The following is a 57,241-nucleotide window of genomic DNA, read 5'->3' as shown; positions in this document are numbered from 1 at the left end:
CCGTCGGCGAGCCGTATCGTCCGCCGTCGATCGATGCGGCACATCGCGCGCCGTTCGATGCCGCCGTCGATGCACCCGTCGCGTCGAGCGGCGCGTTGCCCGATCGCTGGTGGCAGCTGTTCGACGATCCGGCGCTGGACGCACTCGTGCGCGAAGCGCTCGCGCAAAACCGCGATCTCGCGGTGGCCGCGGCACGCGTCGCGCGTGCGCGCGCCGTGCTCGACGAAGCGGGTGCCGCGCGATTGCCCGATACGACGGCCAGCTTCGGCGTCGACTACGGCAAGCACGCGCCCGACCAGATCGTCGCGAGCGCGAACGGCACCGATGCGCGTACGCGCCGGGGATTCGCGCCGTCGTTCGCGTTGTCGTGGGAAGTCGATCTGTGGGGGCGTGTCGGCCATCTCGTCGATGCCGCGCGCGCCGATTCGGAGGCCGTGCAGGCGGCATCGGATGCGATGCGCGTCGCGGTGGCCGCCGAGACGACGGCCGCCTACGCGCAGGCGTGCGCGCACGGCGAGCGGATCGACGTGGCCGAGCGTTCGGTCGCGATCGCCGACCGCCTCGCCGCGCTGACCGCACGGCAGCGCACGCATGGTCTCGTGTCCGATCTGGAAGTCGCGCGGTCGCGCGCGTTCGCCGACGATACGCGTGCCGAACTGCCGGCGCTGACTGGCGCGCGCCGCGCCGCGTTGTATGAGCTGGCGGTGCTGACCGGGCACGCGCCCGGCGCGATTCCCGATGCGGCCGCGCGCTGCCATGCGACGCCGGCGCTGGCGCGGCCGTTTCCGGTCGGCGATGGTGCCGCGCTGCTCCGGCGCCGGCCCGACCTGCGCGAAAGCGAGCGCCGGCTCGCCGCGTCGACCGCGCGGATCGGTGCCGCCACGGCCGAGCTGTATCCGTCGATCGTGCTCGGCGGGTCGGTGAACTGGCTGTCGACGACCGGCGATCCGTCGTCGCTCGGCGACAAGTACGCGATCGCGTGGGGCGTCGGGCCGCTGATTACCTGGCGCTTTCCGAATCTCGCGGCGAGCCGCGCGCAGCTCGCGCAGGCACGCGCAGACGATGCCGCCGCACGCGCGTCGTTCGACGCGCAGGTGCTGCGCGCGCTGAAGGAAACCGAACAGGCGCTCGCGCGATATGGCGCCGAGTGGCGCCGCAAGGCCGCGCTCGAAACCGCGCGCGCCGAACACGCGCGCGCTTTCCGGCTCGCGGAACTGAACTACGACGCGGGCGCGCTGGATTTTCTCGGCGTGCTCGACGCTCAGCGCAGCCTTGTCGCGGTCGATGCGGCACTGGCCGCGTCGACGCAGCAGGTCGCGCTCGATCAGGTTGCCGTCTTCAAGGCACTGGGGGGCGGCTGGCAGCGTCAGGGCCAGCGCAAGCCCGTTATTGACGTGAACGGGCCCTGACCGGCCGTTCGTGAATCCGCACGCACTCAACCCTTCCGATTCCGATCATGAGCACCACAGCCGTACCCGAGAAATCCGCCCGTTTCGCGCGGCGCCACTGGATCGCCGCCGGCGCCTTCATCACCGTCATCGTGCTGGCCGGGTTCGGCTGGCGCTGGTGGACGGTCGGCCGCTTCATCGAACACACCGACGATGCATACGTGCGCGCCGACATCGTGACCGTCAGCCCGCGGGTGGCCGGTTATGTCGCAAGCGTGGCCGTCGACGACAACCAGCCCGTGAAGCGCGGCGACGTGCTCGTCACGCTCGACGATCGCGACTATCGCGCGAAGCTCGACGACGCGCAGGCGGCCGTTGCCGCCGCCGATGCGACGTTGCAGGCCGAGGAAGCCGCGGCCGCGACGCTCGACGCGCAGGTCGGCCAGCAGCGCAGCGTGATCGAGCAGGCGCAGGCCGCCGCGGCCGCCGCGCGTGCCGAGGCGACCCGACGCGACGCGGATGCGGCGCGCTACAAGCAGTTGCTCGCCGAATCGGCCGCCAGCGGGCAGCGCTGGGAACAGGCGCACGCCGATGCGCTGAAGGCGCACGCGGAACTGGCGCGCGCCGGCGCGGCCGTGCGCGCACAGGACGACCAGCAGACGGTGTTGCGCCGGCGCCGTGCGCAAAGCGCGGCCGCGATCGAGCAGGCGCGTGCGCGGCTCGCGGCGTCGCGCGCGAAGCTCGCGCTGGCGCAACTCGATCTCGAGCACACGGTGATCCGCGCGACACGCGACGGCACGATCGGCCAGCGGGCGGTGCGCGCGGGCCAGTACGTCGAGGCCGGAATGCCGTTGCTCGCGGTCGTGCCGCTGCGCGACGTGTACGTCGTCGCGAACTTCAAGGAGACGCAGCTCGGCGCGATGCACGACGGGCAGCCGGTCGAGATCGACGTCGATACCTACTCGGGCCGCACGCTGCACGGCCGCGTGCTGGGGCTCGCCCCGGGCTCGGGTGCCGAATTTGCGCTGCTGCCGCCCGACAACGCGACCGGCAACTTCACGAAGATCGTGCAGCGCGTACCCGTGAAGATCCGCCTCGATGCGCCGCCGCCAGGCCTCGTGCTGAGGCCCGGCATGTCGGTGATCGCGCGCGTCGATACGCGCGGCGCACCGGGAGCCGGATCGTGACGGCCGCGGCATCGCGGGCCGCGCAGGTCGCGCACGACGAAACCGTCTCGCTGCGCGCGTGGGTCGCGGTGCTCGGCGGTGTGTTCGGCTGCTTCATGGCGGGGATGAACGTGCACGTGACGAACGCGTCGCTGCCCGACATCCGCGGGTCGCTGGGCGCGAGCTTCGAGGAAGGCTCGTGGATCTCGACCGCGTACCTGGTTGCCGAGATCGTCGTGATTCCGCTCACCGGCTGGCTCGTGCAGGTGTTCTCCGCGCGCCGCGTGCTGCTCGTCGGCGCAACGGGGTTCCTCGCGTTCTCGATCGCGTGCTCGGTCGCGCCGACCATTTCGACGATGATCGTCGCGCGCGCGCTGCAGGGCGCGTTCGGCGGCGTGCTGATTCCGCTGTCGTTCCAGCTGATCGTCACCGAGCTGCCACCGTCGAAGCATCCGCTCGGGATGGCGCTGTTCGCGGTCGCGAACAACGTCGCGCAGGCGGCCGGGCCGTCGCTCGGCGGCTGGCTCACCGACATGTACTCGTGGCGCTGGATCTTCTATCTGCAGATTCCGCCCGCGATCGCGCTGATCGCGGCGATCGCGTGGGCGATCCGCCCGGTGCCCGTGCAGCTGTCGAAGCTGCGGCAGGCCGACTGGTTCGGGATCGCGACGATGGCGATCGGCTTGAGCGCGCTGCAGATCGTGCTGGAAGAGGGCGGGCGCAAGGACTGGTTCGCGTCCGACCTGATCGTCGAGCTGTCGATCGTCGCGGTGGCGGGGCTCGTCGCGTTCGTCGCGATCGAGCTGCGGCGCGAGGCGCCGTTCATCAACCTGCGGCTGCTCGGCCGCTACAACTTCGGGATCGCGAGCCTGATGCAGTTCCTGTTCGGCGCGGTGGTGTTCGGCGTCGTGTTTCTCGTGCCGAACTACTTCGCAGAGCTGCACGGCTACAGCGCGCGCGACATCGGCCTCGCGATGATCCCATACGGGCTCGTGCAGTTCGTGATGTCGTTCCTGACGCCGCCGCTGATGCGCCGCACGAGCCCGCGCGCGACGATCGTGCTCGGCTTCGCGCTCGTCGCGGCCGGTTGCCTGATGAACATCCACCTGACCGCCGACGCCGCGTCGAACGTGATCGTGCCGTCGCTCGTCGTGCGCGGGATCGGGCAGTCGCTCGTCGTGATCGCGCTGTCGGTGATGGCCGTCGACGGAATCGAGAAGGCGCAGCTCGGTTCGGCGTCCGGTGTGTTCAACATGGTGCGCAACGTCGGCGGTGCGATCGGCATCGCGGTGGCGAGCCAGATCGTCGTCGAGCGGCAGAAGCTGCATGCGATGCGGATCGGCGAGGCCGTGACGCCGTTCTCGGAAGCGTTTCAGGAGCGGATGGCGATGCTGGTGCGGTTGCTGTCGCGCGTGCATGTGCCGCGTGCCGATGCGTTGCCGGGTTCGGCGACCGGCGGCGTGCACGAGCTGGCGCTCGCGCTCGTGAACCAGCGCGTGATGCGCGAGGCGCTGTTGATGGCGTACGGCGATACGTTCCTGATCGCGGGTGTTGCGATGGCGGGATGTACGGCGGCGGCGTTCCTGTTGAAGGGGAAAAGGTAAGCGTGATGGGGACGGACACCCGATATCGAAGCCTGACATACCTGACAGGCGAAGAATTCCCGCAATGGGGGTATCGTTCACCCGGCGCAGGCGGGACGACCGGCCTGCGGCCGAAATCGTGAGCCAGGCCGGCGCATGTCGCCGGCCTGTCGTTCGTGGTGGCCACGGACGCCAGGGTCGCGCAGGTTCGCGCGTCAGCCTCCCTCTCCGTGGTCCTTGTCCATTCAACCGGCCCTTTGTCGGGCCCATCGCGAGGAAAGCGTCATGACGAAACCCGATTCCCTGAAAGGCGACATCAAGGAGCAAGCCCAGGAAGCCGATCGCCACAACCTGGCGCGCCCCGCCGTGAACGGCGCATTGTGGGCGCGCGGACTGACGACGCAACGGGTGGCCGATCTGTTCAGGACGCAGCGGGGCCTGCCGGGGCACTGGATGCAGGTTCAGAACGAGGTCAACGCCGGGAACCGCTATTTTTATGGTGTCCAGAACGGCCACCAGACGACTGACGAAGGCAAGGAACTGATCCGCTGGATCGCCGATGCGGTGATCAGCGCCGCGCAGCGCGCGGAGTTCGATTTTCCGCTGCAGCAGCTTCAATTTACGGCCGACACGGGCTGGTTGAAGCTGCAGCGTGTGTCGGGTCGTGTGATGGTGTTGTCGCGGCCCTGATCGTCGGGTCCGGCGCGTCGCCTGAACGCGGGGCGACGGGGGCGCGGCCGGGCCGATGTGCCGAGGATGGTTGCTGCGAGCCGGCGCTGTGCTTCCTCCCGCTCGCCCGTGACGGGCATCCGGCGGCGGCCGGGCCCGGCCGCTACGCCCCCCTTCGTTCATGTTGCCGACTGTCAGACCGAAACCGTGATGCCTGCCGAATTCGATGGCCCCGCAGGCCGCACCACAATTTCCACCTGCTGACCCAGCGACACCAGCGTCTGCATCAGCAGTTCCAGCGAGACGTTCCGGAGCATTTCGCGTTGCTCGGGCGTGACGACCGGCCGGGCCATCTCCGCGAGCGCCGCCGCCTCGTCTTCGCTCAGGCCGCGCGAGACGGTCAGTGCGTTGATCTTCAGTACGAGCGCGGATTTGGCCGACAGTGCGGCCGCGTCATCGAGGCCGAAGTCGGCTGGCAACGTGTCGGCACGTTGTCGCGAGTCGTTGCGATTCATTGTGCGCCTCCCGTGATTACCGAGAACACCGGCCGCGGCCGTCGTGTTGCGCGATCGGCATCCTGGCCGAAATCGTCGCCGGGCCCGTCTTCGATCGGCGTGACCACCAGCCGCTTGTGCATCACCTCGATCCGCAAGCGCTGCCCGGGTTCGAAACCCGCTGCGTCGATCCAGCGGCCGGACAGTTTCATCCACAGATGGAGGGCCGGCGGTGCCGTGTCGGCGAGCCTGAGATGTGGAACGATGCGGCGAGTCTGAAAAGACGTGCGAGCGGGCACGGAACAATCGTGAAAGCGAACCGGTGCGTTATGATTCCCGTCAGCCATGACTGACTCCTGTACAGAGTGGGTTGTGGTCAGCGGCCCGCGCGTGGTAGTGCACGCGCGGGCCGCGCTCGTTTACGCAGTGGATTTCGATCGACATCCCGTCACATGGTTTGCATGACGAAATGAAATGACATTCCACGCGAAAACGTGCAATCACTCTAGCCGAGATCGGCCGGCATCAGGTGTCGGTCCGGAGCGTCTTCGTCTGCACGGATGGATGCTCCGATGTCTTGCAGGCTTGCTGCGAAACGCTTCCCCGGCGATTGCGCCGGCGGGCCGCGTCGTCACTTTATCGACGATATGTCAGAAAGCGTGTCGGTCGAATACTCCGATTCGCCCGCCACACGTCGCCCGAGGATGTCATGGGCGTCGTGCAGGTGCCGCCCGAACTTGCGCGGCAACGCCGCGGTGCTTTCCGCAACGGCGGCCGCGAATCATGCGTGCAGCGCGTCCGTCTGCCGGCGTGCGCTCGCCGCGGTCGAGGCGCGGATGTGACGCAGCGATGCCGCGGCCGTTCGGCCGACGCGCGTTACTGGCCGAATCGGTCCGCCACGGCGTCCTTCAGCCGCGCGGCGGTGATCTCGCCCATGTGCGATTCGACGAGATTGCCTTTCGCATCGAAGAAGAGCGTCGTCGGCAGCCCGCGCGAACCATAGGCCTGCATTGCATGCAGTGTGCGATCGAGCAGCACGTGATCGAACCGCAGCCCTTTCTGTTCGAGGAACGCGCGCACCGCTTGCGCGTCTTCGCCCTGGTTGACCATCAGCACCGTCATCCCCGGATGATCCTGCTGCGCTTGCGCGAGGATCGGCATTTCGCGCTGGCACGGCGGGCACCACGTGGCCCACAGGTTCACGACGACCGGCTTGCCCGCGAAGCGCTGCACCGGCACCGGCGTGGCGTCGAGCGCTTCGAGCCGCAACGCGGCAAGCGGCGGCGCGCCGTGCTGCAACGTTGCGAGCGTGCCCTGCGCGATGCCCCACGCGGCGAGGCCCGCGAGCATGCCGGCCATCACCGGGCGACGCAGCGCGGGCAGGCGGCGCACGCGCCAGCCCGCGAACACGATTCCGGCCGCGAGGCCGATGCGCCAGTCGAAGCCGCCGTCGCCGAGCGCGACGATCGCGCGCGGTGCGGCGGCGTACTCGTGCCACCACTGCGCGACGTAGCCGATGCGCGCGGCGATCAGCCCGAGCAGCAAGGTATCGAGGATCAGGCTCGATGCGGTCTTGTGCTGGCCGTCCGGCGGGCGGCGCTGGATGAAACGGGCGACGAGCCACGCGAGCAGCGCGGCGACGGCCACCGCGACGACGCGGATCGAGAAGGGACCGATGCTTAACATGAGCAGGAAAGGGGCGACTTGATCGAGCGGGGGCAGGAGGACGATGATCGGCCGATGAACGCGATGCAGTCAACGGTCGTGATGCGATTCGACATGGCACGATGCGCGCGGGTTCCCGGCGCGGCGCGTGCATAGTCAGGATGCCGTCATTTTCCGGTAAGCGCGCAGTCATTCGGGCTGGTCTGATGATCGGTTGAGAATCGCTCATCGACAATGCGGTCGCCGGTCCGGCATGGTGTCCGCCGGTGTCTCGAAAGGGATCTCCGCCTGACGGTCGGCTCCCCCGAGCGGCTGCATTCCCATCGCTTTACATGCGATCGTGTATGCGTTGTGGCGGCAGATGGGCACGGCCGCGATCCGATTCATGCCGGCTGATTCGACGGAACGGGATCGTCGCCGGATTCGGGCACCGGGCATTCACTCGCGCACGGCGTGGTGCGAGGTTGGTGGCAGGCACAGGGTTCCAATGGAGGCAACACACATGAACCGTCGTTGCTGATCGGCCGACCGATGGCTGAGCATTTGCGCAAGCGGGGCTTGCGACCGTATCGAGGAATTCGGCGATGGAGTCATGCCGCGCGCGGGAGCGCGGTGAGAGGCGGGGCAGGCTGAAAGGCCCCCGGTCGACGACGATCGTTGCGTGCGACATCCGCATCGTCGCCGGCGGATGAGCACGACCGCAGTCGCCCGGCCGGCCGCGCATCCGTGGCCGGCCGGGCGGCGGGCATTACTGCGTCTTCATCTGCGTGGCGTTCGCCTGTTGCGCGCCGGCCGCCGGTTCGAGCGTCGTCAGCGTCTGCTCGGTGAACTTCTCGTACAGCCAGCTCATGCGCGTATCGTCCATGCCGCCGGCGATGCCGCCGAGCGCGTACGAAGCCGATACCTTGAAGCGGTCGATCTGATGATTGTCGGCGTCGAGCAGCGTCACGGTGCCGTCGACGTGATCGTTGCCCGCCATGAACCCGAACATGACGGCCGAGAAGCTCGAGCGCACGCGAATGCCGTTGACTTCGACGTTCAGGTGCATTGCATCGGTCGAATCCGCTTTTGCCAGCAGCTTGCGTGCATCCAGCGCGTTTTCGATTTTTTCCTGCAGTTTCTTCGCGTCGAACTTCAGGTTGTCTTTCAACGCTTCCTGCGCGGTGTTGTCGAGCGTGACCTTCACGACCACGGGTTTCGTGCCGAATTTCATCGTCGATGCGGTCACGGCGGCCCCCGCCGGATCGCTGGCGTCGCGTGTCACGCTGCTGGCGCAGCCCGACAGGAAGCCGATCGTCACCAATGCCAGAGCGGCATGACGGAATACAGATTTCATGATTTGGTCTTTTTGGTTCGGGTTATTTGAGATGGCTCTGTGGCCGGGCGCGAATCTAGCACAGGGCGATCCGGTTCAAATGGTCGAATAGATCGAACGTTCCATTTGATCCGGATTCGTCGCGGCCTTCGGCGCCGATGCAGACATGCGCCGCTCACGTGACGGGCGATGACGGCGCGCGGCTCACCGGAACGACGGGTTCCACGCGCAAGCGGGAGGCCGGCTTCCGTCGTGGCCGCACCGGCTATGTGCCCGTCGTCACGGGTTGTTCCCCGGCGCCGCCCCGCCGAGCCGATATGCCGTGAAGAACTCGTACCACGGCGAGCCTTCCGCGGCCGGCACGTCGAGTGCCGCGGTCCGCCGCTTCAACGCGCCGAACACGTCGTTGATACGCGCGGCCTGCCCCGCATCGTTGAACGGATAGGGCCGTGCCCGGCCGGCCGCGAACGCGCCATATGCAATCGCGAGCAGGCGTGCGCTGTCGTCGGTCGACGCGATCGATCCGTTGATCGCTTCGGCGAGGCGCGGCCGGTCTTCGGCGCGTGATCCGGACAGGCACAGGAATACGATCGCCGACAGTTCGTGCAGGTCCTTCACACGCAGCAGCGCCGGCAGCCGCGCGACGATTCGCTCGACCGGCTCGTCGCGCAGTGCGTCGCCGAAGTCGAGCACGGCGGTCATCGGGTTCGTGTCCGTTGTCAGTCGGTCCAGTGCCGACGGTGCGGCCGACGTGCTGGCGCCGTCCGGCATCGCTGCCGGCGCAGACCGCAACGCATCGGCCACCTGCCGCGTCCATTCCGGGAAGATCATCCGCACGTTGCCGAACTGCTCGCCGCCTTCCGCCGCCGGATTCCATCGATACACGATCGTGCCGCCGCGAATGAACGGCGAATACAGGTGTTCGGGCGTTTGCGGCAGCGGCCGCCGGTTGATCGGCAGCCAGGCGAGCGTCAGCCAGTCGTAGCGGCCAGTAGCGGGCACGGCAGGGCTCGAGCTCGCGACGACCTGCCACGTGCCGCGATTCGCATAGCGGCGGCGCGCGTCGGGCAGCGGGACGGTCCGGCCTTTCGCGGAGTCGAAGTACGTCGTGCCGGTCACGTTCGTGCCGCTGTCCGCGGCCGGCGTGATGGTGGAGATGACCCACGACACGCCGTCCGCCGAGCGGTAGTCGGACGGCTTCAGCGTCGCGACGTCGTGCACCATGCGCGTTTCCGCCGCGACGGAGCTCGGGGGGAGATTGGCGGGCGCGGCCAGGATGCTCGGCATGGGATGTCCTCGGAATCGGGTGCGCATCGCCGGGCGGGGGCGACGCGCGGCGGCGCGGATTGTTTTATGTCACTGTAGAACGTTGCCGCCGGAAACGGAAACCGGCCGCGCGGCGCAGCCTGGTCGCGCGTTCCGCCGCATCGGCTTACCATGCGCATCCTGAGCCAACGACGCCCACCGGGCGGGAGCGCGCATGACCGACACGAAAGCCATCACCGAACACTGGACACAGGTCGCCGACCAATGGATCGGCTGGGCCGGCAAGCCCGGGCACGATGCGTTCTGGAAATACCGCGCGGGGCTCGCGGCCTATATCGGCCGCGACACCGGCCGCGCGCTGGAGATCGGCTGCGGCGAAGGCCGCGTGAGCCGCGAGCTGAAGGCGCTCGGCTACGACGTGACCGCGACCGACGTGGTGCCCGCGATGCTCGACGCCGCCCGGCACGCGGATTCCGCGCATCGCTACGAGCTGGCCGACGCGGCGTCGCTGCCGTTCGACGCGGCCAGCTTCGATCTCGTGATGGCGTACAACGTGCTGATGGATCTCGACGACATGCAGCGCGCGTTGAACGAGGCGCGCCGCGTGCTGAAGCCGGGCGGGCTGCTGTTCATCTCGCTCGTGCATCCGTTCCGCGATCGCGGCGGCTTCGCGGGGCCGCAACCCGATGCGCCGTTCGTGCTAAAGGGCAGCTATTTCGGGCGCGAGCACTTCGACGGCGTGGAAACGCGTGACGGGCTGTCGATGCATTTCGCCGGCTGGTCGCTGCCGCTGCAGGCGTATATGGAAGCACTGGAGGCGGCCGGGTTCGCGATCGTGTCGCTGCGCGAGCCGCCGCCCGATCAGGCCGATACGGATCAACTGAAGCAATGGGCGCGCGTTCCGCTGTTTCTGTGGATCAAGGCGCGGCCGGTGGGGTGAGCGCGACCCGGACGTGTGTCGGTGGGCTGAACTGTGGGGGTGTCAGTTGTCCCTGCCGTGATTGGCCAGCAATTCCGAGCGACCAATGACCTCTCTCGTGTTGTCGGCCTTGTCGGCATCCGAGAAACCGGCGGCCTCGATGATTGGCGTGAGCGCTTTGAGTGCGACCTGCGGTTTGGTGCTGCGAAGCGATCCCATCCCTTCGTTCCATGCATGCAGCATCTGTTTGGCGATCCACCGCCACCGCGTCTCGTTTTTTGCTGCTTCGACGATATCTTTCCCTGTCGATACGGCGGAGTCGCACAGCGCTTCGACCATTTCGCGGTATTGCCTTGGCGGGATGCCGAGGCGCGTGTTGAAAAAGCGCTCCAGCGTTTTCCCCGGAGCCCACGTTTTTCGACCTTCGATGCTCAGCCCTGGCGGGTTGTTTGCAAAGCGCGGATAAGCCTCCGTGGTGACGATGTCATAGGCGGGTGTGTAGATGACGTCGTCGATGTTCGAGTAGATGAGTGCGATGTTCTTCGCGTGACAGTCCGCGTTGCGCACGACGTAGTTGGTGATGAGTTGCCAGCCGAGTTGCTCGGCCTCTCGTCGCCAATTGGCGGGGCCGATGTAGGGCTTCGTTGCGTTGAGGACCTGTTCGGTCGACGGGCGGTACTTCTCATGCGGAGGCAGGCCAAGTAGGCTGCAAGCGTCTTCGAGGCCAAGGGCTGGTTTGCCTTGTTCGTCGATGTCGAACCGGTCGACGACGAGCACACGGCCGTCGTCCGACATCGTGGTCTTCGCTACTCGGGCGACCCCGAGTCTTGCCAGCACCTGCATCGAGTAATGCTCATTGAAACCGAGATAGGGCGTTTGCTCGTCGGATCCCTTGACGATGTGCCGGCTCGTGCGTAGCGTTTGCTTGCCTACGGGTGCCTGGCCTGACCGGAGTTCAGGCGCAAGGAATTTGGGTACGGCGCCTGAAATGGCGGCGCGAGCGTAATACCGCACGAGTTCCGCAAAGCGGGCGGTCGTGATGTCTTCGTGCAGCAGGCTCTTCAGGTCGAGCGGGTCGAGCTCGCCGCCAGGGGGGCCGCCTTCGGGTGTGACTGTTACCCGGCCGATACCGGAGCCGCCGATGATGGCCAGGAGCGAGAGGTCGGTTCCGTCGAGATAAGGGCCGAACTCTTCGCGAATCACTTGAAAGAGAAACCCTTCGGGCAGGTTCTGCCGGAAGAAGGGATGCAGGTCGCGAGGCCAGACCCAGGCATCTTCGCGAACGGGCATGGTCAGGCTGGCAAAGTCGGCGTCGAGGGCGTCTGCGGTGTAGCGCAACGCATAGTCGTCCGCTTGGCGGTAGAGGTGAGCAACGAGTTTGCCTTTGACATACACGTGGAGGCGCATGGTCACGTATCTCCCATCGTGCGCTGTTCGGCCAGCACGTCATCGAGCGTGCGCCCGTGTCCGCGCTTCACGACGCGCAGGTCGTAGCCGGCGGCCTCAAGGAGGCGGACGAGCGCAGATACGCTCATGTCGCCTCGTGCAAGTGTCTCCATGCGTGCGAGCGTCGTGCGTGCGACACCGGCGTGCTCAGCCAGCTCACTCTGAGAAAGTCCCGCCGCGTGGCGGGCATCCCTCAGCATTTCTCCCACATCGGCCAATGTTGTCATTTGTAGCCCCAAGGCATCAGAAAGCGCCAAACCGGCTTTAATTGTAGCCCTTCTGCTACAAAATGGCATGCAGGGATTGTAGCCTCAGGGATACAAAAATGGATGTAACCGGAGATTTTGTGTCTCGAGGGCTACCAAGCTGCCGAGGTAACCGCGACTGTGATCGATCGTGGCATTCATCATGGCATTCAATCGGGCGGGCTTATCCAGGGGCCGACGCTGGTTGGTGTTCCTGCATTCAGCGCGTTGAAGAAAGGGGCGCGCATGCCGTCGTCTTCGCGGGGCAAGGTGGCAGATGAGCGCCCGGCCGCGCGTACTCAGCGCAACAACTCCTTCCGGTAGAGCACGGCTCCCGGCTTGTCCGCGACGGTGTCGTAGAGGCGCATCGCCGTGTGGTTCGATTCGTGCGTCTGCCAGGACACGCGTTCGGCGCGATGCGCACGCGCGGTGTCGTACACGGCTTCGATCAGCGCGCGGCCGACGCCCTTGCCGCGCTCGCTGTCGAGCGTGAACAGGTCCTGCAGGTAGCAGACCGGCCCGGCGTGCGTCGTGCTGCGGTGATACAGGAAATGCACGAGCCCGACGAGCTTGCCGTCGCGTTCCGCGACGAAAGCATGGACAGGCTCGTAGCCGTCGAAGAAGCGCGACCACGTGAGCTGCGTGATGCGCAGCGGCAGGGCCGTATCGTCGAAGCGGCCGTAGAAGCGGTTATAGCCGTCCCATAGCGGCAGCCACTGGTCGTAGTCGTTTTCAGTGACCGCGCGTACGGTCAGTCCTGTGTCGTTGGCATTCATGTTGTTGGCGAACCTTTCGATGAGAAGGGCGCGCGCCGCCGATCCGGCCGGCGCGTCGCAGGGTCTCTACGATAGGAAGCTCACGGCACCATGGGTAGGCCCATGGCGACAGCATTTCATGGTGCCACGGCCAACACGCAAGCAGCCGCGCAACAGGATCATGCCGACCCGGCAACACGTTCGGGAGGCGTCGACGGCTACGGCGCGGTTGCTTACCCGCGCATCGGCGGATTGAGCCGCGCGAACGCCGCCTGCCGGCGATACGGGAAGTACGGATAAGGCGCTTCGACGGCACTCGCCGCATCGAGCTTCGCGACCTGCGCATCGGTCAGCGCCCAGCCTGCCGCGCCGAGATTCTGGCGCAACTGTTCCTCGTTGCGCGCGCCGATGATGACCGACGACACGGTCGGCCGTTGCAGCAGCCAGTTCAGCGCGATCTGCGGCACCGTCTTGCCGGTTTCCTCCGCGATCGCGTCGAGCACATCGACCACGTCGTACAGGCGTTCTTCGTCGACCGGCGGCCCGTAGCTCGCCGTTTCATGCAGGCGGCTGCCTTCGGGCAGCGGTGCGTTGCGCCGGATCTTGCCGGTGAGCCGGCCCCAGCCGAGCGGGCTCCACACGAGTGCGCCGAGGCCCTGGTCGGCGCCGAGCGGCATCAGGTCCCACTCGTAGTCGCGGCCGACGAGCGAGTAATACACCTGGTTCGCGACGTAACGCGACCAGCCGTGCCGATCCGCCACCGCCAGCGACTTCATGATCTGCCACCCCGCGAAGTTCGACACACCGATGTAGCGCAGCTTGCCCGCGCGCACGAGATCGTCGAGCGTCGACATCACTTCCTCGACCGGCGTGCCCGCGTCGAACGCATGAAGTTGCAGCAGGTCGATGTAGTCGGTGTCGAGGCGGCGCAGCGCGTGGTCGACCGCGCGGACCAGTCGCGCGCGCGACGTGCCCGCGTCGTTCGGGCCGTCGCCGGTCGGCAGGCCCGCCTTCGTCGAGATCAGCACCTGGTCGCGACGCCCCTTGATCGCGGCGCCGAGCACGCGCTCGGATTCGCCGTCCGAATACACGTCGGCCGTGTCGAACAGGTTCACCCCGGCTTCGAGGCAGATGTCGATCAGGCGGCGCGCTTCGTCGACGCCCGTGTTGCCCCATGCGCTGAACAGCGGGCCGGTGCCGCCGAATGTGCCGGCGCCGAAGCTCAGGACGGGAACCTTGAGGCCGGAGCGGCCGAGGGTGCGGTATTCCATGGCGGGGTTTCCTGTGGATGATCGAAGCGCTGGGGTGGACGGCCGTGACATCGAGCGTTGCCGCACTGTATCGCTTGCGGACATTTCGGATAATCGGGCAGGCTTCGAAAATATCCTTCGGAAGGAGCGAACAATGCTGCTCGACAATCTCGCGCTGTTCCTGCGCATCGTGGAGAAGGGCGGGCTGGCCGCGGCGGGCCGTGAGTTCGGGCTGTCGCCGGCCACGGTGTCCGAGCGGCTGACGGCGCTCGAGCGCCATTACGGCGCGGCGCTGCTCACGCGCACGACGCGCGCGATCAGCCTGACCGACGAGGGCCGCACGCTCGTCGACGGCGCGCGGCGCCTGCTGGCCGAAGCCGACGAACTCGAAAGCCGCGTGCGGCTGGGCGTGCAGACGCTGTCGGGGCCCGTGCGGCTGAGCGCACCGGCCGATCTCGGGCGCGAGCGCGTCGTGCCGGTCGTCGATGCGTTCCTGGCCGAGCACCCGGGTGTGACGGTCGACCTGCATCTCGGCGACGGTTACGTCGATCTCGTCGGGCAGGGGCTCGATTTCGCGATTCGCCGCGGCACGCTCGCGGACAGTTCGCTGCGCAGTCGCTCGCTCGGCCGCGCGCGGCGCGTGGTATGTGCGTCGCCTGCGTATCTCGCCGCGCACGGCACGCCAACGCATCCGGACGATCTCGTTTCTCACGACTGCATCGTGATGCGTTTCGGGCCGGACCTGTATGCCGAATGGCCGTTCAGCATCGATGGCGAAGCGAAGCGCGTGATGGTACGCGGCCGGCGCGTGGCCAACGACGGCGCGCTCGTGCGAGCGTGGTGCATCGCGGGGCATGGCGTCGCGCTGAAGTCGCTGGTTGACGTCGAGCAGGATCTGGCGTCCGGCGCGCTCGTCGAGATCCTTCGCGATTTCTCGCCGGGCGATGTCGACTTGCAGATCGTCTATCCCGGCAGTGCCGCGCAGCCGAGACGCGTGCGTGCGCTGATCGAGCGGATGGCGCAGGCACTGACTGCGGCGTAATGCAGATTACACGGGCTGTCGCGAAACGTTGAAGCAGCGATTCCGCTGCGCTTGCATCGCGTGTCGACGCAACGCCCCTGCATGCCACATCGCCAGCCGAAATCGTCCTTCAAACCGATTGCCCACATTTCGTCATTTAGCTAATATTCGAAACGTCAAACGAAACCTCACCCCATGGACGACGTTACCCGCATCAGCGCTTTGGCCAACGAAAGCCGTCTGGCCGTGATGCGCTGGCTCAAGCAGCCGCGCAAGCATTTCCCGCCGCAACCGCACGGCGACTTCGACGAGCTCGGCGTGTGCTGCACGTACATCACCGAGAAGCTCGGCATCGCGCCGGCCACGACCACGCGCCACATGCGCATCCTCGCGGATGCCGGGCTCGTGCGCGCGACCCGCGTCGGCAAGTTCACGTACTACAAGCGGATCGACGGCGCGCTGCAGCAGCTCGGCCAAGATCTCTCGCAACTCTGATTCCATTTCCCCCGAGGCAACCGACATGGACGAACTTGCACTGCTCGCCGACGCCGACCGGCGCGCGCACGCGTATCTGGCTGCAACCGGCGAACGACGCGCGTTTCCCGACGCGGCCGCGCTGGCAGGCCTCGCCGCCTTCGACGAGCCGCTGCCCGACGCGGGCCGCCCGGCCGACGACGTGCTGCGCCTGCTCGACGAGCACGGCACGCCCGCGACGGTCGCGTCGAACGGCCCGAACTACTTCGGCTTCGTGATCGGCGCGGCGCTCCCGGCTGCTGCCGCGGCCGAGCGACTGATGCTCGCGTGGGACCAGTGCGCGTCGTCGTACGCGAATTCGCCGGTCGCGGCGACGATCGAACGTCAGGCCGCGCGCTGGGTCGTCGATGCGCTCGCGTTGCCCGAAGGCAGCGCGGTCGGCTTCGGTACGAGCGCGACAGCCTGCACGCTCGTCGCGCTGGTGGCCGCGCGGCGTGCGCTGCTCGCGCGCAAGGGCTGGGATATCGACGAGGACGGGCTGATCGGCGCGCCCGAAGTGAAGGTCGTGATTTCCGCGCTCGCGCACATCACGGTGAAGAAGGCGCTGCGCGTGCTCGGCTTCGGGATGAAGCGCATCGTCGTCGCGCCGGTCGATGCGCACGGCCGCATCGACCCCGCCCAGTTGCCGCCGCTCGACGACATGACGATCCTCTGCGTGCAGGCCGGCGAAGTGAACACCGGCGAATTCGATCCGTTCGCGGCGCTGATTCCGCCCGCGAAGGCGGCCGGCGCATGGGTGCACGTGGACGGCGCGTTCGGCCTGTGGGCACGCGCATCGTCCAAGCGCGCGCTGACGGACGGCATCGACGGCGCGGACAGCTGGACGACCGACGGCCACAAGTGGCTCAACACGCCGTACGACGGCGCGATGGTGATCTGCCGCGACGCGGCGGCGCTCGCCACCGCGATGAACAGCGACGCCGTCTACCTGAGCGGCGCGCAGGATGCGCAGAAGAACCTGAACCTCGAATTCTCGCGGCGGGCGCGCGGCATTCCCGTGTGGGCTGCGTTGCGTGCGCTCGGCCGCGCCGGCGTGGCGACGATGGTCGAGCGACATTGCGCGCAGGCGGCGCGGGTTGCGGACGGCCTGCGTGCGGCCGGTTACGACGTGCTGAATCGCGTCGTGCTGAACCAGGTGCTCGTGCGCGCCGGCACCGACGACGAAACCGCGGCGATCCTCGAAGCCGCACAGGCATCGGGCGACGTGTGGTTCGGCGCGACCGTGTGGCAGGGGCGGCCGGCGTTCCGGATCAGCGTGTCGTCGTGGCGCACGGAAGATGCGCACATCGATCGGCTCATCGCGTTGCTGACGGCGTTGCGCGGCGTGCACGTGCGCTGAGCGTCACGCGGCGTCCGCGTCCGTCAGGTTGGCGGGCGCAACCTTCATGCATGCGATGACGTGCAGCGCGGCGCGCACCATTCGCATCGATGCGCTCGCGCAACGAACGGGGGTGTGTGAGCCGCGTGCGACAGCGGTGCGAATGCCACGTCTGCCGGCGTGAAAATGTCGGACAATAGCCGCTCGCGCGCCGCGCCGGCGCAGCGTTCAACCGATGCATTCACGCTTGCGAGACCCCCATGTCGACTCCCTTTCCCCGGGAACTGCTGAAGGCCGCCGATATCGCGAAGATGGAACCGACGCGCGAGGTGCATTCGCTGAATCCCAATGCCGTCCGCCTCAAACGACAACTCAGCGACCTGACCGGCCTGACGCAATTCGGTGTTCACCTGCTCACGCTGATGCCCGGTCACGAATCGGCCGAGTATCACCGTCACCTGTACGAGGAAGAATTCGTCTACGTGCTGTCCGGCACGGGCTCCGTCACGATCGGCGAACGCGTCAGTGAAATCGGGCCCGGTGACTTCATCGGCTTTCCGCGTGGCGGTGAAGCGCACACGGTGCAGAACACCGGCGATGCGCCGCTGGAACTGCTCGTCGGCGGACAGCGGCTCGAACACGATGTCTGCGAATACCCGCGTATCGGCAAGCGGCTTTATATCGCCGGCGAGCTTGAAGACTACGTCGAGCTGCCGAAACAGCCCTGATTGCCAATCGCATTCGCAATGTCGAATTCCGTATAAAAAACCGAATCAATTACATATTGTTTAGATAAACAAAATAAAAATTCGTAAAAATACGGGGTAGAGAAACCACGTTTATTTGGGCACGCTTGTGCGCATTGTCCGTTCCCGGGTGCCGGCATTTCGACCTGCCGGCATGTCTTTTTCGGGCATACGGGTACGGAAATAAATACACGCGTCCGGCAGTTTCGACCGATTGACCGCGTACGCGACAAGTCACGAAAAGATTCCTGATTTAAAGCTCAGTAGTTCGAACCAACAGCTTGATTCAAGAACGAAACGGAGACAGGCGATGTCGAGGAACTGGGGGTTGGGAGCGGCGCTGCTGGCGCTCAGCGTTGGCCTGGCTTCGTGCGGGGGCGATGGCGATTCGCCGTCGGCAGCCGCTTCGAATCTGTCGGCCGCGGCGCAGTCGCAAGGCAACGAAGACGGCAACGGCGGCAACGGCAATGGAAACGACAACGGCAACGCAGCAGCGAAGAAGAACGCCGACATTCGTGTCGTTCAGTACGTCAATCCGCTGATCGGCACCGACTACGCGACCGACCAGCCGGCCGACCCGGTCGGCTCGGGTCTGGGCGGCGGCACGTTCCCGGGGCCGACGGTCCCGTTCGGGATGATGCAGTGGAGCCCGATGACGCCCACCGCGCAATACGACAGCCGCAAAGGCGACGGTTCCGGCTTCTCTGGCGGCTACTGGTACGGCGACACGTCGATCAACGCATTCAGCATCCTGCACCTGAGCGGCACCGGCTGCTGGGCGAACGGCGGCTACCTGAACGTGATGCCGCAGCTCGCGCCCGGCGACGCCGGCACGCCGGCCAGCTTCAACCACGCGAACGAAACCGTGCAGGCCGGCTATTACGGTGTCACGCTCGGCAACGGCATCAAGGCCGAGCTGACGACCACGCTGCGCACCGGCTTCGCGCGCTTCACGTACCCGGCACTCGCGCAGGGCCAGCAGGCGACGATCGCGATCGATCCGACCGTGCTGAACAATCGCGCGCAAGGCTCGACGGGCGACACGATCAGCCAGGTCGGCGACCGCGCGTTGTCGGGCACGATCGCGGGCGGCGGATTCTGCTGGGCCGGGCATGCGGTATCCGTCTACTACTACGCGGAATTCAGCCAGCCGTTCGCGGCGAAGCCGGCGCTGTCGAACGACAGCCCCGTGGCGTTGACGTTCAATGTCGACCGCAAGCACCCGGACGTGATGATGAAGCTCGGCATTTCGTTCGTCAGCGAAGCGAATGCGAAGGCGAACCTGCTCGCCGAGAATCCGGGCACCGACGCGCAAGGCAACCGGAACTGGCGTTTCGACAAGGTACGCAGCGCGGCGAGCGCCGCGTGGAACGCACGCCTGAACGCGATCCAGGTCACGGGCGGCAGCGACGCCGACAAGACGAAGTTCTACACCGCGCTCTATCACGCTTCGCTGCACCCGAACGTGTTCAACGACGTGAACGGTCAGTATCCGGACTTCTACGCGTCGAACGGCGCATCGGCCGCGCCGACGCGTCAGGTCGAGCAAGGCCGCACGATGTACGCGAACTTCTCCGGCTGGGATATCGACCGCTCGTTCATGCAGCTTCAGGCATTGCTCGATCCGGTGCGGACCAGCGACATCGTGCAGTCGCTCGTGCTCGATGCAAAAGCGTGCGGCGCGTTCCCGCGCTGGGCGTACTTCAATACCGAGACGGCCGTGATGCCGGGCGATGCGGGCTCGATCATCGTCGCGAACGCGCATGCGTTCGGCGCGACGAACTTCGACACGCAGGCCGCGCTGTCGATCATGAAGACCAGCACGGCGCCGGGCGCCGCGTGCGCCGGCACGCCGGTGATGGGCAGCCGCGCGGACTACGACCGGCTCGGCTACGTGCCGTCGTCCGGCTCGGGCGACAACCAGACCGCCTCGAACACGCTCGAATATGCGGTGCGCGACTTCGCGGTGTCGCGCTTCGCGACCGCGCTTGGCGATACGGCGACGGCCGGCACGCTGCTGAAGTCGAGCGGCAACTGGCAAAACCTGTTCGACAAGAACGCGATCCAGCCGAAGACATCGGCGGGCGCCTGGGTCACCGACGGCACCGGCTTCATGGAAGGCAACTCGGAGCAATACACGTGGTACGTGCCGCACGATCTCGGCGGCGTGGTCGCGCAGGCCGGCGGCGCCGCGTCGGTCGTCAACCGGCTCGACACGTTCTTCACGCACCTGAACATCGGCACCGTGCAGCCGTACTTCTACGTCGGCAACGAAGTGACGATGGCCGTGCCGTGGGTCTATGCGTGGGCCGGCGCGCCGTCGCATACGCAGCGCGTGCTGCATGCGTCGCTCGCGAACGAGTTCGGCACCGGCGCGGCCGGGCTGCCCGGCAACGACGATCTCGGCGCGATCTCGGGCTGGTACGTGTGGGCCGCGCTCGGCCTCTATCCGGTCGTGCCGGGCGTGAGCGGGCTCGCGGTATCGAGCCCGCAGTTCGAGAAGATCGTCGTGCGCGTCGGGCAGAAGGACGGCAGCTACCGCCTGCTGCGCATCGTCGCGCCGGGCGCGGGGTCGGGCGATACCGCGTCGTTCTACGTGAAGTCGCTGAAGCTGAACGGCGCTTCGTGGCCCGGCGCATGGCTGCCGCTGGAGCACATCGCGAAGGGCGGAAAGCTGACGTATTCGATGACGGCCGATGCGAGCGCCGCGACGTGGGGCACCGACGCATCCGCGATGCCGTCGTTCCCGCAGGCGGCCGGCGCGCCCTGAGTTGACGCAACACGTCGCGAACGGGAATACACACCCGGCACGGGCGGGATACGGAGGAAGTTCAACGAGCGGTCCTTGCGAACGGGATCGACACTGAGAGGGAGGGACGAACGGATGAAGCTACGTCATGTGGTGGGTATCGGGTGCCTTGCCGTGTTGGCGGGGTGCGGGGGCGATCAGGCTTCGACGGATGCGAGCGTGCTCGCGCAGATGTCGAACGCGCAGGGCAACCGGAACGACCAGGGCAACCAGAACGACCAGGGCGAGAACGGCGGCGCGGGCAAGCGATCGGTGCTGCGCAGCGTCGATCCGATGATCGGCACCGCGAACCTCGACATCAACGCGGACTGGGGCAGCGGCGTGCGCGGCCACGGCCACGTGTACCCGGGCGCGACCGTGCCGTTCGGCATGGTGCAGCTCGGGCCGGACACGACCGGCGGCGCGCACACGCTGCCGTGGAACTGGGATCGCACGTCCGGCTATCAGTACGACGATCCGCTCATCACCGGCTTCACGCACACGCACCTGTCGGGCACCGGCATCGGTTCGGGCGGCGAAGTGCGGTTCCTGCCGACGCTGGCGCCGGTCGACACCGCGACGCTGGCCAAGGTGGCCGCCGATGCGTCGATCACCTACAACGCGTCGTTCAGCCACGACGACGAAACCGCGAGCCCCGGTTACTACCGCGTGAAGATGGCACCGGCCGGCAGCGGCAACACGCCGTGGAACGTGAAGGGCGCGAAGATTCTCGCGGAGATGACGGCCACCGCGCATGCGGGCGTGCATCGCTACACGTATTTCCCGAGCGCGGCAGCACAGAAGCGCAGCATGATCGTCAGCATCGACAACCCGATCGGCGGCTCGACCGCGAGCGGCAAGATCCAGGTCATCGATGCGCAGACGATCGCCGGCTGGGAGATCACGAACAACTGGGCGAACAACAAGCCGACGTATTTCGTCGCGCGTTTCTCGAAGCCGTTCGATACGAAACACGTCGCGTTCAGCGCCGACGGCTTCAAGGCCTACCTGACGTTCGCCGACGGCAACGACAGCGGCGCGGTTACGGTGAAGGTCGGCATCTCGCCGTCGAGCACCGCGGATGCACAGGCCAATCTCGCCGCGGAAGTCGGAGCGAAGTCGTTCGACCAGGTGCGCGGCGCGGCCGAACGCGTGTGGGCCGACGCGCTCGGACGGATCAGGATCAAGGGCGGCAGCGCCGACCAGCGGACGATGTTCTATACGTCGCTGTATCGCACGATGCTCGCGCCGACCGTCTACAACAACGCGGACGGCAGCTACGTCGGCACCGATTCGACCAACGACGGCACGACGTCGCCGCCGACGACGAGCAAGCATGCGAATCCGGGCTTCGATTATTCGTCGACGCTCTCGCTGTGGGACACCTTCCGTGCCGAGTCGCCGTTGATGACGCTGGTACAGCCCGAGCGCGTCGACGGCTGGGTCAAGTCGCTGCTCACGCAGTTCAGGCAGAACGGCAAGGGCGAGCTGCCGGTGTGGCCGCTCGCGCAAACGGAAACCTTCACGATGGCCGGCCACCCGTCGATCCCGCTGATCGCCGATGCGTACCTGAAGCACCTGACGAACGCGGGCATCGACGACATCTGGACCGCGTTGACCGCCACGCAAGGCGCGAGCGCGCATGGCTTCGACCAGTACCGCCAGCGCGGCTACGTGGTCGCGGGCGACAACGCATCGGTGTCGACGACGCAGGACTATGCGTTCGACGACTGGGCGACGGCCGCGGTCGGCAAGGCGGCGGGCAAGAGCACGGCCGACTACCGGCCCTACCTGCAGCGCAGCCAGAACTACCGGAACGTGTTCAACCCGACGCTGAACAACGGCTGGAAGTTCTCGCAGCCGAAGGATGCGCAGGGCAACTGGGTGGCGGGCTTCGACCCGACGGCGGCGGAGAAGACGGACTTCTCCGAATCGAATGCGTGGATCGATACGTGGAACATCTTCCACGACTTCCCGGGGCTTGTTGCGTTGCTCGGCGGGAAAAGCCAGTTCATCGCGCAGCTCGATCGCACGTTCGATCCGGCCAACCCGCTGACCTTCCTCGACAACCAGGGCTTTCCGGACCTGACCGGCCGCAGCGGCCAGTTCTTCGCCGGGAACGAGCCGGCGAACCATCTGCCGTACCTGTACGACGTCGCGGGCATGCCGTCGAAGACGCAGGACCGCGTGCGCACGGTGATGGACGACATGTACTCGCTGACGTTGACGGCCGGCGATCGCGCGCTGCTCAGCGGCGACAGCCTGAAGGCCGCGCTGGCCGACCCGCGCCGCGTGCGCGATTCGGCCATTCCCGGCAACGACGACTGCGGGCAACTGTCCGCGTGGTACGTGCTGTCCGCGCTCGGCATCTACTCGCTGAATCCGGTGGGCGGCGTGTTCTACCTTGGCACGCCGCTGTTCGAGGAAGCGACGATCGACATCCCGGTCGCATCGGGCGGCGGAGACGGCGGTGCGCTGAAGTTCGGCAAGTCGCGGCGCTTCACCGTGACCGCGCACACGGCCGGCGGCGGCGCGCCGTCGTCGGTCAATCGCTATGTGCAGTCGGTGAGCCTGAACGGCGTGCCGCTGCATCGGCCGTACATCACCTACGACGAGATGAAGGCCGGCGGCACGCTCGATTTCGTGATGGGGGCGACGCCGAACGATGGTTGGGTCAGCCAGTGGAACGGCCAGGATCCGAACAGCGCGCTCGCGCCTTCACTGGCGTTGGCAGGGAAGTAGCAGCAGGTAACAGCGAACGGCCCGCCTCGATGCGGGCCGAATGGCTTCGTCCGGTGGTGCCGGTTTCGAGCGGATCGCATCCTGGAGGCCGTCTGTCCGGCCGTACAGGGCAAGTTGCCGGATCGTCACCGGGCCGCTGAGCGACTGCTGGGGCCGCAAGGGGCTGATCGTCGCCGGGATGTGGGTGCCGGCGGCCGGGTGTGCGCCGATCGCGCTTATGATGCGGGAACGCCACTGACAGGGGTCCCCGACATGGACGCGCCGCTTCCGCCGATTTCTGCCCCGATTCCCGAAACGGAACCTGAAACCGAAACCGTCGCCGAGCCGCGCGCGTCGCGGCTGCATCGGCCGGTCGCGCTCGTCACCGGATCGACGTCGGGCATCGGCGCGGCGATCGCGCGCCGCCTGGCGGCGGACGGTTACGCGGTGATCCTGCATTCGCGCAGTTCGGCGGACGTGGGGCGAGCAATGGCGCGCGAACTCGGTGCGGCCTACGTGCAGGCCGATCTCGCCGACGATGCCGAACGCGTGCGGCTGATCCGCGACGCCCTGGCCGTGCACGGGCGGCTCGACGTCCTCGTCAACAATGCGGGCGTCAGCCGCGTGATTCCGCATGACGACCTTGCCGCGGCGACGCCCGACGTGTGGCGTGAGATGCACGAGATCAACGTGATCGCGCCATTCCGGCTCGTCGCCGAAGCGGAGGCCGCGCTGCGTGAGGCGGCGTCGCACGGGCGGGCCGGGTGCGTCGTGAACGTCAGTTCGCATGCGGGCGTGCGGCCGAAGGGCGCGTCGATTCCCTATGCGGCCGCGAAGGCCGCGCTCAATCACACGACGCGGCTGCTCGCGCGCACGCTCGCGCCGGCGATTCGCGTCAACGCGGTCGCACCGGGGCTCGTCGATACGCCGCTCACGGCCGACTGGACGGACGCGCAGCAGCTCTGGCGCGAGCGCGCGCCGATGCGCCGGGCGGCGGCGCCGGATGACATCGCGCAGACGGTCGCGATGCTCGTCGCGTCTGATTACGTGACGGGCGAGATCGTGATGCTCGATGGGGGAATGAACCTGACGTGATGGGGTGAAGTGGTGATGCGGTGATGCAGTGATGCAGTGACGCGGTGATGCAGTAATGCGGTGATGCAGTGATGCAAGTGATGTGGGGATACAGCGTCGCGGTGTGGTGGCGATGCGGTGATGTCGTGATGCAATGTCGCGGCCGGACAGCCGCGCGCAAGAATCATGCACGCGATTGCCGCGACCGCTTTTTTGCCTCCGTACGCGGATCAGCCGAGGCGCGACCGCAGTTGCGCGAGCGCGTGGTCATGCGTGCGCTCGAACTTCAGCGGCGTGACGGCGACATACCCTTCGCCGAGTGCGACCGTTTCCGAATCCGGATCGTCCTCACGCGGCGCGCGAGCGAGTTTCAGCCAGTGATAGTCGATCTCGCGCGGATCGCGGCCCGACACGATCTCGACGCCCTGCAGCGTACCGGCCCCCTGGTTCGTCACCTTCAGGCCGCGCACGTCCTCGGCCGGCCGCGCCGGGAAATTCACGTTGAGGCACGCATCGTTGTCCCAGCCGGCGGCGACGAGCCGGCGAATGACGTCCGGCGCGAGCGCCAGCACGGTGCCCCACGGCACCGCATTACGATCGGTGAAGGCCTGGCTCAGCGCGATGGCCGGCACGCCGACCAGCATGCTCGTCATCGCGGCGCCGACCGTGCCGGAGAACACCGTTTCAGTGCCGAGGTTCGCGCCGCGATTCACGCCGGACAACACGACGTCGGGCCGCGCATCCTTCATCAGGTGGCTGATCGCGATCGCGACGCAGTCACCGGGCGTGCCGCGCACCGCGAAACGGCGTTCGCCCTTGCGATGCACGCGCAGCGGTTCGTGCAGGCTCAGCGAATGCGACGTGCCGCTCTGGTCTTCCGCCGGCGCGACGATCCACACTTCGCGCGCCAGTTGCGTGGCGACCTGTTCGAGCACTTCAAGGCCGGGGGCGTCGAATCCGTCGTCATTGGTGAGCAGGACACGATCGAACAGCGGGCGGGTTTCTTGCATCGGGACGATCCTCGCAGGTAGGCAATGAGGGGAGATGGCATCGCGGGTACACCCGCAAGGCTAGCATCCCGTCGCGACGCCTGTCGTGCCGCGCAGCACCTTGCACCGTGCGCGCATGCGAAAACGGGCGCATCGCGCGCCCGTTCTCGGGTTCGGCAGACCGCCCATGCGGCGGGTCGGATCCGCGTTACCAGCGTTACTCGCACTATCCGCGTTATCCGAGCACGTGCCGCAACACGCCGGCCGACACGACGCCGACGATGACGGTCGGCAGGATCGACAGGCGTGTCGCCGCAATCAGCGTAATGGCCAGTGCGAGCAGGTCGGCCGGGCGCGTCGACACGAAGGCCGGCGCGATCACCGAGATCAGCACGCAGCCGGGCACGTTCTCCATCACCGACGCCATGCGCGGGCTCAGCGTGCGGTTGCGCAGCAGCACGTAGCCGAGGATGCGCGACAGGTAAGTCGTCGACGCCATCAGCACGATTGTGACGACCGTGTTGAGATCCGGTAAATCAGGCATCGCGCGGCTCCCACAGCAGCGCGGCGATCAGCCCCGCGCAGGCGCCGGCAGCGACGTACCACGCGCCGGGCACGGCCAGGTGCGTGGCCGCCGCGATGACGAGGCTCACGAACCACGGGCGGCTCGCGCGCATCCCTTTCCACATCCCGCGCAGCAGCACCAGGAAGACGGCCGTGAACGCCATGTCGAAGCCGTACTGCTCGACGTCGCCGATCGTCGGGCCGACCGCCGCGCCGAGCGTGGTCATCGAGATCCATGTCAGGTAGAGCCCCACGCAGATACCGGCGTAGTAGGGCACGCTGATGTGGGTGGCCGAGCGCGCCCGGGCGTCGGCGAGCGACATCGCCCAGCTTTCGTCGCACATGAAGAACAGGGCGAAGAACGCGCGGCGGCGCGGCAGGCGGCGGATATACGGCGCGAATGCGGCGCCCATCAGGATGTGACGCGAATTCACGAGGAACGACATCGCGACGATCAGCGCGATGTGCGGCGGCGACGTCCACAGGTGGATCGCCGCGAATTCGGAGCCGCCGCCGAAGTTCATGCCGGTCATCATCGGCACTTCGAACAGGCTCAGCCCTTTCTGCGCGGCCTGCGCGCCCAGCACGAGCGCGAACGGCACGAAACCCAGCATGACGGGCAGCGCCGCGCGCAATCCGCGACCCATCTCGGCGACATAGGCGGGCTTGTCGCGAAGCCCTGACGACGTTGAAACGCTACTGCTCATTACTCCTCCTTCGGGGGAGGGATTGTCTGCTTTTTTGACTCGAATCGGGTTGCGTTGTGGCCATGATTTTCGGAGAATTTGGCATCGAACGAAGGATTTGGGAATTTTTTGGAATCGGATGCCAAATGAAACTTGACGCCATCGACCGCCGGATCCTGAGCGCGCTCCAGCGCGACGGCCGCATGCAGAACGTGGAACTCGCGCACGAGGTCGGGTTGTCGCCATCGCCGTGCCTGCGGCGCGTGCGGCTGCTCGAGGAAGCCGGCGTGATCGAGAAATACGTGGCCGTGCTGAATCCCGCGAAAGTCGGCAAGGGCCTGACGATCTTCACGCGCGTGTGGCTGAAGGGGCAGGACGCGGAATCCGTGAACCGTTTCGCCGACGCCGTCCAGCAGATGCCGGAAGTCGTCGAATGCCACCTGATGGCGGGCGACTGCGATTTCCTGCTGCGCGTCGTCGCGGCCGATATCGACGACTACCGGCGCTTCCAGATGGAAACCCTCACGCGCATCCCGGGCGTGCTGAGCGTGAAGACGGACATTCCGATGCAGAAGGTCAAGCTGACGTCGGCGCTGCCGACGTAACGCGACGCGGGCGCGCGGAGTTGCGACGACGGGTCGACGAACGGTCACGGCTCGGTGACAATCGCCCGATAGACTGACGCATCGCGCCGCTTCGGGCATGTCGCCCGTGTTGTCGCGCGACGTTCGATGCGCAAGCAACTAACGGTCAATGTCGACGCAAATGGGCAGGCGGCGCCGCGCGCCGGGTCATGCGCCGGCGCGGGTACGTTCCTTCTTGTCGGGCCATTCATGCAGCCATTCAACAATCCGTGGAATTCGCTGGAAATCGTCAAGCTCGTGCTCGGCGTGCTGACGCCGATGTCGGTCGCGTGTCTCGGCTGGCTCGTCGCGCGCCGGCTGAAGCGCCTTGAACTGGTGCAATGGACCAACCAGCGATTGATCGAGAAGCGGCTCGCGCTGTACGACGCGGTCGCGCCGCAGCTCAATGCGTTGCTGTGCTTCTACACGTGGATCGGCTACTGGAAGGACATCTCGCCGGACGACGTGATCCGCGCGAAGCGCGAGCTCGACCGCACGTTCCACATCTATCGTTACCTGTTCGACGACGACGTGTACGACGCGTATCACACGTATATCCATGCGCTGTTCGACATGCATACGGGCCCGGGCCGCGATGCGCGGATCCGCTCGCTGATCCAGGCGCCCGACGGCGACCGGAGCCTGCACGGTTCGTATGAGTGGAAACCGGTGTGGTCCGACCGTTTCGCGACGGCGAATGTCGTGCCGAAGGACGACGTGCTGCGCCACTACACGCAGTTGATGGAACGGCTGCGCGTGGCGCTGGGCGCGACGCGCTGAAGGCGGCGGCGCCCGCGCGCCGCCTCACCCCGGTATCGAAATCCGCCACCGGGCGGCGCGAATACCTGGCCTCGCACACGAAGCGGATGCGGAGTCCGGCCGCTGCTGACATGCTCGCGCCATCACCACTTGCGCGAGGTCCGTATGGTCGTCGACACCGGCCGCCAGCCGCTCATGATGCGCTCGCCCGGCGCGGGCCGGCGGCGCCTCTTCTGCGTCGCTTCTCCCGAAACGCATCATGTGTCGTTGCCGGTCGCACCGGAGATCGGCGACATCGTGTTCATTCGTGTGACCGTGCGGCCGTTCCTCGAGGTAGCGAGCGCAACGCGCTCATGGACGAATCACGTCGGCATCGTCGTCGGCGCGCGCGGCGGTGAAACGCTGATCGCGGAGAGCACGTTTCCGCTATCGCGCGTGACGACGATGTCGCGATTTCTCGCACGCTCCGATCGCGGCGCATGCGTGATCGCGCGGCTGAAGCAGCCGCTCGATGCAGAGCAGCGGCGGCGGCTTGTCGACGCGGCGATGCGCCGGACCGGCGTGGTCTACGACACGGGTTTCAATCTCGCGTCGCGCCGGCAGTTCTGCTCGCGGTTCGTGCGCGAAGTCGTGCGCGATGCGACGCGGATCGTGCTCGGCGACGTCGAGACCTTCGACATGCTGCTGCGCCGGAATCCCGATCATCCGCTCGGTTTCTGGAAAATCTGGTATTTCGGGCGAATCCCGTGGCGCCGCCGCACGGTGACGCCGGCGAGCTTGCTCGAGAGCGACGCGTTGCGGGTGGTGGCGGATACGCGCGGGTGTGTCGAGAACGGGCCTGAACCTGGCCGTTCGGGGGGCACCTGAATCGGGCGGCGGCTACGACTACTGCCGCCCCGCCACCGCAAGCCGCGCCGCCAATCCGACGAACACCGACCCAAGCAGATACTGAGGCAGCTTCGACGGCCGGCGGCGCGCGCCGATCCGCTGGCTCAGCCGGCTCGCGGAAAGAATGACCGCGCCGTTCACGACGAGTCCGATCAGGTTCAGCACCGTCGCGAGCACGAGAATCTGCACGGCGATCGAACCGTGCTCGGGGCGCACGAACTGCGGAAACAGCGCGAGCACGAACAACGCCATCTTCGGATTCAGCAGGTTCGTCGTCAGGCCCTGACGGAAGATCGTCGCGGTCGAGTGGCGGCGTGGCGACGCGACGGGCGACAGCGCGGTCGCATCCGAACGGAAGGTTTTCCACGCGAGATACAGCAAATACGCGGCGCCTGCGAAGCGCACGGCGTCATACGCGAGCGGCACCGCGACAAAAAGCTGCGACAAGCCCAGCGCGGCCGCGAGCGCGTGGCAGTAGGTGCCGGCCTGAATGCCCGCGAGCGTCGCGAAGCCCGCACGCCGGCCCTGGCTCACGCTGCGGGACGCGATCAGCAGCATGTCGGGGCCGGGCGTGGCCGTCAGGGCGAGGCATGCGCCGGAGAACAGCGCGAGCGTGGAGAGGTCGATCATGGCAGTCCCTTTTGTCGGTGCGGCGTAAAAGGGAGGTCAGTTTAGGAGGGCACGTGAGCGCGGTCAATCGAGCGAACGGACGATGGCCGGACCGCGCGGATCGCATGACACATGGATCATGCTCGCGCGATCAGCGCGCCCCCGGCTTGCGGCACGCGACCCGGTAGTCGATCACGGTATTCGCCGAAGGCTTGTCCGGCTCGCCGCCGGCCGTCGTCACGCCGAGCACGCCGGCTGCATTCCGGTAGCGCAGCGCGCAATACCCCATTCCGGTACCCGAACACGCTTCGGCTTCGAAGATGCCGTGCTTCGCGAGCGTTGCCGCACCATCCGTTGCTTCCGGCTTCTCGCGCGGGCGCAGCGGTTGCCAGCCGTGCGCGATCAGGATCCTGCGTGCCGCATCGAGCGGCTCGCCGTACACGTTCGGCACGACCGCGCGGCCGCCGCAGTGTGTGCTTTCGGCGGCGACGCCGGTCAAGCGCAGGCCGCCGTTCTCTTCATGCAGTTCGCCGACGGGCGGTGCCGGGCCGTCGCCGCCCCAGATCAGCAGCGCGCCGTTTTCCAGCCGATCGACCGAGCCGAGCTGCCAGCCGGCCTTGCGCGCGGTATAGCCGAGCGCGACGAGCGTCGTGCCGTCGAATACGCCGATGTTGCCGTTGCGCGCGAAGCAGATCGCGCTCGTGCCGGCGCGGAAGCCGCTCGAGAACGTGACGACCGTGTAGCGCCCGAGCGGCGCCTCGGACGTCACGATCCAGTCGCGCTTCGCGACTTCGCGGCCGGCCGCGGTGGTCGTCTTCGCGCGATATCGCTCGCAAAACGGATCGAGCGAACCGTCCTCCGGCGAATGCGGCAGCACGCCGAGCGGCACGAGCGACGCGCCGGCGATATCGGATGCTGTCCGCAGCGGGGCGGCCGATGCCGTGCCGCCGAGCGCGGCCCAGGCAATGGCCGTGATCGCGGTGGCCGTCGCGAAACGACGGCCCGAAGCCAGAGCACTCAAGCGAGACACGCGGGCGATCTCCAGGGAAGCGGATACGGATGCGACGATTGCGGTGTTCCGCACGTGTGCCGCCAACGGCTCAGCCCTTCGCGACGACGTCGATGCGCAGCGCTTCACCGCCGTCGACGATCGCCAGCAGACGATCGACGTTCGGGTGCGCGCCCGGGCGGTTGCGTGCGTCGGCCGTATGTTCGGCGAACACGACGAGGCCGTGCTCGGCCGCTTTCGCGTCGAGCGTGCCGAATGCCTGCTGCAGATAGTTGTACACCGCGAGCGAGCCTTGCTTGCCCGGCTGGTTCTCGATGGTCGCGACCACGTCGCCGTTCGCGGCGATGAGATCGATGCGCGCGATACCGTCGATGGCCGGCAGTTGCGCGAGGTTGTCCTTGAATACAGGGGTCGGTTGAATCACTGAAAACACTCCGTCGATTCGATCGTGGAAAGGTGGCGGCCTGTATGTTATCTGATTCGCCGCGATGCACTTTCCGACGCAACCGGGCGATTTGCACGGAGTCTGATCATCCGATCGCAGACGCGCACGGCGGCCGAATTTCATGACCGACGAGGCGGTGAGTCTCGCGTCGATCCGATCCCTTGGGTTTGCTTGCGGCTAGCCCGGGCCATCGCTGGCGGCAGCGAGAAGCGGAACGACCAGATCGCTGATCGGCGTCGGAATGCCGTGCGTTCGTCCGTAGCGCTGCACGACGCCGTTCCGGCAGTCCCATTCGAGCGGATGGTTGCCTTGTCGGTCGGCAAGGATGGACGTCCCTAAATCGGGCGGAAAGCCATGCAATCCATCGACGATTTCCTGCGGCACGTCATCGCCCAGCGTCGCGCCCTCCGCCCGCGCGACCTCGAGACATTCCCGCAGGTAGGCGAGCGACAGTTCGGTGATGTCGCTTCGCGTGTACATGCCGGCGCGGCGACCGGTCAGCACCATGAGTCCCGCCACGGCGTTCTGCAAGAGCTTGCGCCACGCGAGCGAGATGAAATCCTCCGCCACCTCCGGCGCGCAGCGCGTGCCGTGCAAAGCGGCGACCACCACGTTGCTCGCCGGCGTATCGGGCAGGGTGAGCCGAGGCTTGCCCCGCAGCCACACCGATGCGCCCGATTCGCGCTGCGCCGGAAACCAGACGACCGACGGCACGACCGTGGCGCCGGCCGCATACGGCGCGAACGCGGCTTTCTGCTCGACGCCGTTTTGCAGCACGCAGACGACGGTATTCGCATCGCATAGCGCGGAGACCCAGGGTGCCGCACTCGCGATCTGCGTCGACTTGACCGCAACGAACACGAGATCGAACCTTTCCTCGACCGCGTGCGGATCGGTCAGTACGGGCCCGGGCACGACGATCTCGCCGCCGTCGAAGCGCAGCTTCAACTGTTCGTGCGCCGAGCGGCCGCAGATCACCGGCGTGCGGCCGGCTTCATGAAGGGCCGCGGCGACGGTCGTTCCGATTGCGCCCGGACCGACGAGGGCGACGGTCGGGTAGCCAGCGTTCGTCATGGTGTTCATCCTGTTCAGTCATCCGCCAGATGCGGGCGCAGTGCGAGGGCGAGCGGAAAAATCGCGAGGGCGGTCAGCGCGGTCGCATACGTGGCGCCATGCACACCGATCCTGTCGCCCAGGAAACCGTAGAGAACAGGCGATATCGCGCCGGATGCGATCGTCCCCGTGTAGAAGATCGCGAATGCGCGCTCGGTGCGCTCGGGTGCGGACATCTCCGGAACGGTTCCGTACAGCACCGACGAAGTGCCGTTGAGCATCATACCCAGAATCGGCAGCAGCACCATGGCGAGTGCCAACGGGAGATACATCACCGCGACGATGCACGCGGCCGTACCGCCCTCCGTGAGCAGCACCGTCCTGACCATACCCAGGCGCGCGCCCAACCAGCCACACAGGAATTTGCCGGCCGCACCGCCTATGAACACGAGCGCAAGCGCCGTTCCCAGCAGTTGCGGCGAGACACCCTTTGCCTTGAGCAGGAAAGGCAGGAATGTCAGCAGTCCCATGCGTACCGCCGTATCGAGCACGCCGATGGAAAACAGCGTGGGGAAGCCGCTTCCTCCGGTGCCGCTGCGTTGAGCGGACGCTTGTTCTTTGGCCGCCGTCTTGCTTGCGCCACGCGGCACGGCGGGAAACCAGAGCGCGATGACGGCGGCCACGGCGCAGCCCAATCCGGCGACGATCCATAGCGCGTGACGCCACGGCATCAGGGTCACGAGCAGCGAAATGGCGGCCGGCAGTGCGGATTTCCCCAGATCGCCGGCAAAGTTGTAGATGCTCAGCGGGCCTCGCGCGTCGCGTCCATAGAGGCGGGAGACGGCGCCCGATGCGATCGGATGCTGCGTGCTGGATCCGCCGCCCGAAATCGCCAGCGCCACGCCCAGACCGAGCAGGCCGCCCGACAGGCCCGCGAGCGCATAACCGAGCGCGGCGAGCAGTGTGCCGAATGCGAGGGTCGTGCCGCTGCCCAGGTGTTGCGCGAGGCGCCCCGCAGACAACTGCAGCGTCGCCATCGTGCCGGCATAGATGCCGCGCAGGATCGCCAGGGCCGCAAAGTCGAGCCCGAATTCCGACTGCCACACGGGTAGTAGCGCGTAGATCATGTCCGTATAACCATCGTGCATTGCGTGCGCAATGCAGGACAGCCACAGCACGCGCCGTCGGGGCGTTGCAGTCTCCCGCGTCACGGGAGGGGAAAAAACCGGCAGGCGCATCGTCATTTGCTCCGTGCGAGCGGTCGGTGGAAGCCGCTCGTGGCATCGCTTTCACGCTCGATGCGTCAATTTTATGGGGGAGGCAGCGGCCATTTCAATTGAACTAAAATCGCGTCAACGGAGAGAAAAAGTCACGTCATGAACGACAACCAGGACACGGCGAAGCATCGGGGCGAGTTGCCCCCGCTCAATGCGCTGCGCGCTTTCGATGCGGTCGCGCGGCACGGCAGCTTCGCGGGGGCGGCGGTGGAACTGCATGTCACCCACTGGGCCGTAGGCAAGCAGATCCGGCTGCTGGAGGACTGGTTCGGCCTGCCGTTGTTCGACCGTCGTCCGCGCGGTGTCGTGCTGACCGACGAAGGGGCCGCGTTGCTGAACGACGTCAGCCACGTGTTCGAGCGCCTCGGTACCGCGGTGGGGCGGCTGCGCCACGACACGTTCAAGCACCGGATATCGGGCGTCGTGCGGGTGAATGTGCCGATGAGCTTTGCGCTGTGCTGGCTGCTGCCGCGGCTCGCCGATTTCCATTCGCGGTACCCCGACATCGACGTGAGGGTGTCGACGACATCGCGCAAGTTGCGCTATGTCGCCGACGCTTTCGATATCGGTGTGCGTTCCGGTCCCGAGCAGGGCGCGGGCGTCGTATCGCGCCCGTTGATGCCCGACCTGCGCGTGCCGGCCTGCAATCCCGCATTGCTGCGCCGGCATCCGATACAGGGCGTGGCCGACCTGCGTCATCACACCCTGCTGCATTCGGCCACGACGCGCTCCGCCTGGTCACACTGGTTGCAGGAAGCGGGGGCTTCCGATCTACGCGCCGCGCGTCATGTCGAATTCGATCATGTGAATCTTCAGCTCGGCGCGGCCATCGAGGGGCTCGGCGTGGCCCTGGCATCGCTGCCGCTGATCGGGCGCGATCTCGCCGAGGGGCGCCTCGTGTGTCCGATCGCGTCGCCTGTATGGCGTGCTGACGACTACATGCTGGTGACGAACGCCGATCGTGCCGACGATGCCGCGGTGTCCGCGTTCGAGCAGTGGATGGAACGCATGGCGGGCCGCGAGGCGGAATAGGCTCGCGGTGTCGATCCGCGCGATCGGCACCGCGATGCACAGGGCCGGCAGTGCGAGGCGGAACGAGGCGGTGCGGGGTCGGTGCAGCCGCCTCGCCACCGCCGGTGGAGGCATGACGAAGCACCCGGTTCACTGCGATTGCGCCGGGCGCTTCGTTAGCGTCCGGCGCCGGTCAACATGCCCGCTTCACGCGAACGTTCGATGTCGGGGCTGCGATACGCGCGCTCCGGAATCTCCGCGAGCCGCGACGCATGCACCTGCCGCGGCTCCAGCCCGTAGAACTTCTGGAAGCTCATGATCAGCGGCGACCACTTGTCCGGATCGATGCGGTCGGCGTAGCCGTCCATCAGCAGGTCGGGATGCACGTGCACGCGCTGGATGCGCAACTCGAACACGCGGATATGGCCGCGCAGGTCCGGCGCCTCGTCGCCGATCCCGTGCGTGGCCGCGACGACCGCTTCCATGTGCACCGGGCATTCGAGCGCACGCGGCGGCGCGACGGTTTGCGACGCGGTCGCGGTGAGCCCGGCCGTGCCGAACTTGTCGGGTTCGAAGACGTAGCCTTTCGCGCGCTTGCCGTCGGGAACCGGATGCGTGCCCGTCGTGCGCGCGATCCGGTCGACCGCGTCCGCCTGCGCCGACGACGGCAGGTTCAGCACGCATTCGCCGGTGCGCATCAGGTTGCGGGTGGTCTGCGAGCTGGCGGCGATGCCGATCACGCCGCGCCAGCCGAGCCAGAACGCGGACGAGATCGGCGCGAGATTGGGCGTGCCGTTTTCGTTCAGCGTGCTGACCAGCACGACGGGCGTGCCGAAATAGAGGATGTTCGGTTCGGTGACGCAATGCGGCGCATTCATGGCGGGTGCCCTCGGTGACGGATCAGTCCGCATGCTGATCCTGTCGCGGCGGCGCGGCGCTCCGAATCTTGTCGTGTCATTCCGGAGGGGCACAGGCGGCATGGGCGCCGCAACGGGCCGGCCGGCATCGCGCGCGCTTTTCCGCTAGAGTAGGAAATCGCAGGCCGCGACCGCCGCACCACGCATGCGGGCGCGGCCACGTTCCGCCAACGCACACGAGGGCCCGATGGATACCGAGCAACGCTATACCGCCAATGCACCGACGCGCGCGGAAGTCGACGCACTGGGCGGCGCAACCGTCATCGAATTCGGCGCGAACTGGTGCGGGATCTGCGCGGGCGCGCAGCCCGCGATCGTCGCGTCGTTCTCCGCGCATCCTGCGGTGCGGCACCTGAAGATCGAGGATGGCCCGGGCCGCCCGCTCGGCCGCTCGTTCGGCGTGAAGCTGTGGCCGACGCTGGTGTTCCTGCGCGACGGTGTCGAGGTCGCGCGCGTCGTGCGCCCGGCCGACGCGAAGCAGATCGAAGCCGACGGCTTCGCCGCGCTGGCCTGAGGTCGCCGAGATGCAACAGGCGCTCACGCACATCGGCGTCGACACGCGCGGCAGCGGCCTCGTCGAATTCACGCCGCAGGTGCGTGCGTTCGTCGACCAGCAGGCGATCCGCACCGGCCTGCTCACCGTGTTCTGCCGCCATACGTCGGCGTCGCTGCTGATCCAGGAGAATGCGGATCCGTCGGTGCAGCGCGATCTCGAACGCTACTTCGAGACGCTCGCACCGGAGGACGCCACGCGCTACGAGCACGACACCGAAGGCGCAGACGACATGCCCGCGCATCTGCGCACGGCGCTCACGCAGGTGCAGCTGTCGATCCCGGTCGAGCACGGACGCATGGTGCTCGGCACGTGGCAGGGCATCTACCTGTTCGAGCATCGCCGCGCCGCGCACCGGCGCGACATCGTGCTGCACCTGATCGGCGAATGAGTCTCGACGGGTGACGCCGCGCGCGGCTCGCAATGCGGTGCCTGTGCGCACGGTATCGCGGGCTTACGCGAGCAGTTTCTCGACGAGCGCACCGAGTTCGCGCAGGTGGACGGGCTTCGGCAGGAATGCGTCGAATACCCGCTTGTTCTCGCGCAGCGCAGCCGATTCATACGCGCTGACGCCGAGGATCGCCGGATGCCGGCCGTCGTCGTCGGGTTGCGCCACCGCGCGAATGCGCCGTGCGACGTCGAAACCGCTCAGGTCCGGCAGCTCGAGATCGAGCACGACGATGTCGTAGCGGCTCGCACCGAAGCGCGCGACGCCTTCCTGCCCGGTGCTGCACAGATCGACGTCGATGCCGAGCGCCGACAGCATCGCGCCGAGCGTTTCGCGTGCGTTGTCGTCGTCGTCGACCACCAGCGCGCGCCGGCCGCGGTATGCGGCCGCGTGCGGCAGCGCGGGCGCGTCGCCGGCCGCGTTGCCGGCGGTGTCGATGCCGGGCACTTCGGCCGGCAGCGTCACGACGAACTCGCTGCCTTCGCCCACCGTGCTGCGCACGTCCACATGCCCGCGCAGCGTCGTCACGATTTCGCGCACGACGGCGAGCCCCATGCCGATTCCGTCCACATGCAGCCCGACCGCGTCGTTCGCGCGATAGAACGGCTCGAAGATCTTCGACAGGTGCTGTTTCGCGATGCCGGCGCCCGTGTCGCGCACGGCGATCTTCAATTGCTGGCCGGCCGGCGCGTCGGCGAGCGTGATCGACACCTTGATCGATCCGCCGAGCGTGTACTTGACCGAGTTCTCGATCAGGTTCGACAGCACCTGGCGCAGCAGCTTGCGATCGGAGCGGATCGCGAGGTCGTGCGGCTCGACTTGCTGCGTGACCACGATCCGCCTGGCCGCGATCTTCTCGCGCAGCGGGTCGAGCACTTCGGCCAGCAGCGGCGCGATGGTGACGGTATCCAGCTCGGCGAGACGTTTCGTCGAGCGCAGCTTGATGTAGTCGGTCAGGTCCTTGACGAGCGCCTCGAGGGACAGCGCGGAATTCTGCAGCCGCCGGATCGTCTTCAGGTTCGCGTCCGACTGCGGGCGCGCGAGCAGGATCTCGACCGATCCGCAGATCGCCTGCAGCGGCGTGCGCAACTCATGGCTGACCATCCCGAGGAACGCGTTCTTCGCCTCGATCATCTCGAATGCACGATCGGACGCCTTGCGTTCCGCGTCGAGCGCCGCGTCCTGCCGTTCGAGCAGGTCGTCGCGCGTGCGCATCGTATAGAACAGCAGCAGGAACAACGCGCACAGGATGACGCCGAGCACGATGCCGAGGATCAGGATCGCGCGCTGCTTTTCCCTCAGCTGATGGAACGTGAAGTCGCGCTGCGCCATCTCGATCGCGCGGAAATAGTTCGCAAGGCCGTTGACCTTCGGCCAGTACGCATTCACGTCGTCGATCACCTGCCGTGCGCGCTGCGGCGAATCGCGCAACGGCGGCACGTCGCGCTTCAGGCGCGTCATGAATTCGCCGAGCGCGTCGATCTCGTTGCGCGCGCGCGGGATGCGCAGCCAGTACTGGGACACTTCCGACGGCCGCTGCAGAAAGCCGAACGACACCGACAGGCTGTCGAGCTGCATCTGGACGTGATTGAAGTCGTCGTCCTCGTGCGTCGCGTAGAGGATCAGTTGCCGGTCGAACCGCGTATAGACGTTCCGGTATTGCGCAGCGGTCCAGAACACGCCTTCGCGCGGCCCCTCGAGTACGCCTTCGTTGACCGAGGTGGCGAGGAGGTCCCACAGCAGGAACGCCCACGCGGCGAACCCCATGATCCACAGCGAGCCGAGGACCAGGATGATTTTTCTATTTTTCCATCGCCCGCGTTTCATTTCACCGTCAGGCCGATGATCTGCCATGCGAACTTGGCTTCGCCGAGCGGCGTCTTCAGTTCGTCGGGATACTGGTCGCGCGGGTACATGATCCACAGCGGGCCGTAGTTGTCGTTGTCGAGCACCTTGCCGTTCATCGTCCGCGCGAGGATCACGCCGTAGCGATCGGCGTCGGACACGGGAATCGTGAACGTGTACTCGTCGATGCAGCGGAACTCGATCTGCGTGCCGTGCGCGCCGACGGTCTTCAGGATGTCGGACAGGCGCGGGCCGGTGAAGGTCGCCTTCGGTGTCCAGCTCGTCGACGTGACGATCGTGTGCTGGGGCAGCGCCATCAGCGCCTGTTCGGAGAAGACGTAGGCCGTCTTGCCCGGCTGGTTGTGCCTGTCGATCCTGCCGTCGACGGTGAACGTGAACGACGAGGCAGCCCACGCCGCGGCGGCCATGCCGAGCAGGAAGGCCGTCAGCAGGCCCTTGGTCCAGATGGTCGGAATTCGCATGTCATTCCCTCGGTTTTGTCGTGTTGTGTGGTGGCTTGTGTTTCTGGTCTCAGTTCGCGGCGGCCGCGGCCGGCAGCGTGATTTTCAGTTCGCGCGCCACTTCGGCGAACAGGATCGGCAGGCGCACCGGCTTTTCCTCGCAGCGTGCGTTGTAGTGCGACACGATGTGCGCGATTTCGTCTTCGCTCGCTTCACCGGTCGAGATCTTGCCGGTCAGCAGGAAGATCGGCGCGCCGCTGTTCTCGCTCGAGCGGATGCCGCGCACGAGTTCGGCTGCGGTCTGGTCGCCGAGCATCCAGTCGAGGATGTAGCCGTCGAAATCCTCCACTTCGAGTGCCTTGCGGAACGATGCGCCGTCGAAGTACGGAATCGCGTTCACGCCTTTTTCGATGAAATATTCACAGATGGTTTCGGCGACGTCCTGCGAATCGTCGACCACGGCGATCCGCGCCGCATACACGTTCGGCTGGGTCGAGCGCAGCTCGATCACGTCGACCGGATACGTGCGGCCCTCGCGCGCGTGCTGACGCTCGGTGATGAGCCACTCGCCCTGCCACTGCAGCGCGACGAAGTCCGTCTCGATCTGGCTGCTGGCCTTGGTCGAGATCGCGGCGCGGCAGCGAAAGCGCCGCGACTCGATCACGAGCGTCGCGTCGATCATCTCGGCGGCGGCCGGCTGCGTGCCCTTGTCGTCGAGCAGGATCGCGGGCGGCACGCCGAAATGCGTCGCGATGTCCTGCAATTGCGACAGGTTCCACGGGATCATGCCCTTCATCTTGCGGGTGACGACAGAGAAGCTGAGGCCGAGCACGTTCGCGATCGTCGTGTTGTGACTTCGCGGCGGAATGCCGTTCCGGTTCAGTAGGTCGCGCACCTTGTTGGCGGTGATCAGATCGACGTTGGCCTGCTCGCTGTTGGACATCTCGATGGGGTCTCCAGGGGTTTTTGGCGAGGGAGAGCATATCAAAACTGACGTGACACGCAAACTTTGAAAAAGCGAATCACCTTGACATGCTGTTTTTCTCCATTATTATTGCTCACCACGTCACCTTTGTTTGTCGCGTCATGTTTGGAGATCGCAGCCGGCAACAGCCGGTACAACGAAAAGCGACAGCAATGAAGCGGTGACTGAACGATTCGAAGAGAGAACCTGAGAGAGCCTTGGAGTGCGTGTCGGCGTCGACGGATTGTATCCGTTGCGCCGCGCGCCGCCGGGTGCGAGCTCACGGGGGTGAAAAGCTCGAAGAATTGCGGCGCCAATAAAACTTGAGGAAAGTACCAATGTTCCGCCGTCTACTCGCACCGGGGCTGCTGTTGCTATTGGCCGCGTGCGCGCAGGATCCGTCCGTCACTGGCAACACGGTGCGGATCTGCGACGACACAGGCTGTTCTGACCGTCCTAAAGATCAGGTGTCCTATCAGAAAAAGGACGATTCGGAAGACCGGGAAGATCCGCGCATCGCCGCGCTGAAGCAAACCGCGAAGACCCAGCCGAAGGCCGCCTACGACCTCGGCCTGCGCTATTTCCGCGGCGACGGCGTGCGCCAGGACAGCTACCAGGCCCTCAAGTGGATGCGCGAGGCCGCGGAGCGTGGCGACCTGCAGGCGCAGAAGGCGCTCGGCAGTTTCTACCTGTTCGGCCTCGAGGAAATGGGCTCCGATGCGCGCGAAGCGGAGAAGTGGCTGTCGATCGCAGCCGCCCGCGGCGACAAGGAGTCGAAGAAGCTGCTCGACCTTGCACGCAAGGCCAAGAAGGAAGACGAAGAAGACTGGAAATGGCGCACGCAATGGCGTGACGTCTATTACGGCTACTGGTACTCGGGCTATCCGTACTACGGCGTCTGGCAGCAGACGTACTGGTACTACTGACCGGGCCTGAAGCAACGGGGCAGCAGCGGGGAGACCACCATCGCGCGCCAGCCGGGGGGCTTATCGAAGTTCGCACGAACACATAAGCCGAACAACGACTCTAATCGATCGACAACGACATGAAGACCAACCTTTCCCAACGTCTCACTCAAGGTGCGCTGGTTGCAGCGCTTTGCGCGTCCGTGGCGGGCTGCGGCGGCGTCGTGACGCCCGGCGGTCAGAACGCGGGCGTGACCGGTGCCGCCGCGGGCGGCACGAGCGCCGGCGCCGACACGGGGCTGCAGCGCTGCGCGTCGCCGCTCGGCACGATCGCCGTCGACGACGGCCGCAACGCCGACTGGTGGGGCCCGTTCGGCAGCGCGACCAAGATGACGACGATCGACCCGCTGCTGCGCCTGGCCGTCCAGCAGTCGAACTGCTTCGTGATCACGTCGATCGGCAACCAGAAGAGCGACGCGCGCCTGTCGCGCATCACGCAACTGCAGCGCAACTCGGGCGAATACCGCGCGGGCTCGAAGCAGCAGAAGGGCCAGCGTGTCGCGGCCGACTACTACATGGAACCGCAGATCGTCATCAACGATTCGCCGATCGGCGGCATCGGCAGCATGATCGGCGGGCTGATCGGCAACAGCGCGGTGGCGGCGGTGGCCGGCCACCTGCAGACGAAGGCATCGGTCGTCACGCTGACGCTGTTCGACGTGCGCTCGGCCGTGCAGATCGCGGCATCGGAAGGCAGCTCGACGGCGACCAACTACGGTGCCGCGCTGGGCGGCTTCGGCGGCGGCGTGGGCGGTGCGCTCGCGGGCTTCTCGTCGACGCCGGAAGGCAAGGCGACCGTCGTCGCGTTCATCGACGCGTACAACAAGATGGTCGTCGCACTGCGCAGCTACAAGGCGCAGGACGTCAAGGGCGGCCTCGGCCGCGGTGGCCAGCTCCAGGTCAACTGACGTCCAGGGCCGGCGGTGCGCCGCCGGCCGGTTTCCGCTTCGCAATCGTCCGTGCGTGCGGCGTGAGCCGCGCGCGCCGGCTTCGTTCGTCCTGTTTGTCCTGTTCGTTTCGAGGTGATTCCGATGAAAGCCGTTGCATTGATCGCATTGACCTGTCTCGCGCTGACCGCCTGCGGCGGCGACGACAATTCATCACCTGCGTCGTCCGGCGGCGGATCGGGCACGAGCAACAACGGCGGCACCGGCGGGACGGGTTCCGGCGGAACGGGAAGCGGCGGTAGCGGCGGCTCGGGTGGGTCGGGCGGCTCCGGCGGCTCAGGCAGCGGCACGCTGACGCTGCGCTACGACGCGCAGCCGACCGCGGCGGACCAGGCGAGCTTCCTGACGCTGCTCAACAGCGAAGGCGCGAAGGGCTACCGCTACCTGGGCGACTACTACTACGCCCCATCCGACGGCGGCTCGCGCTCGATCTTCGTGAACGACGGCACCGTGCAGACCTACACGTACCAGTTGCTATCCGCGCCGGGCGACTGGTCGACCTTCCTCAACCAGGCCAACACGCAGGGCACGAACGGCTATCGCTACGAAGGGCCGCTCACGTACGGCTACCTGTATCGCAAGGATGGCGGTTCGTCGGCCACCTACACGTATACGACGACCGGCCTGCCGGCCGACCCGAACGCGTTCCTCACGCAGGCGAACGGCCAGGGCCAGTCGGGCTACTGGTTCCTGGGCCCGATGGTGATCGGCTCGGTGCAGTCGAACGTGTACATGAAGAACAACGCGTCGAGCGCAACCTACACGTACGATGCGCTCACGCCGACGACGAGCGTCAGCGACTTCATCGCGCAGGCCAACAGCGAAGGTGCGAAGGGTTATCGCGCGAAGGGCGCGATGGTGTTCGGCAGCACGATCTCGTGGGTCTACGTGAAGGACCAGACGCAGTCGCCGACCTTCACGTACCAGTCGGCCGCGATCCAGTCGAGCGGCGCCAGCTTCGTCCAGCAGTCGAACACGTTCGGCGCGCAGGGTACCGCGTATCTGAGCGATCTCGCGCTCGGCGCCCCCACGCCGGTGATGGCGTCGTTCTATTTCAAGCCGGCGAACTGCACGGGGTTCCTGTGCACGACGCTCAACCCGCTCACGCAGAACTGACCTGCCGTCGTTCGAAGGCCGCCGAAGTGCCTCGCCGCCTGAGCGGCGCTTCCGTGGGGGTATGCCGCTTGATGGCCCGCCCCCGCCTTTTTCCTCGCCTCCTCTTCCTCCCGGTTGCGCGTCGCAGGGTCCGACGTGCAGCCGGGATGTGTCCGAACGCCACATTTTCCCGCACCGAATTTCGGTCAAGTTCTAAATATCCGCTCAATAGGATTTGACGTGTACGAAACGGTTCATTTGGGGTGGACGCTCCCATACCCGTTTGGCATCGTCGGAATTCATTCCATCTTTTCCATGGTGAATTCCGGCCAGGCGTCGCACTTCGAATCGGCATCGTTCGAGGGCGCGGCCCTCGTCGCGCGTCATGCCGCAGAGTCCGCTTCAATCCCTCCGCCGCTATCTGAGCATCTCGGTGTTCGGTGGCGGCATCGTCGTTACCATCCTGGTCCTGATCGCATGCGGTCTCGGGATGACGGCGATCGTCTCGGGGCATGTCGAGGGCGAGCGGCGCAATTACCTGAACGGGCTGGAGCAGACGCTCAACGAGATCCAGGTGAGCGAAACCTCGTTCCGCAACGGCGTCGCGAATGCGCAGCTGATCTGGCGCGAGGCCGATAGCGCGCCGGAATCGGTCGTCGATGCCTTCTTCGGCGACGACCAGCGCGTCGCGATCCGGCCGCATCCGTCGCTCGTGCTCGGCGTGCCGGGGCAGACCGGCGATCGCATCGAGGTGGCGCGCTACCTGTCGCTGTCGGTGCTGCTGGCGCGCATCTGCGCGGCGAGTTCGATCAATCGCGGGCGCACGCTGGAGGGCTACCACTACAGCACGCGCACGGGCATGTTCGGGCTGGTGCCGAACCGGAACCGCGACGATCCCGCGCTGGTGTCGCCTGACGATCGCGCACGCGTGCTGGACGCGCTGCGCATCGATTTCGAGCGCGCGTATCCGGGTGTCGTCGATAGCCGTCCGCACGTGCGCTGGCTCGCGCCGTTCATCGATCCCGTGTCGGGGCAGCCGCGCATCCGGATCGCGGCCGAAGCGCACGACAACGGTAAAACGTTTGCCGTGCTCGTCACCGAATATCCGCCCGAGTACCTGCTGTCATGGCTGGCCGACTATCGGCCCGACGGCGTGTTCACCATCGCGACGGCCGACGGCCGGCTCGTCGCGATGGATCCCGCCGTGGGCGACGCCGGCCGCGCGGCGCGCCTGCTGGAACTGGCCCGGTGGCGTGGCGGCGGCCCGTCGGGTTCGCCGGTGTTCCGCGACGGCTTCCTGATGTTTCACGGCAAGCTCGAATCGACGGGCTGGACGTTTACGTATGCGTTGTCGTGGGCCGACGTTGCGGCCGGCGTCGCGCATTCGGCGGGCACGCTGGCGGCGGCGACGCTGCTGACACTCACCGTCATGTGGGTGTTGCTGCTGCGCTTTCACCGGCGCGAATTCGCGCCGCTCTATGCGCGCTCGCAGCGCGTGTTCGACAGCGAGGCGCTGTGCCGCAGCGTGATCGAGATGGCGCCGATCGGCCTTGGGCTGATCGCGCGCGACGACGGGCGCTGCATGCTGGCGAGTCCCGCGCTCACGGAGATGGTCGCCCGCAACGGCGGCGATCATCGCGAGCTGTCGAACCAGATCGCCACCGCGTGGCAGGCGCACGTCGCGAGCGGTGGCGCGGGCCGCGTGCTGCACGACGATCTCGTGATCGGCAGCGGCGAAGCCGCGCACCTGCATCTCGAATTCATCGCGTGCGGCGCACGCTATCAGGGCGCGGACGTGCTGATCGCCGCGGTCACCGATACCACCGCGAAGCACCAGCTGATGCAGAAGCTCGAAGAGGCCGTGCGCGCGGCCGATTCGGCCAATGCCGCGAAATCGTCGTTCCTCGCGGCGACGAGCCACGAGATCCGCACGCCGCTGAACGTGATCCTCGGCAACCTCGAACTGCTCGAACGCTCGGCGCTCGATGCGGTCCAGCACGGCCGCATCGGCACGTTGCGCACGTCGGCGACGAGCCTGCTCGCGCTCGTCAACGACATTCTCGATTTCTCGAAGATCGAGGCCGGCGCGATGCAGGTCGAGTCGATCGAGTTCGACGTGATCGCGACGGTCGCACGCGAGCTGAGCGCGTTCGCGCCGATCGCGAAGGCGAAGGGCCTGCAGCTGTTCTGCGAAATCGACGCGGCCGATACGCAGCGGGTGCGCGGTGATCCGACGCGATTCGCGCAGGTGCTCGGCAACCTGCTGAACAACGCGATCAAGTTTACGAGCACGGGCCGCGTGACGGTGCGCGTGGCCGTCGTTGCGGACGGCCACGGCGCGCCGGTGCTGTCGGTCGCGGTCGAGGATACCGGCATCGGCATTGCCGACGAGCATCGGCGCAAGCTGTTCAAGGCGTTCACGCAGGTCGATACGTCGATCACGCGGCGCTATGGCGGCACGGGGCTCGGGCTCGCGCTGTGCGACCGCCTCGTCGCGGCGATGGGCGGCAGCATCGGCGTGGAGAGCGAGCCGGGTGTCGGCAGTCGCTTCACGATCCGTCTGCCGCTCGGCACGAAAGTCGCGATGCTCGGCCGGCCGCACGGCGTGCGCGCGCATGCATGTGCGCTGACGCTCGTAGCCGCGCATCGCGAATGGCGCGAATTCGCATTGCCGCACCTGCACGCATGGGGGTTCGACGTCGACGTGTACGACACCCTGTCGAGCCTGCCGGGCGATCTGGCGGGCCCGGTCGTGCTGATCGGCGATCCCGACACCTGGTCGCACGCCGAACTGGGCAACCTGCGCGGCTGTGCGCCCCTGATCCTCGCCACGCGCGATGGCCCGCTCGAACCGCACCGCGCAAGCGGCACGGTGCGCGTATCGAGTTATTCGCTCGGCGGCCTGCGTGCCGCGCTGTCGTGTTGCGCGTCGTGTCGCGGTGAAAGCGCGATTGCCGCTTCATCCGGTGGCGAACTTGCGCTTGTCGCCATGCCCGGCCGGCGGCGCGCCGGGATGGCGCAGTCACAGCCGTCCATCGCCCGTGCGCCGCGCGTGCTGGTCGCTCGCGACGAAGCCGTCGACGGGTCGATTTTCCGCGAGCAACTGCATGCACTCGGCTGCACGGTGGCCGAGGTCGGGTCCGGGCGCGCGGTGCTCGAATCGCTGGCCGGCAGCGACTGGGACGTGCTGCTGATCGGCTCCGATCTTCCCGATCTGCGCGCGCACGAGCTGGCGGAAGCCGCGCGCGACCAAGGTGCCGCGTGCGACGTACTGGTCATCACGTCGCACGTGTCGCCCGATGGCATGCGCCGCTACCTGTCGGCAGGCGTGCGGCGCGTCCTGACGAAACCCGTGACGCTCGTCCACCTGCGCACCGCGCTTGCCTCTGTGTGGCAGCGGTGCGGTGCTGCGCCGGAAAGCGCGGCGAGCGCGCCGGCCGATCGCGAGGCGGCACTGCATGGCAAGTAACCGGCAACACGGAACCCGGCAACGCATGTCCGACATGACAGGGGCAAAGTGCCTGCGCCGGTCGCAGTGCACATTTCAAATCACACTGGAGGGGAAGACCATGCGTCACCTGGGGAAGATATTCGCATTGCTGATCGAATTCGCGGCGCTGTCCGAGCGGTCGCGCAAGGAATTTCTGACGATAATGAACGAGTATCTGCTGATGTCGCCGACTCAGAGACGGCGCGCGATCAACGATTGGAAAATGCGCCAGGAAGGTGCGCGGCATGACGAACCCGGCGAGTCGGTGCACCGATAGTGCGTGGTGGCGGGGCGGTACGTAGCGGGATCTCCCCGCGCCCGTCCGCCGAGACGCCCTCCGTATGATGGCGGCAGGCGGTGAGGACCCGCACGGGCCAGCCGCTTGCAAGTGCCGCCTCTGGCACGTACGGGCGCGCCGCGTAGCCGATTTCCCCGGCGACGCGTGTTCGATCCCTCAAACTGCGCGACGTGGCCATCGCAGCCCGTTCGCCAGTTGGCGCGCAGGATGCGCGATGCATCGACCGCCCGACCGGCAAACGCGGCCGGATTTATCTTAAAATTAGGTCACTATTGTCCGGCGGCCGTATGTAGCTGACGATCGGCCGACGGCGCGAGGATGCGAGCGTTGCGTCGTGCGCCGGATGCGTGACGGGAAGCCTCGGGGAGAAACAGGAGCATGGACGAATTTTCAGTGCGCGTGATGGTGGCGGATGATCATCCGGCGTCGGCGCTCGGGATGTCGCAGGCGATGCAAGGCAACAGCACGATCAAGCTGGTGGGCGCCGTTTCGAACTCGACGGATCTGGTCACGGCGCTCGATGCGCAGCCGAGCGACGTGCTCGTGCTCGACTACGTGATGCCAGGCGGCAAGTACGGCGATGGCCTCGTGCTGCTGTCGTTCCTGCAGCGTCGTTACCCCGCGCTGCGTATCGTGACGATCACGATGATCGACAACCCGAGCGTGCTGCGCGCGATCCAGAAGCAGGGCGTGCACTGCATCCTCAGCAAGTCGGATGCGCTGTCGCACCTGATCGGCGCCGTGCACGCGGCCTATGTCGGCGCGAACTACATGTCGCCGTTCGTGAAGCAACTGCTTCAGGATGGCGATGCGATGCCCGTCGCGCGCGCGCTGACGACGCGCGAGATCGAGGTGGTCCGGCTTTTCGGCGCCGGCTACACGGTGGGCGAGATCGCCACGCAGCTGCATCGCAGCAAGCAGACCATCAGTTCCCAGAAGTCGAGCGCGATGAAGAAGCTGGGGATCGTTCGCGACGCGGACCTGATCCGGTATGCGGACGAAGGCGACGTGCAGGATCCGTCCGCTCCGGGCGCCCCCCCCCGCACGTGACTGACCTGGGCACACGGCTCGGCACCGGCCACAGGCAGGCGCGCAGCGCGGGCGGCACGGTGATGCACCGTTCCTGCGCGCATGTCCGATGCGTGACGGTTGCACCCGCGGCAAGCTGTTGCCAGCAAGGGCGAATACCGGCTCACGTTCGACGACAGTGAAACCACATCGAAGCGTATGCCCGACAAACTGAAAAGGCTGGCCGCGCAGGCTGCCGCCGTTGGCGGCAAACCGTTCGACCCGGTCCGGGTCCGGCGCCAGCAGTACGCGCTGCTGTACGGCGGCGGCGTGGCGATCACCGTGTTCATCGTGCTGTGTGCGTTCCTGGTCGTCCGGCTTGCCGTCGACGACTACGTTGCCCAGATGCGCTCGTCGTTCCTGCGGGAAGCGGCGCAACTGCACGGCGAGTTGCAGGTGACGAAGGTGTTGCTTGGACGATTCGCCGACAACATGACCGCGGCCAACAGCAACCCCGAAGTCGTGCCGCCGTCCGATCTGCAGACGTTGATCGACAATGGCGGCCGGCTCGATTGGCCGAACCCGTACGGGAAGTCGAGGGTCGTCGGGTTCGCCGATATCACGCCGGGGCATTCGCCTGCCGCGTATCTGCGCTATATCGGTGCGCTCTACCGGATGGGCCACGCCGTGGCCACACCGTCGCCGGTTTCGATTGCGCTGAGTTTCTCGGCTTACCTGATCGGCGTGAACGACGACTATCTGGTGTTGTTCGGCGCTGAACTGGCTGCACGGGCCCCCGCGCGGCTCGCCCCGTCCGATCTGCGGGCGCTGGCGCGGCGCCTCGAACCGGCGGGCGTCGATGACCGCGTCGTCATCGAGACGCGCGACGATCCGTTGCTTGGCAGGCCCGTGACCCGGATTGCGCAACGGCTGCGCAACGAGAATGGCGAGCCGTTCGCATGGCTTGTTTTCAACGGGCGTCCCGAACTCGACCGGATCATGGCGCCGCAGGCGCCGGACGAAGAGAAAGTGCTCGTCGACACGAGCGGGCATATCGTGATGGGGCGGACGCATGACAGCGGAGTCGTCGCGCGAATGCTCGACCGCGTGCTGAATCGGGATCGTGCGCCAGCCATTCCGCATCGCATCGGCGGCCGCTTCGTGCTTGGGGACCGCCTGCCCGGGGCCGACCTCGTGCTGATCAAGAGCGTTTCGTGGCAAAGCGTGGCGGTGGCCAATGCCACGCGTATCGGCATCACGTGCGTCCTGGCGCTGTTCGGCATCGCGGTGTTGTGGACCGCGATCGTGCTGTTCGACCGGCGTGCGCTGCGTCCTGCGAATCGGCGCGCGATACGCCTGATCGAAAGCGAGGCGCTGAACCGCACGCTGATTCGCACGGCGCCGGCCGGCCTCGCGCTGCTGTCGCTCGCCGACGGCGACGCGATCGTGCGCAACGATGCGATGGCTGCCTACGACAAGGCCGTTTCGGGGTCGCCGCTCGGCAAAAGACTGTGGCAGGTTTATCGCGATGAGGTGCGCGTCGACGATGGCGCGCACGGGCTCGTCACGCATGAATTCGCGATCGAGCACGCGGAACACGGCACCGCGTATCTCGATGCGCACATGGTGCGCGCCAAGTACCGCGGCATCGACGTGCTGCTGTGCACACTGATCGACATCACCGCGCGCAAGGAAGTGGAGGAGACGCTCCGCGCGGCGCGTGTGGCCGCCGAGGATGCGAACAAGGCCAAATCCACGTTCCTCGCGACGATGAGCCACGAGATCCGCACGCCGCTCAATGCGATCATCGGCAATCTCGAGTTGATGGCGCGCGGGGCGCTACCGTCGGCGGAGCGGCGGCGCCTGAATACGGTCGCTTCGTCGTCGGACACGTTGCTGCGCGTGATCAATGACGTGCTCGATCTTTCGAAGGCGGAGTCGAACCAGATGGTGCTGGAAAGCATCCCGTTCGATCTGCGTCGCCTGCTGGACGACGTGACCGCGATGTTCCGTCCGCTCGCGGAAGCGAAAAACCTCGGGCTTGCTTGCCGCGTAGCGCCGGAACTGGCCGACGGCTACGTCGGCGATCCGACCCGGTTGCGTCAACTGGTGTCGAACCTCGTCAGCAACGCGATCAAGTTCACGAAGCGCGGCGACGTGACGGTCGAGGCGCGGCCCGTGCCGGCCGGTGCCGCGGGAAGACGAGTCGAGATCATCGTCCGGGATACGGGCATCGGCATTCCCGAAGACGGCGTGTCGACGCTGTTCGACGTCTATATCCAGACCGACGCATCGGTGTATCGCCGCTTCGGCGGCACGGGGCTCGGGTTGCCGCTGTGCAAGCGCATCGTCACGCTGATGGGCGGTGAGCTGAGCGTCGACAGTCGTCTTGGCGAAGGCACGACCTTCGTGGCCGCGTTGCCGCTGTCCGAAGCCGCACCCGGGTGGCGTATCGACGTGCCGGAACTGCCGGCGTTCGCGGATGCGGTGCGCGGTTATGGATCGGCATCGGAAGCGGATGACGAGCCCTGCGCGACGGCTGCTGCCGATACTGGCGGGCTGTCCCGAGAGGACGACGAGGAGCCGCTGCGTGTGCTCGTCGCCGAGGATCATCCCGCGAGTCGCGCATTGCTGCGCGACCAGCTCGACGCGCTGCATTACGACGCGACGATCGTATCCAACGGCGTGGAGGCAATGCGCGCGTTTTTCGAGCATCCGTTCGACGTCGTGCTGACGGATCTCGGTATGCCGGAACTCGACGGGTTCGCGCTGGCGAATTTTCTGCGGGAGCAGGGTGCGAAAGTGCCGGTGATAGCGATGACCGCGCATGCCACCGACGAGGACCGCCGGCGCTGTGAACGGGCTGGCGCGGTGGAGGTCGTGCTGAAGCCGTTGTCGATCGGCGCGCTCGAAGCGGTGCTGCGGCGGCACGGCGGGCGGCGGGCGGTGGCGAGTGGTGAAGCGAAAGCGCCGACGCATGATGCGCCAAGGGTTGTCACCAACGAAATGCGGCAGAGATTGCGCGAGGCGACACTGCGCTCGTTGGCGGCAATCGAAGCGGCGCTGCCGAAATGCGATATCGACTCGATCAAGGTCGAACTGCATTCGATGCGTGGCGGGTTTGCAGTGGTGGGCGATTTCGACACGCGGGACGCCTGCGCGCAGATGGAGTCTGTCCTGGGCGAGGGCGACCTGGGCGCGCTTGGCGCGCATTGGTCAGGTTTCCGGGGTGAAATCGGGCGGGCATTGCAGCGCCTGGCTGAGCTTGAGCCGTAAGTTGCGGGGCGGGGGCAGCCGGGGCGGGCCGTTTGCAATGCTATCGAGCGGCGCGCCGTCGGCAAAACCAGCGATGGAAAACGGGTACGCAAAACCTTGCATCCACGTTTTACGAGTGCCCGGTTGCGACACGCGAAAGGAGGGGCAATCGCGCGAGAGTGCAAGCTCGTCGATGGCGCGATGCGTGAGCAAAGGTGCTGAACGGCGGCCGTTTGCGATTCGGGACCGCGCACGGCGCCGGATTACTGATAGCTCATCGTGAACGATGCCGTTGCGTTTGCCTTGCCGCCGCTCAGTGAGCCGGTCCGGATATATCGGGCGCTGAGCGGAATTTCCAGTGTGCCGTTCCCTGTGCTCCCGGTCGAGAACTGATTGGTGTTGCCCGTCGCGCTGCTGTCCGGGCCGAACTTGACGAGTGTCGAGTTGTACAGCACCTGCACGCCGAGGCCTTTGGCGTTCGAGTCGGGCGTGAGGGAAAGCGTGTCGGTACGGTTCGCCTTGTTGGAGACGTCGGTCAGCGTCATGTACGTCTTCGTGACAGTGCCCGTGTCGCCGCCACTGCAGTTCAGAACGATACTGAACGACTTGGCCGGAGTCGTGGCGCCGACGTAGAGCACATCGGTAGTCGAGAGGTCGCCGAGTGGAACGGTGAGCGACTTGGTCGCAGCGCTGCAGGTCGGCACGCGTGGCTTGATCTCGATGCCGCCGCCCTGGACCGTGAAGGACATGAACTTGAACCCCTTGTCCTGTGCCCATCCTGCGGCGATTTCGCCGGTCAATTTGCCGCCGGCGGTAATCGGCCCGGTCTTGACGAATTCGACGACCAGCTTGCGGGACGCTGAGTAATGTCCGGTAGTTATGGGGTTGGAGGTCTCAAACGGCCACCATTGGTCGATTCCGCCGCCGGTGCCGGAGAACTTGAATCGCACACCTATGCCTGCGATGCCGGTTGGCCAGGTGTTGTAGGAACCTTGCACGCCGGACCGGCCGTACCAAACCTTCCCGATCTTGTCCGAGCAGTACAGAGTGAACGGCTCACCCGTCGTATCTATCTCTTCGGTGATCAGAACCGTTCCGACCGGTAACAACGGGCTGAAGCTGTTAGGTTTCAGGGCCGGTATCGAAGCGACCATCGCTGAGTTGTGGGCGGGAGCGCCACTATCAGGCCTGATCTCGCAAGCGGACCACGCAACTACAGGCGCGCTCGCGCACAGAAGCAGGCAAGCGCAGTGCAATAACGACTTCTTGATGTTCATGGTTCTACCTTTCGTTCTTTCGACATTCGTTTGCTGAAATCGGGATCGTCGCGGCGACCGGGCGAGGCGTTCAGTCATCAACTATTCGTACATACATGACACGCTCGATCACATGTCGTCGCTGCAGGACCGATATTCAGTTGAGCGTCCTCATATCGCCGCTCGTTGGCGGACGAACTGAAATGAGACAGGTACGCAGGCGCCATTCAATTCTTTGGTACAGGAACTCATTGCTCGCGTTCGATCGGGATCCTGCGTGAAGTCCCCTGTTTTCCGCGGCCCGCCGCATACCTGTATTTCGCGCTTGATGGCTTGCTTGCCTGTCGATCGTTTCGCGAACCCGATCCCTGATTGCGATCGAGTCCGCGTATGCGCGATACGGCGTTTCGATGCAGATCAGCGGCCAGCCATGCGACAGGTCATTGCAATACGCTCATAGGCAACGGCCTTGGTGCGTTCAGGCAGCGCGTAGTTGCCTTCACACGTACCTCCGCTCCAGCGAATCGACAGACGCCCCTTGTCCTGGATACCGAACACGAGGACGCGCGAATCGCTATCGACCATGCCGAGCATCTTGTCGTCGCCGCTGTATGCCGTTGCGCCGAACGGAACCTTGCCGCCCTTGTCCGTCGTCACGTCGAACTGTATTCGGCGTCCGGATTCCGCGGCGAACTGCGCAGTTACGATCGCACCTCGTGTGGGCACGACCGATTTCGAGTTATCGGTCAGTTCGGTATCGAAGCCAAGACTTTCGGTGTCGACGGTGAGCCAGTTGTAACGGTACGGTTGCACGTACGGCAGAACGGCATAACCGCGTCGATCGGTGCTGATGCTCGACGACGACGAGAAACGCGCACCGCGCACGCCCGGAACCTGGGCAATCGCGAAGGTTTCGCCGACCGACTGGCCGAGCGTGATGCCGCCGCCGTGCGCGACGATCGAGCCCGACGCGCCGAGGTCGACGTGTTTGCCGTGACCGGACTGGCTGTAGTTCGAGCTCAGCTTGATCAACGGGGTATCCCATCCGAGGCTCGCGCCGCCGGAACCGCCGGCATCCTTCGCATAGGTGCCCTGGACCGCATAGCTGACCGTGTTCTGTTCGTTCAGGAAGCCGTTGACGCCCGCCTGGACGTTCACGTTGCCGCCGGTCGACGCGACCGTGTTCGCGAACGCGCGATGCGAGCGTGCGCCGCCGCCGAGCGGAATGCTGATCGATGCGCTGAACTGCGTGTCGGAGCGCCCGAACGGCCCGGTATCCTGCGTGCGTGCGACCGCGATGCTGTAGCTGAGATTCTTGAACGCGCCGCTGTAGCCGAGCTGGATATTCCTGCTTGAACCGCCTCGATTCCAGTAGCTCGTTTCGCCGACGCTCGCGTATACCGATCCGTTTCCGCCGAGCGACTGGTTGATGTTCAGGTCGACGCGGCTCTTCTGGCGCTGCAGCCCGACGCCGTCGATGCGGTCGAGATCGTCGACGTGCTGGCTGAGCGTGCGATAGCCATCGGTCGAGTAGCGATAACCGACCATCGTGAGCGTCGTGTCGGTTGCCGTCAGCGTTTTCGAATACAGGAAGCGGAAGCTTTGGCCGCTTGCCTTGCGTCCGGGGGTGTTCGACTGGCTGTGCGTGATGTCGAACGACACACCGCCGATCGGCGAGTTGTAGCCGACACCGAGCGCGATCGCGGCGTAATGTTCGGAGCCGATGAGGCCGCCGTAGCCGGTCAGGTTGTCCGACACGCCGTAGATCAGCGAGCCCTGCGCGAACTTGGGCCGCGATTGGCCGAAGCCGCGGTACTGGCCTGCGGAGAACGCGTAGCGCATCGTGCCGCGACGAATCATCACCGGCAGGTACGAATACGATTGCCGGTAGGTGCGCACGTTGCCGTCGGCTTCAATGATGCGGATCTCGAGGTCGCCGTTCGAGCCGCTCGGGTAGATGTCGCGCAATTCGAACGCGCCGGGCGTGACGGACGTCGAGTAAATGACGTAGCCGTTCTGGCGAACCTCAACGACGGCGTTGCTCTGCGCGATGCCGCGCACCACCGGCGCATAGCCGACCTCGTTGTCCGGCAGCATCCCCGTATCGGAACTCAACTGGACGCCAAGGAAGCGCACGCTGTCGAAGATCTCGCCGGACGAATACACTTCGCCCATCGACAGCCGGCCCTGGATCCGTTGCAGGTCGCGCTCGACGTAAGTACGGTTGGCCGTGAAGCTCGACGCCATGCCACGACGCCCCGTCAGCGACGATTCGTTGCGGAACCGCCATGCACCGACGTTGAGGCCGTTGCGCAAACCGAGGTAGTAGTAGTCGCTGCGATACCCGGAGTTGTTATCGTGACTGAAGGTCGCCTGGTAGTTGGTGTAAGCCGCCGTGACGCCCTCGTTCCAGTGCGACGGGTCGACATAGCCGCGTGCCTGGCCCTGCACGTATGCTTGCGGGATACTTATGTTGAGCGCCAGCAAGCCGACGTCGAAATCAGACGATGCGCCTTCGACGAGATTGGCGAGGTCGATTTGTGTGTCGTCAGCAAGGCCTGCTTCCAGTTTGCCTTCGCGCTCGAGGCGATTCAGGTCCACGCCGAGCGACTTGAGCAGCCCGTACGTGATGACCGGTTTGACTTCGCCCGATGCGGCGGCCGTAAAGACGACGGAGTTGCGCTTCGTGCTCCGCTGGTTCAGCGACACGTCGATATCGTAGGTTCCCGGTGGAACCGCGCTGCCTTGCTCGAAATACTTGAGCTCGACAGGCGCCTGGCCCTTCTTCAGGAACATGTCGTTGAACTCTGCCGCCTCGACGGCGGCAGGCATCGCGATTACGCCGAGCGCCATCAGGCAGTACGCTCCCTGGCAAGCCGATACAATTTTCTTTACGGTTGTGTTCATGCCTTGTTCGCGTGCGCTTCCTGCCTGAGGATGTGTCAGAAATGCGCCCTCTTGTAAGTTAGTAGAACAGACGATGTTCGATGCTTGGCCGGTGCGGCAACGTGGGTCAGCCCGACTACTTCGAAATGACGGACTCGGTGCTGACGGGCGCGCCGTAATCGTTGATCGAATCGAAATCGACTTTCGCGTCCGCCGTGATCGACCGACCCGAATAATCCTTGACCGCAACGCGCTGCGTCGATTTCGGTGCGATCATCTCCGGGGCGACCGTGTAGGTATTCGAGCCAATATGGAGGCTTGCACGCACGATGGACACGAAGTAAGGCGAGTCGTTGATGACTTCCATTGCCGGCTTGCCTTCACTGCCGGCCCAGCGCCACTTCAGTTGCGCTGGCGCGTCTTCCGGCTTGCCGGGAAGTCCGGCTGGCCGATAGAAGAGCTTGATACGTTGACGAACCGCGATCTGCAGCGAGTTGTCGCCTTTTGCTTTTTGCGGAATCTCCTGCACGTTGAGCCAGAACACCGATTCGCGATCGACCGCCAGGCCCTCGCCCGAGTAGAAGATGCGCAGCAATTGCTGCTTGCTGCCGGCGAGGCGGCTGAGGGACGGCGTGATGGCGAACGGCAGATCGTTGCTTGCGTTGTTCGGCGCTTCGATCCACGACTGGATCATCACGTCGTCGCTCCCTTGGTTCTTGACGAGTACGGACGACTCCTTGCTTTGGGCGGTGTAGACCACCCGGGTGCCGGACAGCGAAATGCCGGCGTATGACGAAGCGGAAAGGAGGAGCAGCGAGCTGGCCACGACCAGCCCGGCAATGATTTTTTTCTTCATTTCGGAATCCGAATCTGGGCGTGGCGGCGGGATGGAATGTACAGCCATCCCGCCGCCCGGTTGGGTCGATTTACTCGTACGTCAGCGTGAACGGCAGCGTGCCGTTTGCCGTGCCGGCAGCGATCTTGTCGCCCGTCGCGACGTAGCCGGCGCGCATGTTCAGCGATGCGGTGTAGACCGGCTCCGTTTCGGTACCACCCTTGACCAGCGGTGCGTCGAACGTTTCGTTCGCGGCCAGGTTCAGCAGCGTGTTGTCGGAGGTATAGATGCCGATGCCGACACCCGTGGCCGTGCCCGTCGTCTTGAGCAGCTTGTTGTTCTTTGCGTCGGTGCCCGAACCTGCCAACGGGTCGAACTTCACCTTGACGGTGGTCAGATCGGTTGCGGTGTTGCCGCAATCGAGGCTCAGGTTGATCGCCGTGCCGGCAGCAATACCGCCACCTGCGGTGCCGCCGAGGGAGTCGACGCTGACGGTGCCGAGATCGACCGCGATGTTCTGATCGCCCTTGCCGCCCGTCACCGTGGAGCCTGCGCCGCCCGTGATCGAGCACGAGGCTGCCGTGATCTTGCCGGTGAAGTTGAGCGTGCCGTCAGCTGCCATGGCCGAGCCGGCTGCGAACATGGTTGCGAATGCTGCCAGTGCGAGAATTTTCTTGTTGAAAGCCACGATTTTCTCCAATCGAGATTGAGGTGAATTAACTCTTGGAAGAGTCAGGAAAAAGTTTATCGGGCCATCGAAAATTCTCGTATAGGACGAGTACGAATGAAAATTACAGGGTGAATTGATTTGTACGATTTCGTATTTTTCTTGTAAGGAATGCCGCGCCAGGCCGTGAATGATTAATTGGATTTGACATTGTCGGTATATCGAACCAAACGCGATCGATCGGGACCGCTTTCGCGGCATGCGGGGAAACGTCCGGAGACGATGCCGCGACGCATTGACGCATCGAGCCGTGTGCGAGGCGACCTTCAGGCATGCGATTACGCGGATGGCCCGAGTTTTCGATTCAAGGCGGACACCATCGGCCGTTCGATCCAGATGTGGCACAGGTATCCGGACAGACAGACCACACCGAGCGTTGCGCATGCCGCGACGAAACCGGTCCATGTCAGAAGATCCGGATGCAGCCCGGCAATCTTGTCTGCGGCGCCAATGACATACGGATGGAGCAGATAGATCGAGTAACTGGCTGCTCCGAGCGAGACGACAAGGCGGTTTCCGCTCGACACGTTCCGCATGTCGAGCGCGACCAGCGAGACGATCAGCACGCACGCCGGCACGCCCCACAGCGCGATGCGCGCGAACGCTTGGGGCGTACCGAAAAGCGCATGAGACAACGGAATCGCCGCGACGGCGACGCATGCCGCGAGCACCCACGCCGGTGTGGCGATGCGACGCACGAAACCGGTTTGCAGCATCCGGTACGCCACCACACCCAGGCCGAACTCCAGGACGATCGGTTGCCCCAGATGGTGGGCGACCGTACCCGGTGTGCCGTCGATGGCTGCCCACAGGCAAAACGACGCGAGCATCAGCGCCGCAAGCGCCGTCGCGAAGCGTGCGCGGACGCACGCCAGACTTGCTGCGACTACCACGTAGAACAGCATTTCGTATTCGAGGGTCCAGCCGTTCAGGTTGAGCGGCCCCCAATGACCGTTTTCCTTGACGTACGGTACAAAAAACAGCGACTTGATCAGGTATTCGGGCGCCGCGGTCG

51 protein-coding genes (2 of these 51 cut by a window edge) are annotated in these 57,241 nt (G+C 66.1%); 25 read left to right on the top strand and 26 right to left on the bottom strand.

From position 1 onward, the window contains the following. The 4 genes from L810_RS22480 to L810_RS22465 all read left to right on the top strand — a co-directional run. Positions 1-1,409, top strand: partial view of an efflux transporter outer membrane subunit gene (locus L810_RS22480; protein WP_155836339.1) — the 3' portion only. 16 nt of this gene lie to the left of the window's left edge; the window shows 1,409 of its 1,425 coding nt (coding positions 17-1,425); its start codon lies off the left edge, out of view; the stop codon is at positions 1,407-1,409. A gap of 47 nt (positions 1,410-1,456) precedes the next feature. Then, a complete protein-coding gene (locus tag L810_RS22475) occupies positions 1,457-2,575 on the top strand; it encodes an HlyD family secretion protein (protein WP_042975684.1) in 1,119 nt (372 codons plus the stop codon). After that, positions 2,572-4,158 carry a DHA2 family efflux MFS transporter permease subunit gene (locus L810_RS22470; protein WP_021160610.1) on the top strand — a complete coding sequence of 529 codons (1,587 nt, stop codon included), beginning with the start codon at positions 2,572-2,574 and terminating at the stop codon, positions 4,156-4,158. The genes L810_RS22475 and L810_RS22470 overlap by 4 nt, the downstream gene beginning before the upstream one ends. A 264-nt stretch (positions 4,159-4,422) precedes the next feature. Beyond that, positions 4,423-4,827, top strand: a complete 405-nt coding sequence (locus tag L810_RS22465) for a hypothetical protein (RefSeq protein WP_021160608.1) — start codon at positions 4,423-4,425, stop codon at positions 4,825-4,827. Positions 4,828-5,000: 173 nt separating this feature from the next. Here the strand turns inward: L810_RS22465 and L810_RS22460 are convergent, their stop codons facing one another. The 5 genes from L810_RS22460 to L810_RS22440 form a co-directional block, all read right to left on the bottom strand. Continuing rightward, the gene (locus tag L810_RS22460; protein WP_021160607.1) at positions 5,001-5,321 is read right to left on the bottom strand and encodes an XRE family transcriptional regulator; all 321 of its coding nucleotides are present in this window, start codon (positions 5,319-5,321) and stop codon (positions 5,001-5,003) included. After that, positions 5,318-5,512: a SymE family type I addiction module toxin gene (locus tag L810_RS49205; protein WP_021160606.1), complete on the bottom strand. Its 195-nt coding sequence runs from the start codon at positions 5,510-5,512 to the stop codon at positions 5,318-5,320. Before L810_RS49205 ends, L810_RS22460 begins: the two co-directional genes overlap by 4 nt. A 664-nt stretch (positions 5,513-6,176) precedes the next feature. Further along, a complete protein-coding gene (locus L810_RS22450) occupies positions 6,177-6,986 on the bottom strand; it encodes a TlpA disulfide reductase family protein (protein ID WP_021160604.1) in 810 nt (269 codons plus the stop codon). A 727-nt stretch (positions 6,987-7,713) separates the two neighbouring features. Next, positions 7,714-8,301 carry a DUF4410 domain-containing protein gene (locus L810_RS22445; protein ID WP_021160602.1) on the bottom strand — a complete coding sequence of 196 codons (588 nt, stop codon included), beginning with the start codon at positions 8,299-8,301 and terminating at the stop codon, positions 7,714-7,716. A 258-nt stretch (positions 8,302-8,559) separates the two neighbouring features. After that, positions 8,560-9,567 (bottom strand): hypothetical protein, encoded by a 1,008-nt coding sequence (locus L810_RS22440; RefSeq protein ID WP_021160601.1) that lies wholly within the window; start codon positions 9,565-9,567, stop codon positions 8,560-8,562. Positions 9,568-9,760: 193 nt separating this feature from the next. Here L810_RS22440 and L810_RS22435 point away from each other — a divergent pair, with 193 nt between their 5' ends. Beyond that, the gene (locus L810_RS22435; RefSeq protein WP_021160600.1) at positions 9,761-10,486 is read left to right on the top strand and encodes a class I SAM-dependent methyltransferase; all 726 of its coding nucleotides are present in this window, start codon (positions 9,761-9,763) and stop codon (positions 10,484-10,486) included. A 42-nt stretch (positions 10,487-10,528) separates the two neighbouring features. On the opposite strand, the gene L810_RS22430 is transcribed toward L810_RS22435, so the two are convergent. The 4 genes from L810_RS22430 to L810_RS22415 form a co-directional block, all read right to left on the bottom strand. Then, positions 10,529-11,872: a type II toxin-antitoxin system HipA family toxin gene (locus tag L810_RS22430; RefSeq protein ID WP_021160599.1), complete on the bottom strand. Its 1,344-nt coding sequence runs from the start codon at positions 11,870-11,872 to the stop codon at positions 10,529-10,531. 2 nt (positions 11,873-11,874) lie between these two features. Further along, on the bottom strand, positions 11,875-12,138 hold the full coding sequence (locus tag L810_RS22425) for a helix-turn-helix domain-containing protein (protein ID WP_042975682.1): 264 nt from the start codon (positions 12,136-12,138) through the stop codon (positions 11,875-11,877). 317 nt (positions 12,139-12,455) lie between these two features. Then, entirely contained in the window at positions 12,456-12,932 is a 477-nt protein-coding gene (locus L810_RS22420) for a GNAT family N-acetyltransferase (RefSeq protein ID WP_021160597.1), read from the bottom strand. A 212-nt stretch (positions 12,933-13,144) separates the two neighbouring features. Next, entirely contained in the window at positions 13,145-14,182 is a 1,038-nt protein-coding gene (locus tag L810_RS22415) for an aldo/keto reductase (RefSeq protein WP_021160596.1), read from the bottom strand. Between the two features lie 133 nt (positions 14,183-14,315). Here L810_RS22415 and L810_RS22410 point away from each other — a divergent pair, with 133 nt between their 5' ends. The 7 genes from L810_RS22410 (at position 14,316) to L810_RS22380 (ending at position 24,384) form a co-directional block, all read left to right on the top strand. Then, on the top strand, positions 14,316-15,203 hold the full coding sequence (locus tag L810_RS22410) for a LysR family transcriptional regulator (RefSeq protein ID WP_021160595.1): 888 nt from the start codon (positions 14,316-14,318) through the stop codon (positions 15,201-15,203). Positions 15,204-15,377: 174 nt separating this feature from the next. After that, entirely contained in the window at positions 15,378-15,677 is a 300-nt protein-coding gene (locus L810_RS22405; RefSeq protein ID WP_021160594.1) for an ArsR/SmtB family transcription factor, read from the top strand. Between the two features lie 25 nt (positions 15,678-15,702). After that, complete coding sequence (locus L810_RS22400) at positions 15,703-17,055, top strand: pyridoxal phosphate-dependent decarboxylase family protein (RefSeq protein ID WP_021160593.1); 1,353 nt, start codon at positions 15,703-15,705, stop codon at positions 17,053-17,055. Between the two features lie 239 nt (positions 17,056-17,294). Then, positions 17,295-17,762 (top strand): cupin domain-containing protein, encoded by a 468-nt coding sequence (locus tag L810_RS22395; RefSeq protein ID WP_021160591.1) that lies wholly within the window; start codon positions 17,295-17,297, stop codon positions 17,760-17,762. A 328-nt stretch (positions 17,763-18,090) separates the two neighbouring features. Continuing rightward, on the top strand, positions 18,091-20,550 hold the full coding sequence (locus L810_RS22390; protein ID WP_042975681.1) for a GH92 family glycosyl hydrolase: 2,460 nt from the start codon (positions 18,091-18,093) through the stop codon (positions 20,548-20,550). Between the two features lie 114 nt (positions 20,551-20,664). Further along, a complete protein-coding gene (locus tag L810_RS22385) occupies positions 20,665-23,310 on the top strand; it encodes a GH92 family glycosyl hydrolase (RefSeq protein WP_042975679.1) in 2,646 nt (881 codons plus the stop codon). Between the two features lie 252 nt (positions 23,311-23,562). Continuing rightward, on the top strand, positions 23,563-24,384 hold the full coding sequence (locus L810_RS22380; protein ID WP_021160587.1) for an SDR family NAD(P)-dependent oxidoreductase: 822 nt from the start codon (positions 23,563-23,565) through the stop codon (positions 24,382-24,384). A 209-nt stretch (positions 24,385-24,593) separates the two neighbouring features. Here the strand turns inward: L810_RS22380 and surE are convergent, their stop codons facing one another. The 3 genes from surE to L810_RS22365 form a co-directional block, all read right to left on the bottom strand. Then, positions 24,594-25,373, bottom strand: coding sequence for a 5'/3'-nucleotidase SurE (surE, locus tag L810_RS22375; RefSeq protein ID WP_021160586.1), 780 nt, complete (start codon positions 25,371-25,373; stop codon positions 24,594-24,596). 214 nt (positions 25,374-25,587) lie between these two features. Next, the gene (locus L810_RS22370; RefSeq protein ID WP_021160585.1) at positions 25,588-25,896 is read right to left on the bottom strand and encodes an AzlD family protein; all 309 of its coding nucleotides are present in this window, start codon (positions 25,894-25,896) and stop codon (positions 25,588-25,590) included. Further along, positions 25,889-26,623, bottom strand: a complete 735-nt coding sequence (locus L810_RS22365; RefSeq protein WP_021160584.1) for an AzlC family ABC transporter permease — start codon at positions 26,621-26,623, stop codon at positions 25,889-25,891. The genes L810_RS22370 and L810_RS22365 overlap by 8 nt, the downstream gene beginning before the upstream one ends. Positions 26,624-26,748: 125 nt before the next feature. On the opposite strand from L810_RS22365, the gene L810_RS22360 reads away from it, so the two are divergent. The 3 genes from L810_RS22360 (at position 26,749) to L810_RS22350 (ending at position 28,851) form a co-directional block, all read left to right on the top strand. Beyond that, positions 26,749-27,207 (top strand): Lrp/AsnC family transcriptional regulator, encoded by a 459-nt coding sequence (locus tag L810_RS22360; protein WP_006749370.1) that lies wholly within the window; start codon positions 26,749-26,751, stop codon positions 27,205-27,207. A gap of 228 nt (positions 27,208-27,435) precedes the next feature. Further along, the gene (locus L810_RS22355; RefSeq protein ID WP_042975676.1) at positions 27,436-28,005 is read left to right on the top strand and encodes a hypothetical protein; all 570 of its coding nucleotides are present in this window, start codon (positions 27,436-27,438) and stop codon (positions 28,003-28,005) included. A 144-nt stretch (positions 28,006-28,149) separates the two neighbouring features. Beyond that, positions 28,150-28,851: a YebB family permuted papain-like enzyme gene (locus tag L810_RS22350; protein ID WP_021160581.1), complete on the top strand. Its 702-nt coding sequence runs from the start codon at positions 28,150-28,152 to the stop codon at positions 28,849-28,851. Positions 28,852-28,869: 18 nt separating this feature from the next. Here L810_RS22350 and L810_RS22345 read toward each other — a convergent pair whose 3' ends face one another. The 5 genes from L810_RS22345 to L810_RS22325 form a co-directional block, all read right to left on the bottom strand. Next, positions 28,870-29,502 (bottom strand): LysE family translocator, encoded by a 633-nt coding sequence (locus L810_RS22345; RefSeq protein ID WP_021160580.1) that lies wholly within the window; start codon positions 29,500-29,502, stop codon positions 28,870-28,872. 130 nt (positions 29,503-29,632) lie between these two features. Further along, the gene (locus tag L810_RS22340; protein ID WP_373453103.1) at positions 29,633-30,493 is read right to left on the bottom strand and encodes a hypothetical protein; all 861 of its coding nucleotides are present in this window, start codon (positions 30,491-30,493) and stop codon (positions 29,633-29,635) included. A gap of 88 nt (positions 30,494-30,581) precedes the next feature. Next, positions 30,582-30,914 carry a DUF2322 family protein gene (locus tag L810_RS22335; RefSeq protein ID WP_042975674.1) on the bottom strand — a complete coding sequence of 111 codons (333 nt, stop codon included), beginning with the start codon at positions 30,912-30,914 and terminating at the stop codon, positions 30,582-30,584. 198 nt (positions 30,915-31,112) lie between these two features. Next, on the bottom strand, positions 31,113-32,009 hold the full coding sequence (locus L810_RS22330) for an oxidoreductase (RefSeq protein WP_042975703.1): 897 nt from the start codon (positions 32,007-32,009) through the stop codon (positions 31,113-31,115). Positions 32,010-32,023: 14 nt separating this feature from the next. Further along, entirely contained in the window at positions 32,024-33,226 is a 1,203-nt protein-coding gene (locus L810_RS22325) for an MFS transporter (protein WP_042975702.1), read from the bottom strand. Between the two features lie 138 nt (positions 33,227-33,364). Here L810_RS22325 and gcvA point away from each other — a divergent pair, with 138 nt between their 5' ends. Beyond that, positions 33,365-34,297, top strand: a complete 933-nt coding sequence (gcvA, locus tag L810_RS22320; RefSeq protein ID WP_021160576.1) for a transcriptional regulator GcvA — start codon at positions 33,365-33,367, stop codon at positions 34,295-34,297. Positions 34,298-34,452: 155 nt separating this feature from the next. On the opposite strand, the gene L810_RS22315 is transcribed toward gcvA, so the two are convergent. Beyond that, entirely contained in the window at positions 34,453-35,154 is a 702-nt protein-coding gene (locus tag L810_RS22315; RefSeq protein ID WP_021160575.1) for a flavin reductase family protein, read from the bottom strand. A 226-nt stretch (positions 35,155-35,380) separates the two neighbouring features. Between L810_RS22315 and L810_RS22310 the strand changes: the two genes are divergently transcribed. Both L810_RS22310 and L810_RS22305 read left to right on the top strand, forming a co-directional pair. Further along, complete coding sequence (locus tag L810_RS22310; protein ID WP_021160574.1) at positions 35,381-35,707, top strand: thioredoxin family protein; 327 nt, start codon at positions 35,381-35,383, stop codon at positions 35,705-35,707. Between the two features lie 10 nt (positions 35,708-35,717). Continuing rightward, entirely contained in the window at positions 35,718-36,137 is a 420-nt protein-coding gene (locus L810_RS22305) for a secondary thiamine-phosphate synthase enzyme YjbQ (RefSeq protein ID WP_021160573.1), read from the top strand. Between the two features lie 63 nt (positions 36,138-36,200). On the opposite strand, the gene atsR is transcribed toward L810_RS22305, so the two are convergent. The 3 genes from atsR to L810_RS22290 are packed head-to-tail and all read right to left on the bottom strand — an operon-like array spanning position 36,201 to position 39,443. Next, the gene (gene atsR, locus L810_RS22300; RefSeq protein ID WP_042975673.1) at positions 36,201-38,021 is read right to left on the bottom strand and encodes a hybrid sensor histidine kinase/response regulator AtsR; all 1,821 of its coding nucleotides are present in this window, start codon (positions 38,019-38,021) and stop codon (positions 36,201-36,203) included. Further along, positions 38,018-38,521: a molybdopterin-dependent oxidoreductase gene (locus L810_RS22295; RefSeq protein WP_021160571.1), complete on the bottom strand. Its 504-nt coding sequence runs from the start codon at positions 38,519-38,521 to the stop codon at positions 38,018-38,020. The genes atsR and L810_RS22295 overlap by 4 nt, the downstream gene beginning before the upstream one ends. A gap of 49 nt (positions 38,522-38,570) precedes the next feature. Beyond that, entirely contained in the window at positions 38,571-39,443 is an 873-nt protein-coding gene (locus L810_RS22290) for a response regulator (RefSeq protein ID WP_021160570.1), read from the bottom strand. 359 nt (positions 39,444-39,802) lie between these two features. On the opposite strand from L810_RS22290, the gene L810_RS22285 reads away from it, so the two are divergent. From L810_RS22285 to L810_RS22255, 7 genes are all read left to right on the top strand, one after another. Then, on the top strand, positions 39,803-40,390 hold the full coding sequence (locus L810_RS22285) for a tetratricopeptide repeat protein (protein WP_021160569.1): 588 nt from the start codon (positions 39,803-39,805) through the stop codon (positions 40,388-40,390). 119 nt (positions 40,391-40,509) lie between these two features. Further along, positions 40,510-41,337, top strand: a complete 828-nt coding sequence (locus L810_RS22280) for a hypothetical protein (RefSeq protein WP_021160568.1) — start codon at positions 40,510-40,512, stop codon at positions 41,335-41,337. 123 nt (positions 41,338-41,460) lie between these two features. Then, positions 41,461-42,492, top strand: a complete 1,032-nt coding sequence (locus L810_RS22275; RefSeq protein WP_021160566.1) for a hypothetical protein — start codon at positions 41,461-41,463, stop codon at positions 42,490-42,492. Between the two features lie 364 nt (positions 42,493-42,856). Then, entirely contained in the window at positions 42,857-45,940 is a 3,084-nt protein-coding gene (locus L810_RS22270) for an ATP-binding protein (protein ID WP_021160565.1), read from the top strand. A gap of 25 nt (positions 45,941-45,965) precedes the next feature. Continuing rightward, positions 45,966-46,238, top strand: a complete 273-nt coding sequence (locus tag L810_RS22265; RefSeq protein WP_306415727.1) for a hypothetical protein — start codon at positions 45,966-45,968, stop codon at positions 46,236-46,238. Positions 46,239-46,637: 399 nt separating this feature from the next. Then, a complete protein-coding gene (locus tag L810_RS22260; protein ID WP_021160563.1) occupies positions 46,638-47,309 on the top strand; it encodes a response regulator in 672 nt (223 codons plus the stop codon). Between the two features lie 177 nt (positions 47,310-47,486). After that, on the top strand, positions 47,487-50,543 hold the full coding sequence (locus tag L810_RS22255) for a hybrid sensor histidine kinase/response regulator (protein ID WP_042975672.1): 3,057 nt from the start codon (positions 47,487-47,489) through the stop codon (positions 50,541-50,543). Between the two features lie 242 nt (positions 50,544-50,785). Here L810_RS22255 and L810_RS45510 read toward each other — a convergent pair whose 3' ends face one another. The 5 genes from L810_RS45510 to L810_RS22230 form a co-directional block, all read right to left on the bottom strand. Then, positions 50,786-51,799, bottom strand: a complete 1,014-nt coding sequence (locus L810_RS45510) for a fimbrial protein (protein WP_162175296.1) — start codon at positions 51,797-51,799, stop codon at positions 50,786-50,788. Between the two features lie 396 nt (positions 51,800-52,195). Continuing rightward, on the bottom strand, positions 52,196-54,685 hold the full coding sequence (locus L810_RS22245) for a fimbria/pilus outer membrane usher protein (protein WP_042975671.1): 2,490 nt from the start codon (positions 54,683-54,685) through the stop codon (positions 52,196-52,198). A gap of 115 nt (positions 54,686-54,800) precedes the next feature. Next, on the bottom strand, positions 54,801-55,520 hold the full coding sequence (locus tag L810_RS22240) for a fimbrial biogenesis chaperone (RefSeq protein WP_021160559.1): 720 nt from the start codon (positions 55,518-55,520) through the stop codon (positions 54,801-54,803). A 70-nt stretch (positions 55,521-55,590) separates the two neighbouring features. Further along, complete coding sequence (locus tag L810_RS22235) at positions 55,591-56,187, bottom strand: fimbrial protein (protein WP_021160558.1); 597 nt, start codon at positions 56,185-56,187, stop codon at positions 55,591-55,593. 317 nt (positions 56,188-56,504) lie between these two features. Next, on the bottom strand, positions 56,505-57,241 hold the 3' portion of the coding sequence (locus L810_RS22230; RefSeq protein ID WP_021160557.1) for an acyltransferase family protein. The gene runs 286 nt beyond the window's last position; the window shows 737 of its 1,023 coding nt (coding positions 287-1,023); its start codon lies off the right edge, out of view; it ends in the stop codon at positions 56,505-56,507.

Origin of the sequence: Burkholderia sp. AU4i, assembly GCF_000466765.1 — a bacterium.
GTDB lineage: Bacteria > Pseudomonadota > Gammaproteobacteria > Burkholderiales > Burkholderiaceae > Burkholderia > Burkholderia cepacia.
Note: the sequence above shows the minus strand (reverse complement) of the source record. Positions and strands in the feature narration are given on the sequence as shown.

Excerpts from the sequence above, each read along its gene's own strand:
- L810_RS22475 (WP_042975684.1), top strand. The coding sequence starts at position 1,457 with ATGAGCACCACAGCCGTACCCGAGAAATCCGCCCGTTTCGCGCGGCGC.
- L810_RS22465 (WP_021160608.1), top strand. The coding sequence starts at position 4,423 with ATGACGAAACCCGATTCCCTGAAAGGCGACATCAAGGAGCAAGCCCAG.
- L810_RS22460 (WP_021160607.1), bottom strand. The coding sequence starts at position 5,321 with ATGAATCGCAACGACTCGCGACAACGTGCCGACACGTTGCCAGCCGAC.
- L810_RS49205 (WP_021160606.1), bottom strand. The coding sequence starts at position 5,512 with ATGAAACTGTCCGGCCGCTGGATCGACGCAGCGGGTTTCGAACCCGGG.
- L810_RS22450 (WP_021160604.1), bottom strand. The coding sequence starts at position 6,986 with ATGTTAAGCATCGGTCCCTTCTCGATCCGCGTCGTCGCGGTGGCCGTC.
- L810_RS22445 (WP_021160602.1), bottom strand. The coding sequence starts at position 8,301 with ATGAAATCTGTATTCCGTCATGCCGCTCTGGCATTGGTGACGATCGGC.
- L810_RS22440 (WP_021160601.1), bottom strand. The coding sequence starts at position 9,567 with ATGCCGAGCATCCTGGCCGCGCCCGCCAATCTCCCCCCGAGCTCCGTC.
- L810_RS22435 (WP_021160600.1), top strand. The coding sequence starts at position 9,761 with ATGACCGACACGAAAGCCATCACCGAACACTGGACACAGGTCGCCGAC.
- L810_RS22430 (WP_021160599.1), bottom strand. The coding sequence starts at position 11,872 with ATGCGCCTCCACGTGTATGTCAAAGGCAAACTCGTTGCTCACCTCTAC.
- L810_RS22425 (WP_042975682.1), bottom strand. The coding sequence starts at position 12,138 with ATGACAACATTGGCCGATGTGGGAGAAATGCTGAGGGATGCCCGCCAC.
- L810_RS22420 (WP_021160597.1), bottom strand. The coding sequence starts at position 12,932 with ATGAATGCCAACGACACAGGACTGACCGTACGCGCGGTCACTGAAAAC.
- L810_RS22415 (WP_021160596.1), bottom strand. The coding sequence starts at position 14,182 with ATGGAATACCGCACCCTCGGCCGCTCCGGCCTCAAGGTTCCCGTCCTG.
- L810_RS22410 (WP_021160595.1), top strand. The coding sequence starts at position 14,316 with ATGCTGCTCGACAATCTCGCGCTGTTCCTGCGCATCGTGGAGAAGGGC.
- L810_RS22405 (WP_021160594.1), top strand. The coding sequence starts at position 15,378 with ATGGACGACGTTACCCGCATCAGCGCTTTGGCCAACGAAAGCCGTCTG.
- L810_RS22400 (WP_021160593.1), top strand. The coding sequence starts at position 15,703 with ATGGACGAACTTGCACTGCTCGCCGACGCCGACCGGCGCGCGCACGCG.
- L810_RS22395 (WP_021160591.1), top strand. The coding sequence starts at position 17,295 with ATGTCGACTCCCTTTCCCCGGGAACTGCTGAAGGCCGCCGATATCGCG.
- L810_RS22390 (WP_042975681.1), top strand. The coding sequence starts at position 18,091 with ATGTCGAGGAACTGGGGGTTGGGAGCGGCGCTGCTGGCGCTCAGCGTT.
- L810_RS22385 (WP_042975679.1), top strand. The coding sequence starts at position 20,665 with ATGAAGCTACGTCATGTGGTGGGTATCGGGTGCCTTGCCGTGTTGGCG.
- L810_RS22380 (WP_021160587.1), top strand. The coding sequence starts at position 23,563 with ATGGACGCGCCGCTTCCGCCGATTTCTGCCCCGATTCCCGAAACGGAA.
- surE (WP_021160586.1), bottom strand. The coding sequence starts at position 25,373 with ATGCAAGAAACCCGCCCGCTGTTCGATCGTGTCCTGCTCACCAATGAC.
- L810_RS22370 (WP_021160585.1), bottom strand. The coding sequence starts at position 25,896 with ATGCCTGATTTACCGGATCTCAACACGGTCGTCACAATCGTGCTGATG.
- L810_RS22365 (WP_021160584.1), bottom strand. The coding sequence starts at position 26,623 with ATGAGCAGTAGCGTTTCAACGTCGTCAGGGCTTCGCGACAAGCCCGCC.
- L810_RS22360 (WP_006749370.1), top strand. The coding sequence starts at position 26,749 with ATGAAACTTGACGCCATCGACCGCCGGATCCTGAGCGCGCTCCAGCGC.
- L810_RS22355 (WP_042975676.1), top strand. The coding sequence starts at position 27,436 with ATGCAGCCATTCAACAATCCGTGGAATTCGCTGGAAATCGTCAAGCTC.
- L810_RS22350 (WP_021160581.1), top strand. The coding sequence starts at position 28,150 with ATGGTCGTCGACACCGGCCGCCAGCCGCTCATGATGCGCTCGCCCGGC.
- L810_RS22345 (WP_021160580.1), bottom strand. The coding sequence starts at position 29,502 with ATGATCGACCTCTCCACGCTCGCGCTGTTCTCCGGCGCATGCCTCGCC.
- L810_RS22330 (WP_042975703.1), bottom strand. The coding sequence starts at position 32,009 with ATGACGAACGCTGGCTACCCGACCGTCGCCCTCGTCGGTCCGGGCGCA.
- L810_RS22325 (WP_042975702.1), bottom strand. The coding sequence starts at position 33,226 with ATGCGCCTGCCGGTTTTTTCCCCTCCCGTGACGCGGGAGACTGCAACG.
- gcvA (WP_021160576.1), top strand. The coding sequence starts at position 33,365 with ATGAACGACAACCAGGACACGGCGAAGCATCGGGGCGAGTTGCCCCCG.
- L810_RS22315 (WP_021160575.1), bottom strand. The coding sequence starts at position 35,154 with ATGAATGCGCCGCATTGCGTCACCGAACCGAACATCCTCTATTTCGGC.
- L810_RS22310 (WP_021160574.1), top strand. The coding sequence starts at position 35,381 with ATGGATACCGAGCAACGCTATACCGCCAATGCACCGACGCGCGCGGAA.
- L810_RS22305 (WP_021160573.1), top strand. The coding sequence starts at position 35,718 with ATGCAACAGGCGCTCACGCACATCGGCGTCGACACGCGCGGCAGCGGC.
- atsR (WP_042975673.1), bottom strand. The coding sequence starts at position 38,021 with ATGAAACGCGGGCGATGGAAAAATAGAAAAATCATCCTGGTCCTCGGC.
- L810_RS22295 (WP_021160571.1), bottom strand. The coding sequence starts at position 38,521 with ATGCGAATTCCGACCATCTGGACCAAGGGCCTGCTGACGGCCTTCCTG.
- L810_RS22290 (WP_021160570.1), bottom strand. The coding sequence starts at position 39,443 with ATGTCCAACAGCGAGCAGGCCAACGTCGATCTGATCACCGCCAACAAG.
- L810_RS22285 (WP_021160569.1), top strand. The coding sequence starts at position 39,803 with ATGTTCCGCCGTCTACTCGCACCGGGGCTGCTGTTGCTATTGGCCGCG.
- L810_RS22280 (WP_021160568.1), top strand. The coding sequence starts at position 40,510 with ATGAAGACCAACCTTTCCCAACGTCTCACTCAAGGTGCGCTGGTTGCA.
- L810_RS22275 (WP_021160566.1), top strand. The coding sequence starts at position 41,461 with ATGAAAGCCGTTGCATTGATCGCATTGACCTGTCTCGCGCTGACCGCC.
- L810_RS22270 (WP_021160565.1), top strand. The coding sequence starts at position 42,857 with ATGCCGCAGAGTCCGCTTCAATCCCTCCGCCGCTATCTGAGCATCTCG.
- L810_RS22265 (WP_306415727.1), top strand. The coding sequence starts at position 45,966 with ATGTCCGACATGACAGGGGCAAAGTGCCTGCGCCGGTCGCAGTGCACA.
- L810_RS22260 (WP_021160563.1), top strand. The coding sequence starts at position 46,638 with ATGGACGAATTTTCAGTGCGCGTGATGGTGGCGGATGATCATCCGGCG.
- L810_RS22255 (WP_042975672.1), top strand. The coding sequence starts at position 47,487 with ATGCCCGACAAACTGAAAAGGCTGGCCGCGCAGGCTGCCGCCGTTGGC.
- L810_RS45510 (WP_162175296.1), bottom strand. The coding sequence starts at position 51,799 with ATGAACATCAAGAAGTCGTTATTGCACTGCGCTTGCCTGCTTCTGTGC.
- L810_RS22245 (WP_042975671.1), bottom strand. The coding sequence starts at position 54,685 with ATGAACACAACCGTAAAGAAAATTGTATCGGCTTGCCAGGGAGCGTAC.
- L810_RS22240 (WP_021160559.1), bottom strand. The coding sequence starts at position 55,520 with ATGAAGAAAAAAATCATTGCCGGGCTGGTCGTGGCCAGCTCGCTGCTC.